The sequence below is a fragment of the Microcoleus sp. S13_B4 genome (assembly GCF_036700885.1).
Taxonomy (GTDB): Bacteria; Cyanobacteriota; Cyanobacteriia; order Cyanobacteriales; family Microcoleaceae; genus Microcoleus.
Genome location: NZ_JAUBPU010000048.1, coordinates 1 through 45,629 on the forward strand (window position 1 = coordinate 1; position 45,629 = coordinate 45,629).

At 46.5% G+C, this 45,629-nt stretch carries 34 protein-coding genes, 1 tRNA gene and 1 pseudogene; 16 read left to right on the forward strand and 20 right to left on the reverse strand.

Going from position 1 to position 45,629, the window contains the following annotated elements:
- Nucleotides 1-44: 44 nt before the first annotated feature.
- A complete protein-coding gene (locus QT994_RS27905) occupies nucleotides 45-302 on the reverse strand; it encodes a hypothetical protein (RefSeq protein ID WP_445243930.1) in 258 nt (85 codons plus the stop codon).
- 66 nt (nucleotides 303-368) lie between these two features.
- Nucleotides 369-3,077: a glycosyltransferase family 39 protein gene (locus QT994_RS20635; RefSeq protein ID WP_333177661.1), complete on the reverse strand. Its 2,709-nt coding sequence runs from the start codon at nucleotides 3,075-3,077 to the stop codon at nucleotides 369-371.
- 133 nt (nucleotides 3,078-3,210) lie between these two features.
- Between QT994_RS20635 and QT994_RS20640 the strand changes: the two genes are divergently transcribed.
- Nucleotides 3,211-3,283, forward strand: a tRNA-Phe gene (locus tag QT994_RS20640).
- Nucleotides 3,284-3,474: 191 nt separating this feature from the next.
- Here the strand turns inward: QT994_RS20640 and QT994_RS27910 are convergent.
- Together QT994_RS27910 and QT994_RS20650 are read right to left on the reverse strand one after the other, a co-directional pair.
- Nucleotides 3,475-3,630, reverse strand: a complete 156-nt coding sequence (locus QT994_RS27910; protein ID WP_445243931.1) for a DUF4339 domain-containing protein — start codon at nucleotides 3,628-3,630, stop codon at nucleotides 3,475-3,477.
- A gap of 1,356 nt (nucleotides 3,631-4,986) precedes the next feature.
- Entirely contained in the window at nucleotides 4,987-5,217 is a 231-nt protein-coding gene (locus QT994_RS20650; RefSeq protein WP_333177664.1) for a site-specific DNA-methyltransferase, read from the reverse strand.
- A 170-nt stretch (nucleotides 5,218-5,387) separates the two neighbouring features.
- On the opposite strand from QT994_RS20650, the gene ribBA reads away from it, so the two are divergent.
- The 7 genes from ribBA to QT994_RS20685 all read left to right on the forward strand — a co-directional run bounded on the left by ribBA (nucleotide 5,388) and on the right by QT994_RS20685 (nucleotide 16,776).
- Nucleotides 5,388-7,103 carry a bifunctional 3,4-dihydroxy-2-butanone-4-phosphate synthase/GTP cyclohydrolase II gene (ribBA, locus tag QT994_RS20655; protein ID WP_333177667.1) on the forward strand — a complete coding sequence of 572 codons (1,716 nt, stop codon included), beginning with the start codon at nucleotides 5,388-5,390 and terminating at the stop codon, nucleotides 7,101-7,103.
- A 262-nt stretch (nucleotides 7,104-7,365) separates the two neighbouring features.
- Complete coding sequence (locus tag QT994_RS20660) at nucleotides 7,366-7,821, forward strand: HAD domain-containing protein (RefSeq protein ID WP_333177670.1); 456 nt, start codon at nucleotides 7,366-7,368, stop codon at nucleotides 7,819-7,821.
- Between the two features lie 48 nt (nucleotides 7,822-7,869).
- Entirely contained in the window at nucleotides 7,870-9,309 is a 1,440-nt protein-coding gene (locus QT994_RS20665; protein ID WP_333177673.1) for a pentapeptide repeat-containing protein, read from the forward strand.
- A gap of 98 nt (nucleotides 9,310-9,407) precedes the next feature.
- The gene (locus QT994_RS20670; protein WP_333044759.1) at nucleotides 9,408-11,141 is read left to right on the forward strand and encodes an ATP-binding protein; all 1,734 of its coding nucleotides are present in this window, start codon (nucleotides 9,408-9,410) and stop codon (nucleotides 11,139-11,141) included.
- Nucleotides 11,142-12,016: 875 nt separating this feature from the next.
- Entirely contained in the window at nucleotides 12,017-13,021 is a 1,005-nt protein-coding gene (locus QT994_RS20675) for an RNA polymerase sigma factor, RpoD/SigA family (RefSeq protein ID WP_333177677.1), read from the forward strand.
- A 531-nt stretch (nucleotides 13,022-13,552) separates the two neighbouring features.
- Nucleotides 13,553-14,050: a hypothetical protein gene (locus tag QT994_RS20680; RefSeq protein WP_333177680.1), complete on the forward strand. Its 498-nt coding sequence runs from the start codon at nucleotides 13,553-13,555 to the stop codon at nucleotides 14,048-14,050.
- A gap of 59 nt (nucleotides 14,051-14,109) precedes the next feature.
- Nucleotides 14,110-16,776, forward strand: a complete 2,667-nt coding sequence (locus tag QT994_RS20685; protein WP_333177682.1) for a CHASE4 domain-containing protein — start codon at nucleotides 14,110-14,112, stop codon at nucleotides 16,774-16,776.
- Between the two features lie 49 nt (nucleotides 16,777-16,825).
- On the opposite strand, the gene cobO is transcribed toward QT994_RS20685, so the two are convergent.
- The 3 genes from cobO to QT994_RS20700 all read right to left on the reverse strand — a co-directional run bounded on the left by cobO (nucleotide 16,826) and on the right by QT994_RS20700 (nucleotide 18,871).
- Nucleotides 16,826-17,452, reverse strand: a complete 627-nt coding sequence (gene cobO, locus QT994_RS20690) for a cob(I)yrinic acid a,c-diamide adenosyltransferase (RefSeq protein WP_333177685.1) — start codon at nucleotides 17,450-17,452, stop codon at nucleotides 16,826-16,828.
- 59 nt (nucleotides 17,453-17,511) lie between these two features.
- Nucleotides 17,512-18,090 carry a Uma2 family endonuclease gene (locus QT994_RS20695; protein ID WP_333177688.1) on the reverse strand — a complete coding sequence of 193 codons (579 nt, stop codon included), beginning with the start codon at nucleotides 18,088-18,090 and terminating at the stop codon, nucleotides 17,512-17,514.
- 157 nt (nucleotides 18,091-18,247) lie between these two features.
- Nucleotides 18,248-18,871, reverse strand: coding sequence for a hypothetical protein (locus tag QT994_RS20700; RefSeq protein WP_333177691.1), 624 nt, complete (start codon nucleotides 18,869-18,871; stop codon nucleotides 18,248-18,250).
- A gap of 117 nt (nucleotides 18,872-18,988) precedes the next feature.
- On the opposite strand from QT994_RS20700, the gene QT994_RS20705 reads away from it, so the two are divergent.
- The 3 genes from QT994_RS20705 (at nucleotide 18,989) to rimM (ending at nucleotide 21,818) form a co-directional block, all read left to right on the forward strand.
- On the forward strand, nucleotides 18,989-20,263 hold the full coding sequence (locus tag QT994_RS20705) for a molybdopterin-binding protein (RefSeq protein ID WP_333177694.1): 1,275 nt from the start codon (nucleotides 18,989-18,991) through the stop codon (nucleotides 20,261-20,263).
- A 117-nt stretch (nucleotides 20,264-20,380) separates the two neighbouring features.
- On the forward strand, nucleotides 20,381-21,013 hold the full coding sequence (locus QT994_RS20710; RefSeq protein ID WP_006632834.1) for a response regulator: 633 nt from the start codon (nucleotides 20,381-20,383) through the stop codon (nucleotides 21,011-21,013).
- Between the two features lie 163 nt (nucleotides 21,014-21,176).
- On the forward strand, nucleotides 21,177-21,818 hold the full coding sequence (gene rimM, locus QT994_RS20715) for a ribosome maturation factor RimM (protein WP_333044770.1): 642 nt from the start codon (nucleotides 21,177-21,179) through the stop codon (nucleotides 21,816-21,818).
- A gap of 77 nt (nucleotides 21,819-21,895) precedes the next feature.
- On the opposite strand, the gene QT994_RS20720 is transcribed toward rimM, so the two are convergent.
- The 9 genes and pseudogenes from QT994_RS20720 to QT994_RS20760 all read right to left on the reverse strand — a co-directional run.
- Nucleotides 21,896-22,354: a phosphate-starvation-inducible PsiE family protein gene (locus QT994_RS20720; RefSeq protein ID WP_333044771.1), complete on the reverse strand. Its 459-nt coding sequence runs from the start codon at nucleotides 22,352-22,354 to the stop codon at nucleotides 21,896-21,898.
- A 360-nt stretch (nucleotides 22,355-22,714) separates the two neighbouring features.
- Nucleotides 22,715-23,023 (reverse strand): RNA recognition motif domain-containing protein, encoded by a 309-nt coding sequence (locus QT994_RS20725; RefSeq protein WP_015179102.1) that lies wholly within the window; start codon nucleotides 23,021-23,023, stop codon nucleotides 22,715-22,717.
- A gap of 623 nt (nucleotides 23,024-23,646) precedes the next feature.
- Nucleotides 23,647-25,842, reverse strand: coding sequence for a nitrate reductase (locus QT994_RS20730; protein ID WP_333177696.1), 2,196 nt, complete (start codon nucleotides 25,840-25,842; stop codon nucleotides 23,647-23,649).
- Nucleotides 25,843-26,215: 373 nt separating this feature from the next.
- Nucleotides 26,216-27,910, reverse strand: a complete 1,695-nt coding sequence (locus QT994_RS20735; RefSeq protein WP_333177698.1) for a nitrate ABC transporter ATP-binding protein — start codon at nucleotides 27,908-27,910, stop codon at nucleotides 26,216-26,218.
- 104 nt (nucleotides 27,911-28,014) lie between these two features.
- Nucleotides 28,015-30,039 (reverse strand): nitrate ABC transporter ATP-binding protein, encoded by a 2,025-nt coding sequence (locus QT994_RS20740; RefSeq protein WP_333177700.1) that lies wholly within the window; start codon nucleotides 30,037-30,039, stop codon nucleotides 28,015-28,017.
- A 155-nt stretch (nucleotides 30,040-30,194) separates the two neighbouring features.
- A complete protein-coding gene (gene ntrB / locus QT994_RS20745; RefSeq protein ID WP_333044777.1) occupies nucleotides 30,195-31,064 on the reverse strand; it encodes a nitrate ABC transporter permease in 870 nt (289 codons plus the stop codon).
- A 149-nt stretch (nucleotides 31,065-31,213) separates the two neighbouring features.
- Nucleotides 31,214-32,530, reverse strand: a complete 1,317-nt coding sequence (locus QT994_RS20750; RefSeq protein WP_333177702.1) for a CmpA/NrtA family ABC transporter substrate-binding protein — start codon at nucleotides 32,528-32,530, stop codon at nucleotides 31,214-31,216.
- 91 nt (nucleotides 32,531-32,621) lie between these two features.
- Nucleotides 32,622-32,948: a 2Fe-2S iron-sulfur cluster-binding protein gene (locus QT994_RS20755; RefSeq protein ID WP_333177722.1), complete on the reverse strand. Its 327-nt coding sequence runs from the start codon at nucleotides 32,946-32,948 to the stop codon at nucleotides 32,622-32,624.
- Between the two features lie 24 nt (nucleotides 32,949-32,972).
- Nucleotides 32,973-34,508, reverse strand: a pseudogene (locus tag QT994_RS20760) (ferredoxin--nitrite reductase); the annotation flags it as partial.
- A 612-nt stretch (nucleotides 34,509-35,120) separates the two neighbouring features.
- Here QT994_RS20760 and QT994_RS20765 point away from each other — a divergent pair.
- Together QT994_RS20765 and QT994_RS20770 are read left to right on the forward strand one after the other, a co-directional pair.
- Entirely contained in the window at nucleotides 35,121-35,336 is a 216-nt protein-coding gene (locus tag QT994_RS20765; protein ID WP_333044780.1) for a hypothetical protein, read from the forward strand.
- An 824-nt stretch (nucleotides 35,337-36,160) separates the two neighbouring features.
- Nucleotides 36,161-37,048 (forward strand): XDD3 family exosortase-dependent surface protein, encoded by an 888-nt coding sequence (locus tag QT994_RS20770; protein WP_333177705.1) that lies wholly within the window; start codon nucleotides 36,161-36,163, stop codon nucleotides 37,046-37,048.
- 96 nt (nucleotides 37,049-37,144) lie between these two features.
- Here QT994_RS20770 and QT994_RS20775 read toward each other — a convergent pair whose 3' ends face one another.
- The 3 genes from QT994_RS20775 to QT994_RS20785 all read right to left on the reverse strand — a co-directional run bounded on the left by QT994_RS20775 (nucleotide 37,145) and on the right by QT994_RS20785 (nucleotide 42,526).
- Nucleotides 37,145-39,799 (reverse strand): C39 family peptidase, encoded by a 2,655-nt coding sequence (locus QT994_RS20775; protein WP_333177706.1) that lies wholly within the window; start codon nucleotides 39,797-39,799, stop codon nucleotides 37,145-37,147.
- A 435-nt stretch (nucleotides 39,800-40,234) separates the two neighbouring features.
- Nucleotides 40,235-40,675 carry a peroxiredoxin gene (locus tag QT994_RS20780; RefSeq protein WP_333044785.1) on the reverse strand — a complete coding sequence of 147 codons (441 nt, stop codon included), beginning with the start codon at nucleotides 40,673-40,675 and terminating at the stop codon, nucleotides 40,235-40,237.
- Between the two features lie 345 nt (nucleotides 40,676-41,020).
- Nucleotides 41,021-42,526 (reverse strand): catalase, encoded by a 1,506-nt coding sequence (locus tag QT994_RS20785; RefSeq protein WP_333177709.1) that lies wholly within the window; start codon nucleotides 42,524-42,526, stop codon nucleotides 41,021-41,023.
- A 141-nt stretch (nucleotides 42,527-42,667) separates the two neighbouring features.
- Between QT994_RS20785 and QT994_RS20790 the strand changes: the two genes are divergently transcribed.
- Together QT994_RS20790 and QT994_RS20795 are read left to right on the forward strand one after the other, a co-directional pair.
- On the forward strand, nucleotides 42,668-42,934 hold the full coding sequence (locus QT994_RS20790) for a hypothetical protein (RefSeq protein WP_333177711.1): 267 nt from the start codon (nucleotides 42,668-42,670) through the stop codon (nucleotides 42,932-42,934).
- Nucleotides 42,935-43,031: 97 nt separating this feature from the next.
- Nucleotides 43,032-43,166 (forward strand): hypothetical protein, encoded by a 135-nt coding sequence (locus QT994_RS20795; RefSeq protein WP_333177713.1) that lies wholly within the window; start codon nucleotides 43,032-43,034, stop codon nucleotides 43,164-43,166.
- A 54-nt stretch (nucleotides 43,167-43,220) separates the two neighbouring features.
- Here QT994_RS20795 and QT994_RS20800 read toward each other — a convergent pair whose 3' ends face one another.
- The gene (locus QT994_RS20800) at nucleotides 43,221-44,948 is read right to left on the reverse strand and encodes a tetratricopeptide repeat protein (RefSeq protein WP_333177715.1); all 1,728 of its coding nucleotides are present in this window, start codon (nucleotides 44,946-44,948) and stop codon (nucleotides 43,221-43,223) included.
- 130 nt (nucleotides 44,949-45,078) lie between these two features.
- On the opposite strand from QT994_RS20800, the gene QT994_RS20805 reads away from it, so the two are divergent.
- Entirely contained in the window at nucleotides 45,079-45,489 is a 411-nt protein-coding gene (locus QT994_RS20805) for an Npun_F0494 family protein (RefSeq protein ID WP_333177719.1), read from the forward strand.
- Nucleotides 45,490-45,629: the final 140 nt, after the last annotated feature.

Below are 45,629 nucleotides of genomic sequence, written 5' to 3' on the forward strand. Positions count from 1 at the left end.
TGATCGCTGGCATTTATAATTATGAACTTTCTTTAAAGACTAAATTAGAGATCGCCTGAGACTTTCGCAAGAGGTCTTTTATAGACACTCAGCGCATTTTGCAACAATTCTGTCACGCGGTTGTGAATTTCGCTGCTAGTTCCTTCGGGATTGAATTTAGGCTGAGTGCAAACAGGTAAATTTTGGATTTCTGGGGGATAATCGCATTCGTGGGAACGGCCCACAATTGCATCTGTTAATCCTAAAAGTGCTACAATTTCGGTGGCACTGGGAATTAGAGAGACAATTCTTGGTTGGTTCATTGGGTTTCTGTTTTTTACCGATTAGGAAGCACAGGTGGGACGCCCGTGCCACAATAAAAGGGATTGTTAAACTTTCAACTTTTTTAAGAATTGCAAATCTTGCCATGCTTGAATGAGATTACCTTGCATCAGAGCCGCTACGCCGTTTAAAACTCTAATTTCCGGTAGATTGGAGTTGAGAGCGAGAGCGGGTTTTAATGCTGTTTGAGCGGCTTTGGGATGCCAGCCGTACAGGTGTACGAAAGCGAGATAGGCGTAAGCGTAAGGGTTTTTTGAGTCGAGTTGAGTGACTTTTTCTAAGGCGGCGATCGCACTTTCGACATTCTGCTGCAATACTCTAGAAAATGCCAAAGCATAAGCCAATTCTAGATTATTGGGTTCTTGCTGCAACCGATATTCTAACGCTTGTTCCGCTTGCAGGGTATAATCTTGAATTGGATCGTACTGATTGATGCGCCCAATCTGCTCGAACACGGGTTCTAAACCTGGCAATCCTTTCGGTAAATTAACCGCCATTGCCCGCAATTGAGTCACCAAATCTAACTCAGGCTGATCTGTATTATCCTCGTTTCCAGGCTCTGCCTGGGAACGCATATCCAGAGGCTCTGCCTCGATCTTAACACTAATTGCCGGCACATTAATCGGATAAGTTTCGCCAGTTTTCCGATTTAGATAAGTAGCTTGCAGATTGTAAGTTCCCGGTGCAATATTAGCAGGAGGAAGCATAGCCGTGCGATCGACAACTCGAAACCCCACAGCAAATTTATCCGCTTCCAGCATCCCCGGATGCAAGGTCGCCTGGGCGATCGCGCGATCGTGTAAAATCCTGAAAGTCTTTCCCGGTGGAATATCGCCAGACTGCTGATTTTGCCACGTTACCAACACTAAACCAGACTGTAACTGCTGCCAAGGCCCAGACCAAGTATAAGTAACAGGCAGCGCGACGCCGGGAACTGCTTTTGCAGCAACAGTAACTTGCTCTAATTCTACTTGCGATCGCGCTTCATTCAATGGCTGTATTTCGACAGGCTGCACTCGCTTGCGATAAAGACTTAAATTAGTATAATCTGGCAAAACCCAAGTTTTATCTAACTCAAAGTTATCACCTTTTTCAATTGCAGTCACCGCTGCATTTTGAGCTTTTTTAATACCTTCGCGAATAGAACCTTGCGGGCCACTTTTAGTTACAAACCAAGATAGCGATCGCACGTCTTGCGGCACTTCTTTTAAATTCGTTCCCACCTGCCGCCCGTAAACCTGAAAATTAGCCAAAGCACCGTAAAAATTCAAATTATGCTGGTTAATTTCCGGCGTCGAAGGCAAGACGCCTAAAGTAGATTGTAAATAAGGTTCCCTATCAATTATTTCGGCAATTACCTCTCGGTGCGGCCACTCTTTCCCCAAATAAGGATAGTTAGAATTTCCGGGACTGATAATTTGAACTAAGCTATGCCCAAAAGCACCTCCCAGCGGCCATATATGGAACAGCATCGCCAGAATTGCCAAGCCAATTGTACCCCAGTGAATTTGTCGTCCCCACCGAGAAGGCCACAGCGTTAAACAGTAGGCTAAGAAAATAGATAAAACTGGCAAATAAGGTATCACATATCGGTCGTCTTTGTTGATATTTAGAGAATTAATTAAATAAGCTCCTCCCCAGAAAACAGCCAGCCAGCGACAGGAGTTGAGATGCAAGAGTGACGAACTATCTTGCCTGCGACGCCAATAAAGTATCAATCCTACTAAGGGAATAAGTAACAGAGGCCAAGAAACCTGTTCGGGTAAGTGCTTACCGTAGTAAATCCAAGCGTCGATCGTATTGAGAGCCGGATCTCCTTCGGCGATCGCAGAATCCAGCGTTGCCCGTTTTCCCCCGGTCAAAATTAACAGCCAATTGGTTTTCGCCCACGGCCCAAACACCGCCACCGACAGCAACAAAGCACCAGTTAATTGACCTAATCTCCCCCAAGCTTTTTGCCGCACAGCACCAACAGCCAACCAGACAATCGGGGTAAATAGAAATAATACGGTAGTGTGTTTAACTAATATTGATAAGCCGAGAGAAATTCCAAAGGCGATCGTCCAAAAGAAAGATGACGCGGAGAGTGAGGGAGTGTGGGAGGGGGAGAGGGGGAGATTGGAGGAGCGGGAGAGGGGGAGATCCGGAGAATGGGGAAAATCTTCCTTGATTTCTCTTCCTTCTTCCTTCTTCCTTCTTCCCTCTTCCTTCTTCCTTCTTCCTTCTTCCTTCTTCCTTCTTCCTTCAGAAGCCTTCCACATTGTCAAACAATAGAAAGCAAAAGTAATCGCCGCAGTGAGGGGATAGTCGAGCAAAAATTGCAAGCGGAACCGATAAAGTCCCGGCAACAAAACGCAAATTGCAGCGGCCCACAAACCGACTTGCCTGTTAAACAGTTGGACGCCCAGACTGTAGACTGAGGCGAGGAGAATTGCACTAAATAATAAATGAACGAGAGTTGCCCGATCGCCCCCAGTACCGAACACCTGAAGAAACGGAACCGTCAAGATGTACACCAAGGGCGGAATTTTCGTCGAAAGCAGCCAGAAATTTGTCCACCACTCCCCGGAAAACCACTGAGGATGCTGCAACGCCTGCAAGTAATTCAGGGTGCTAGTCAGGTATTCTGCCTGATCCCAGGCGGGGACAGATCGATCGAGGGCAAACCAGAGGCGATCGCTAATTGCCCCCAGCAGCCAAATTATGCCCAAGACAAGCAGACTCTTACTCCCGCTGTCCCGATGTTGCTGTGCCATTGCGATTTTGGGTTTTAAGTTGCAGCTTTTAGCTTACAGGCGGGGGGTTCTCGCGCGATCGAAAAATTAATTTATAAAACCCCTTGCTAAATTCCCTATGTGTCTGCTAAGGTGGTTAAGCGTAAAAAAACAAGCCGAGATAGCTCAGTTGGTAGAGCAGTGGACTGAAAATCCACGTGTCCGGAGTTCAAGTCTCCGTCTTGGCATCGCAAAGCCCTCACACAGTTGAGGGCTTTTTTTTAGGAAAAATGCGGGCAATGCAGTCAATTATCTAACTTGATATGCCTGAAAGTTTAGCTGACGAGATTGATTAATCTGTTCGACGTGAATATTTGAAGTTGTGGAGAAGCGTTCAACCCCGCCGAGAATAGTTTTTAGAGTGAATTATTTAACTGTCTTATTTTTGAGTGAGGTACGACGCTAATTCTGGAATTTCACCGGCGCGCTGCCACTCGGCTTCCCCGCGCCGCACTTTGGTTCGGGCTGTGATTTCTTGAATCTCCCATAATTGCAATCTGGTATAGGGCCCTTTGGCTTCTCCGCTGCGAAACACGTACCATTGAGAACTTCAGGAGTTGGCTGGGTCGATCGTCTTACTGACTTCATCCGATTCATTCCTGTTGTGGCTTTGAGCTGATTTAGTTCTTGTTCTACCGGATTCGGAGGCGGTGAGTTAGAATTGGGCGATCGCTTTTTCTTAGCTGAACTCTGACTTTTCTTAGCCTCCGGCTTACCTCTAGCAATTTCTACTTCGCGCGGCCACCCCCAGAAATGCCACACCGCCACCCACACTAGCGCCACGGCAGATCCTAAAATATCTTCTTGTGTTTCTGACCATTCTGAAGACTCTCCAAACAGCAGAAAACCGATCGCACCGAGTACGATCGCTATGAGGTTTAGGTAAATTAGGTTGGTAGTGTCGTTAGCTGCTAAGTGCCAACTGGTTGTGTGCCGAACAAAAGATTGGCTGGTTGCTGTCCTGTTGTGTTTCCAAGCTTTTCGGGCTTGAAGGCGACTGTAACCAGGAGAGTCAGCGGGCCACCACGTCGCGGCCCAATTAACTAGATGCGCTGACCAATACTGCAAAGCTGCATATCCCACTATTCCGCTCAGCAGTACGCAAATAACTAACAGAAAGGTTGTCAGCGGCAGTAGCTGTTTTGGCACGATTTCGGCCGTCGCAACAGTTAGCAGAAAAAACGGAGTACCAGTTAATACTGGAACTAACAAAAGTTCAAGTATCTTTAGAAGCTCTGCATAGAAAATCCATAAGAATTTAAGAAGATTTTTAAGCAGCTTTGCAAAGCGGAAGTGATACAGGTAAGCCGATGCGATCGCAGTTCCTAGAATTAAAGCAATCAGCGCGCCCGAAGAGCTTCTGAGCGGCAGAATAAAAAGGGCGGTCGCCGGAATTCCCATCACGATTGCTGCTGGCAGTGTGAGAAATGCTATAACGCCTTCCCTCCAGTGCTGCCAAGCCGAGACAGTCGCCGGTTGCTGATTGTGTCGGCGAATTTCCACCCACTCTGCAAACTTGGTTAACCCCCAGTGATAGAAAGCAAATAACCAGATTTGGCACAACCAAGCAAGTACGATCGGGGATTCCCAGTCAGAGTTCCTGATGGTGTACCAGTACGTCCTGCTAAATCCGTAGGAATAGTAGTAAGCATTGGGCCACAGTAAAGAAACAATCAGCCAAAAGCTAATGCTTAAGGCAAACCCTCTGGCGCACGATGTAGGATCGGGGAGGAATTTCGGCCAATTATTCATGGTTGGGATAATTTGACGGGATACCAATATTGTCCCATTGCGCCGATCGTTCTGGGCAGTGTGATCTTAAGCCCCGATAGCGTGAGACCGATCGCCCGCTCTGGGACAATTTAAATTAAGTTGCTGCAATTTACCAACTCTAGAATAAAGATAACTGTGCTTCTGTGAGTTCCTTGTCCCTCAAAAAAATATCGATTCTATTAGCCACAATCTGACAGTAATCAGCCCTAATTTCAAATCCAATAACTTGTCGCTGCAAACCCAGAGCCACAATTGCTGTAGTCCCGGAACCCATAAACGGATCTAAAACAATTTCGTTTAAATTCGATGCCGACTTGATGATGTGATCGACGATCTCAGTCAAACTCATGAAATATTGGGGAGAGATTTTGTTGACAAGATGCAATAATTATAGTAAGTGAGTTTAGAAATATTGTCAAACTCATCTGGACTGGGGAATCGCCCTGTCGGAAACAAAAGGTTACAATCACAAATACATTCTATTTCCATAACAATACAGTTTATAGCTTGAACTCCTCAGTGCCAAATAACAACACCTCAACTCAATCCTTTCAATTTGACTCAATTGACAGCGCCCTCGCAGACCTCAAAGCAGGTCGCATGGTGGTAGTAGTCGATGACGAAAATCGCGAAAACGAAGGCGACGTGATTTGTGCCGCCCAATTCGCCACCCCCGACAACATCAATTTCATGGCCGTGAACGCGCGGGGTTTGATTTGTCTAGCATTGAGTGGCGAAAGGCTCGATCGCCTGGAACTGCCCCTCATGGTCAGCAAAAACACCGACAACAACCAAACTGCCTTCACCGTCAGCATCGATGCAGTCAACGGCGTCAGTACCGGCATCTCGGCCGAAGACAGGGCCCGCACCATCCAAGTAGCCATCCACCCGGACACAAAACCTCAAGACTTGCGCCGTCCCGGTCACATTTTTCCCCTGCGGGCGATCGATGGTGGCGTCCTCAAACGCGCCGGTCACACCGAGGCCTCGGTTGACCTCGCCAGACTCGCTGGCCTGTATCCCAGCGGCGTGATCTGCGAAATTCAAAACCCCGACGGTTCGATGGCGAGGTTGCCCGAATTAATCGAGTACGCCAAAACCCACAACCTCAAAATAATCAGTATTGCTGACTTAATTAGCTACCGACTGAAGCACGATCGATTTGTCCGCCGCGAAACAGTCGCCAAATTGCCCACTCAATTCGGCGAGTTTATGATTTACGCCTACCGCGACACTCAAGACAATTCAGAACACGTCGCCGTTGTCAAGGGCGACCCGGCAGAATTTAAAGACAAACCCGTGATGGTGCGGGTGCATTCCGAATGCCTGACCGGCGATGCTTTGGGTTCCCTGCGCTGCGACTGCCGGATGCAACTGCAAGCGGCACTGAAAATGATCGAAAATGTCGGTTCTGGCGTCATTGTTTACTTGCGCCAAGAAGGTCGGGGCATTGGATTAGTCAATAAACTAAAAGCTTACTCGCTGCAAGACTTGGGATTCGATACCGTAGAAGCCAACGAACGGTTGGGATTTCCCGCAGACTTGCGGAACTACGGCGTAGGAGCACAAATGCTTAACGATTTGGGAGTTCAAAAAATTCGGTTGATTACCAACAACCCGCGCAAAATTGCGGGTTTGAAAGGTTACGGGATTGAAGTAGCCGATCGCGTCCCTTTACTAATTGAAGCCACAGATTACAACTCGATCTATCTGGCAACAAAAGCCGAAAAACTCGGTCATATGCTACTGCAAACTTATTTAGTAACAGTGGCGATTCAGTGGAACGAAACGAAGGAAGAAGCTAGAAGCCAGAAAGCCGAAGGAAAAGAGGAAGATTCTGCCATTCAAAATCGGTACGAACACCTCGAAAAGCTGCGGCATTTGGCGGCTAGCCAGCACTTGCTGCTGCAAGAAGAAGCGCGGCCGGTGGGAATAGCCCTTTTCGGAGAAGGCTCCCTCATCGTTCACCTCGGCTTCGATCAAGCCGGACTCGCAGCCCCCGACTGGTACTCGGATGTAAACCATCCTTACGTCAAGGCGATCGGCAAAATTTTGGGTGAAATCAGCACTGAGCCGAATTTGCAAACATTAGAATTCATGGTTTCCTCCGGTGGAGATCCGCTCAAAACCCTGCAAGTTCAGCTCGATCGCGAGACCTTCCCTTTGTCGGAATTAACCGGAATTTGCGATCGGCTCGAACCTCAAAAAATCTACAGTTTTGCTCCTCTTGCCTGAAGGCAGAAGGTAGAAGCCAACCCCCCCTACCCCAGCAGGGGGGAAGGCCGAAGCCAAGAAAAACTGTGGATTTAAGAACAATATTTGTTGATACCAGCATCTTCCTTTCGTCAGAAAGCAGCCACCAATAAAAACAGTGAATAACAATGTTGATTTCAGTCTAACAAGTCGATGTAGCGAACACTTGAGAGAGCATCGTAGATGCACATTTATATTAAGCAGTATTAATAGTCATTAAAATATTCACTACGAATTTTAGTTAATGTTAATTTTTTTAGACATTGATGGTGTACTTATTCCTGACAGAAGGCATGAAACATCGAGCTTGCAAACAGATATAATGAAATTTAATTCAGATTGCCTTAATCACTTTGAAAAGGTCCTTCGTTCCTATCCTGATGCGCGAGTAGTAATTTCATCTTCCTGGCGTGAAATATTCCCCTTCGAGGTAATCCAGGCATTATTTTCACCAGATATCGCTATCCGTATTATCGGATTCACCCCTTTTCTCAACCCCAAAAATATTCATCAACACAAATATTTACGACACCAGGAAGTTCTTGAGTATCTTCGACAAAATCAAGCCGAAAACTCACCTTGGGTAGCAATTGACGATATTCCCGAACACTATCCGCCAGATGTGCCAGTTGTGGCTATTGATGATTACAATGGTTTTGACCAGAACTCAGCAAAGGTACTTTCAGAATATCTAACTTGATTTCAAAGGTTAGGAAAAAAGTATCGGAATAGAGAGGGTAAATTTGACATGGAAATGAACGTTGGTGACTTTCTGCACCGACTCGACCTCAGGGGACAAGCACTTAAAGGCACCAACCTCGGCGGTGCGGAACTCCGGGGAGCCAACCTCAGAGGCACGGATCTCCGAGAAACCAACCTCAGTGGCGCTATGCTCAGGTATGCAGACCTGATTGAAGCCGACCTCAGCGGCGCTAATCTCAGCGGGGCGGATTTAGCTGAATCATTTCTTAATTTAGCTAACCTCACTAGAGCTGATTTGACTGGTGCTGTCCTCCGAGAAGCTAATCTCGTAGGAGCCGAATTCACGGGCGCCAACCTCCAAGAAGCAAGTTTGATCAAGGCTAATTTAGTAGGAGCAAATCTCCACGAAGCCAACTTAACTAGAGCCAACCTTAGCGGAGCCGATTTGCGCGGTTCTCAGTTGAGCGGTGCCATTTTAGACAAGGCTGTATACAACAACCGCACTATCTTCCCCGAAGATATTGATCCGGGTGCAATGGGAGCATTTTTGCTAGCTCCCAATGCTTCGTTCCCTGGCTTAAATCTGGCTATGGTAGATTTGACCGAAGCCGATTTAAAAGGAGCCGATTTGCGGCGGACAAACTTATACAAAGCTATTTTATTTGGCGCAAAACTCGATCGGGCAAACTTAGCAGGAGCCAACCTCAGCGCAGCGGACTTGAGGGAAGCTAGTTTGAGCGGCACGATTTTGGAGAAAGCTGTTTACAGCACCAAAACATTGTTTTCAGAAGGCATTGACCCCGCTCTGGGCGGAGCTTATTTAATTGCTCCCAATGTATCGCTGCAAGGGGTAAACTTAACCGGAGCCGACTTAAACGGGTCAGATTTAAGCGGAGCTAATTTGAGTGGTTCTAACTTAAGTTCGGTTAATCTCAAAAATGTAGACCTCAGCAGAGCTAGCTTAAAAAAAGCTTACCTCAAAGGTGCAAACTTGGAGCAAACAGATTTGAGAGGAGCAGATTTAAGCGGCGCAATTTTACACCAAGTAAACTTGAGTTCTGCTGACCTCCGGGGTGTAGACTTAACAAGGGCTGACCTCAGCGGCGCTAATTTAAGCGATGCCGATTTGAGGGAGACAGATTTCACGGGAGCTACTTTGCTGTTCGCTAACTTGAGCGGGGCCGACTTGAGAGGTGTAGACTTGACAAAAGCTAACCTCAGTGGCGCTAAGTTAACCGAAGCTGACCTCCGAAAAGCAGATTTGATGAGAGTAAATTTGGAGGGAGCAGATTTAACTGAGGCAGACTTGAGCGATGCTCATTTATTCCGAGTTAATCTCAGAGGTGCTAACCTGAAGGGTACTAACCTCAAAGGCGCAAGTTTAAAAGGGGTATTTTTGACAGATGCTTATTTGAGCGAAACCGATTTGGCCGATATACATCTGAGTCCGAGTTTTTTTGAATTGCCACTAGAATCGGAATGGTAATTAGTTGACTGTTAACAATCGAAAATCTAAAATAAAAAATCGCCCATCGAAAATTGCTCGATTATTAACAATCTAAAATCTAAAATCTAAAATCTAAAATGGATCGACCGTTAGGCTCTGTTATTCAAGGCTCCCTGAGCAAGGGATTAGAAGTGCGACTGCACGCCGATGTTTCGGTGGAAGATATGAGGGTGGGGAAATTTCTAGTAGTGCGGGGGGTGCGATCGCACTTTTTCTGTATGCTCACCGACGTGTCTCTCGGAACTTCTAGCGCCCGCATTTTATCGAATCCTCCCAATCCCAACGACGATTTTCTGCTCGCAGTGCTAGCCGGTAGCAGCACCTACGGTACGATCGAACTGTCGCCGATGTTGATGTTGACTGCTGAGAGAGAAAAACAGCAGGCAATTTTCGATCCGACGAAAAACGGCGGAGTTCGCGAGAATAAGCTGGCGTTAGGAAATTTGGCTTCTTTTGAGTCACAAACGGGTGCGGATATTGAGTTGCTGCCGGTTAAAACTATTCCCAGCCACTTTTCCCAGGTGTTTGATGCCAAAGAAACTGATTTTCGGGCTGTTTTTGGCTGGGAAGATGACCCGTACCGCCGCAATTTTGCGATCGGCAAACCGATTGACATGGACGTTGCTGTGTGCTTGGATTTAGACCGATTTGTGGAACGCAGCAACGGAGTTTTTGGCAAGTCGGGAACAGGAAAATCTTTTCTGACTCGCTTGCTTCTATCGGGAATTATTCGCAAGCAAGCTGCTGTTAATTTAATTTTTGATATGCACTCGGAGTACGGGTGGGAAGCTGTTTCGGAAGGGAAACAGTTCAGCACTGTTAAAGGTTTGCGACAGTTGTTTCCCGATAAAATTCAGATTTATACCCTCGATCCAGAATCGACCAAACGCCGGGGAGTCCGCGACGCTCAAGAGTTATTTTTAAGTTTCGATCAAATTGAAGTGGAAGATATCGCGCTGGTGCAGCGCGAGTTGAATTTGTCGGAAGCTAGTATCGAAAATGCGATTATTTTGCGAAATGAGTTGGGAAGTGGTTGGATAAACAAGTTGCTGGAAATGACCAACGAAGATATCCAAATGTTTTGCGAAGAAAAGCGGGGAAATAAGTCTTCGATTATGGCTTTGCAGCGCAAATTAGAGCGACTGAATGATTTAAAATACATTCGCAAACGCTGTCCGAAAAATTATGTAACTGAAGTTTTGCAGTGTTTGGACGGTGGCAAAAATGTGGTAATTGAGTTTGGTTCCCACTCGGATTTGCTGTCGTATATGTTGGCGGCAAACGTGATTACTCGCCGCATTCACCAAGCTTATGTACGGAAAGCGGAGAAGTTTTTGCAGAGTAAAAATCCGTGCGATCGCCCGCAGCCATTGGTGATTACCATTGAGGAAGCTCACCGCTTTCTCGATCCGGCGATCGTGCGATCGACTATTTTCGGTACAATTGCCCGAGAAATGCGAAAATACTTCGTAACTCTGCTGATTGTAGACCAGCGTCCCTCCGGCATCGATGCTGAAGTCATGTCGCAAGTCGGCACCAGGATCACAGCTTTGTTAAACGACGATAAAGACATTGATGCTATTTTTACCGGCGTTTCGGGAGGGCAGAGTTTGCGTTCAGTTTTGGCAAAACTCGACTCCAAACAGCAAGCATTAGTTTTGGGGCACGCCGTACCCATGCCCGTAGTGGTGCAAACTCGCCCCTACGACGAGCAATTCTACAGAGAAATCGGGGATATTGACTGGCAAGAAATGCCCGACGAACAAGTATTTGCCGAGGCAGAATCTGCTAAAATGGATTTGGGATTTTAGATTGAGAACTTCTAGATTTATTACAGAACTTAGGCAAATGTCACTCTAAAGTAGTCTTTGCGAACAATTGGCCGCTGGCAATGACAGGAAGATCTGATTTTTGCCTCAGTTATAAACGAAAAAGTGCGATCGAACGTCAAAAAAATTAGCCCCCACCTTTCAGTCAGAACCTTTTCCCCTTTCACCCCCTCACCCCTCATCCCTAACTGCCCAAAATTTGCATAAGCTTAAACATGATGGAGATGATGGAGCCTCGCAGCACAATGAAAGTCAAACAGGGCAACAGCCAGCCTTTATACACCTTGTCGTTACTCGTAGCAGAATTGGATTAGCATATTTAAATAAAAATGTCAATAAATATTTTAAACAGTTACTCGCATCTAATACGGCGATCGAGTTCGGTTATCTCGCATCCCACCATCTAGGCAGCGAGAAAATTTCAAGCGATGATGGAACAGAGAGCAAAACAAAGCCCTCGAATTGCATGAGTCTGTTTGCATGAGTATTGTGAAGTTGAGTGGCAGTTAAAACTAACAGGGAATTCAAAACCTTAAGGAAAAATGTAGAATCTTGACCTTAAGACAGAGGCTTTTACCCTTTACGATCCTCAAAATTGGGAATAATATTGAGAAAACTAAACTCTTGCTTCACTTCGCCTTGAACTAGCCGTTAAAGCTAGCGAGCTACCGAAAATCGACGGGGATTACTGGAAAATCCAGCACAAAAGTAATCCCAAACAAAAAGCTTCTACCGATCGTCACCGATAAACAGGAGGGGAAACATCCCCTTTGTCGCAGTCTTTATCCCACTTGCAAAAGTGGGACAGGGTATCACCAACTTTTTATCTGTTGTTACAAGGAGTGCAATACTCACCCATGTCCACCACAACCCCCAAAAACAAAACAGTGAAAGCCGATCGCATGGGCAGCCGGCCATACTCCTCAACGGATACGGTTCGTACCTATCTGCACGAGATCGGTCGCGTACCCCTGCTAACCCGAGAAGAAGAAATTGTTTTCGGGAAGCAGGTGCAGCAAATGATGAAATTAATCGAAGCAAAACAAGCACTTGCTAAAGAATGGCAGCGGGATCTGACGAATCAAGAGTGGGCTGCCGAAATGGAGTTGACCGAAGTTGAACTTAGCCGGATATTACAAATAGGGCGGCGGGCCAAGCAAAAGATGATTGAAGCCAATTTGCGGCTAGTAGTGGCGATCGCCAAAAAATACCAAAAACGCAATATGGAATTCTTGGATTTAATTCAAGAAGGCACCCTTGGTTTAGAACGAGGAGTCGAAAAATTTGACCCGATGCGGGGATACAAATTTTCTACTTATGCCTACTGGTGGATTCGGCAAGCAATTACCCGCGCGATCGCCCAACACGCCCGCACAATTCGATTGCCAATTCACATCACCGAAAAACTCAACAAAATCAAAAAAGTGCAGCGGGAACTTACCCAGCAGTTGGGCCGGTCTCCCTCCCCCGGGGAAATTGCCGCAGCCTTGGAACTGCACCCTTCCCAAATTCGGGAATACCTGCTGATGGCAAGACATCCAGTTTCTTTGGACTTGCGGGTAGGAGACAACCAAGATACCGAACTGCAAGAACTCTTAGAAGACGAAACGGCATCTCCAGACAACTACATTACCTCGGAATTGCTGCGGCAAGACCTCGATACTTTGATATCAGAACTGACCCCCCAGCAGCGAGATGTGATAATTCTGCGCTTCGGCTTGGAAGACGGCACAGAAATGTCTCTGGCGAAAGTGGGAGAACGCCTCAATCTCAGCCGGGAACGGGTGCGACAGCTAGAACATCAAGCCCTCGCCCACCTGCGGCGCCGCCAATCTCAAGTCCGAGAATACTTGGCTAGTTAGTCACTAAAAAAGTTGAGATTTCCCAAAATCTCAACTTTTTTACGTGTTGGCGCGGCTAGGAAGGATAGTTTTGTACCAGTTGAAAAAAAGAATGTAACTGTAGGCGCGTGATTCAAGCCCTTAAAGAATAGGTCAATCGATTTTAGATTTTAAATTTTAGATTAAAGAATTGAAGCATTGACCCCACGGATAAATTCGGGGGGCAAGTTTCATCGGATACAGGTTTTTTATTTCTGAACGGATGAATCCGGGGGCTTGTATCCTGGATGCTTTCGGTCATTCCCAATTCTGCAATTCTTTAATCTAAAATTTAAAATCTAAAATGGTATTATTTGAGAGGTCGATCGCACTTTCGGGGCGGTCGCAAAATTTGTCAAAACTAATTTTAGATTTAAGTTCAGGAACCGGGCGGGCGATTATTCCTTCAAGTTAATAGCCAACGTTAAGCCAGATACCCGGTTTCTCTACGAGCTTTGTGAAACTGGTACAAGAGGCGCTTGGAACCAGCTATTTTAAATTTTGGGGTCTGGAGTGGTTTTGACTTATTTGATATTGACAGGAAGTTTAGAAGCGATCGCGATCGTGCTTGCTATTTTGCCCGGTAACTTCAGCATCGCATTTCCCGCACGCCGGGCACACGACTCGGACATCAAATCCGGCGTTTTAAGCTCGCAATCTCAGCCCAATCCTGGGCAAGATACAGCTAGCACAGGTTTAGCAGATGGCATTTACCTCTACGGCCAGTCGAGCAAGCCAGAGGAAATTAAACAAGAATATTTTGTATTTGAAATGCGACAAAGTAAGGTAGTCGGCGCTTTTTACCTGCCTCGGTCTGCTTTTTACTGTTTTTACGGCACAAGCGATCGAACTCAGTTAAATTTAACAGTAGTGGACAGTTACGACGGCAGCCGCTCTCCCTACTCGGTAAACCTGGAACAGTATTACCCAATTTCCACCATCAGCGAGAACGATCGGCGCATCTTGGGTATTTGCAAAGAATCTCACAAACAGCAGGTGTGGGAAAAGTAGGAAACACGCGCTCTGCCACCAGTCAATCGATTTTAGATTTTAGATTTTAGATTTTAGAATTGAAGAAAGCAACCCCACTGATACATTGGGGGCCCCCGGATCAAATTGCTTTCGGTCACGGTTCAGGAAACAGTAGTAAAATTGCTCCTGAGTTGAGAATTTCGGATGGACACCACACACATGGCAAGATGAAACTGCGTTGGAAAACACTATCGATCGTTGGCATTACCATCGCTGGGCTGACTGGCATTCTGTATGTCGCCTCCTCAAGCATCCTCTTGGGCAGCCTGATCAAAGCAGAGGAACAAGAAGCCACACAGGTTGTCAGGGGAGTGCTAAGCGTGTTCGGGCAAACTGCAGATGACTTCAACTCGCGCTTTGCCGACTGGTCGTCCTGGGACGACACCTACACCTTCATCCAAAACCGCAACTCAAAATTCATTGCCTCCAATTTAATTCCAGAAGGGCTGGCTAATATAAGAGTTAATATAGCCATTTTTGTCAATACTTCTGGCAAAATAGTTTACAGTACGGGTTTCGACAGCCAAAAGGTGAAACTAACGCCTGTTCCAGAAGCATTAAAACGGCGCATTTCTCTCAGCGACTCGCTGTTGCAGCACCCCAACGCCAAAAGCAGCCTGGCTGGTATCCTGCTGCTACCGTCAGGGCCAATACTGATTACTTCCCGCCCCATTCTCACGACTAAAAGCACCGGCCCGATCCGAGGTACTCTGATATTCGGGCGGAATTTAGATGCTGCGAGCATTGCGAAGGTTTCTAAAATTACTCGCTTGCCACTCATTGTACACAGCGTTAATGAGCCTCAGTTGCCTGCAGACTTTCAGAAAGCGCGGGAGAAACTGTCGGAAAAAAAACCGATTTTTGTGCGTCCTTTAAGCGAAGAGTCGATCGCGGGTTACGCTCTGATCCGCGATATTTATAATCAACCGGCGCTGCTATTGCGGGTGGATATCCCCAGAGAAATATACCGGCAAGGTCACATTAGTTTGCTGTACCTGCTGGTGTCTGTAGCGTTAGCCGGAGTTGGGTTTGTCGGCTGCACTCTGCTGCTGCTAGAGCGTCTGGTGCTGTCTCGGTTGAGCGGTTTGGCGAAAGCAGTGAACCACGTCAGCCGCAGCCAAGACCTCTCGGTGCGACTACCGGTGACGGGCGAAGACGAGTTGTCCGACCTTGCCCATACTATCAATGGAATGCTGAGTGCGATCGCCCAAGCCGAAAGCGAACAACTTGAGGAAAAAGCCCGCTACCGAGCCGTCGTGGAGCAAGCTACAGATTGTATATTCCTGTGGGACGCTCAAACCAAACGCCTTTTGGAAGCAAATACAGCGTTTAGAGACTTACTCGATTACAGTCATGATGCGATTTCGCAACTAACTATTTACGATATCATCGCTTACTCTAAAGACCTAATTGACAACAATATCGAGTTGCTGCTGACGGACAAACAATTCAGAATTGGCGAAGTTCTCTATCGCCGCCGAGACGGTTCCTGCGTGGACGTGGAAGTGAGCGGGAGCGTGATTTCCTACGGCGGTCGCGAAATTATTTGCACTGTTGTCCGCGACATTACCGAGCGCAAGCAAGCCGAAGCCGAACTGCGAGCCTCAGAAGAACGCTACAGACTTTTGTTTAAAAATAACCCCCATCCAATGTGGGTTTACGATTTAGAAACTCTGGAATTTATAGCCGTCAATGAGGCTGCTATCCACCACTACGGCTACACTCGCGACGAATTTCTCAACATGACCGTTGCGGACATTCGTCCCCCCCAAGAGGTGCCGAGATTGCTAGAAAATATCTCCCAAGTAGATGTCGGTATTGAGTTTGCAGGTGTGTGGCAGCACCAGAAAAAAGACGGAACAATTATTGATGTAGAAATTACTTCTTATGCCATGATCTTTGATAGTAGAAATGCTGAATTAGTGCTGGCTCACGACGTGACCGACCGCTTGCAAGCCGAGGCCGAACTCTACAAGGCAAAGGAAGCCGCAGAAGCAGCTAGTTTGGCTAAAAGTCAGTTTTTAGCTAACATGAGCCACGAACTGCGAACTCCTCTGAATGCGATTATCGGTTACAGCGAGATTCTGCAAGAAGAGGCTTTAGATTTGGGCGAAGAAGATTTTGTGTCGGATTTGGAGAGAATTCACAATTCAGGCCAGCTTTTACTTTCCTTAATTAATGATATTCTGGACTTGTCGAAGATTGAAGTCGGTCACGCGGAACTGGAATTAGAAACTTTTGACGTGTCCGAGGCAGTTCAAGATGTAGCCAGAACTGTGGAACCGCTATTTTTGCGAAACACTAATCGCCTGAATGTGGAGTGTCCTAATAATATTGGCGAATTGTATGCCGATCAAACTAAGTTTACTCAAATTTTGTTTAATTTGCTCAGCAATGCAGCTAAGTTTACTCATAAAGGGACAATTACACTCAGCGTTGAAAGAATAAAAAATGACGAGAATAGTGGGAATTCGGAACAGTTAATTATTAAGTGTACTGATACGGGGATTGGGATTACTCCTGAACAGCTACAAAAGTTATTTCAACCTTTTACGCAAGCTGATGCTTCGACTACCCGCAAGTACGGAGGTACGGGTTTGGGCTTGGCAATAGCGCAGAAATACTCTCAGATGCTGGGGGGAGAAATTACTGTGAGTAGTGAGTTTGGCAAGGGGTCAACTTTTACTCTGATGTTGCCAGCATAGCTCTTTTTAAAATTTGAGAGGGGCGCCCAAGTCTTGACTACAAACAACATTAATACTCAATACCTGCTTGAGCTTTAATGCCTTGTTCTCGAAATGGATGCTTAACTAAAGTCATTTCTGTCACCAAATCTGCCCGTTCAATTAGCGCTGGCGGGGCACCTCTGCCTGTTAAAATAATGTGGGTTTCTTCGGGTTTTTGGTCTAACCCGGAAAGCACTTGCTCGACTTGCAAATAACCTAGTTTTAATGCTATATTGACTTCATCTAGAAGAACTAATTTAAATTCGGGATTGCAGATAAAAGTTAGGGATTTTTCCCAGGCTTTTTGAGCTGTTTCGATATCTCGCTCGCGGTCTTGTGTGTCCCACGTAAAGCCTTCCCCCATTGCGTGGAATTCTAGCTGTTTTTCCCAGAGTTGAAAAACGGCTTTTTCTGCGGGTTCCCAAGCTCCCTTGATAAATTGTACTATAGCGACGCGGTATCCGTGACCGAGCGATCGCACAACCATTCCCAAAGCGGCCGTAGTTTTGCCTTTACCGTTACCCGTATTGACAATTATTAAACCTTTGTCTTTGGAAGCACCGGCAATTCGCTGCGCCTGCACTTCTTGACGGCGCTGCATTTTCTGTTTGTGTTGTTCCGCTGTTAAGCCAGTGGTTTCTGTAGTGGTTTCCATTAGATTTTTTTTAACCGCAGATGAATGCCAATAAACGCTGATAGTGGAAAGATGTCTAGTTATTGCCACAGTATTTGCAAGTTTAGCACGAAACCTGGTAAAATATCTTCTCCGGAAAGTTCCGTTGGACATTGCAAAACTTCTTTTTCTTGTCCTTGGCGATAGATTTCGACTCTCCGGGTTTTGCGGTTGATTAACCAGCCTAGTTTTACTTGGTTATTCATGTATTCTTGCATTTTGTCTTGAGTATCTTTTAAACTGTCGGTTGGCGACATTAACTCTAAGACAAAATCTGGGGCAATGGGAGGAAATTTTTGTTTTTGTTCGGGAGTAAGTGCGTCCCATCTTGATTTTTCAATCCAAGAGACATCGGGAGAACGGTTTGCACCGCTTGGCAGTTTGAAGCAAGTTGAAGAATCGAAACAAATTCCCAGTTGAGTTTGTCTGTTCCAAATCACAAAGTCAGCATTAATTTCTGAATTGTAATTTCCGGTTTCTCCTCCTGTGGGTGACATAACAATTATTTCTCCTTTGGCATTGCGTTCAAATTTGACATCGGGGTTTTCACGACACAGTTGATAAAATTGGTCGTCGCTTATTTGGGCGATCGAGTTGAAGTTGATGGTAACTGCTATCATAGTATTTTATCAGGATGCGTTGGGATTTTTCAGCCACATAATGTATATGAATGCGCCTAATTGCCGAGCGAGTCAGATGCTGTAAATATTATTAATGTGGGAGAGGATTTGAGTTGTATTTTTGGAGAGGCACTGGTGATATCATTATATCATCTACTTATAACGAGTTCTCAATATTTTTATAAAAAGCTTTTTGCAAGAAGCACTTACAGACATACCAATAGTAAAATGCAATGTTGATTTTGCTAAACAATTTAGGTAATCCCTCTAGTAAGCTGGAAAAAATCTGGTTTTTTAAATGTAGGGAATCTACGCCGATCGCAAAAAACAACAAGCCCAAACCAGCTAACAGTATTTGGTAGGGAGTCAAGTGGAGTTCTCGCCGAAAAAACCAGCCGTAGGATGACAAAACAACGGCGTACAAAAGACTTACTCCTAGCTTGGGAATTCCCACTGCTACCATATATATATGAATTCTGTAAATTTCATTTAGTAAAAATCCACCTGTTAAGAAAGCCGAAAAGAGAATAAATCGATTTTCGGAAGTGCGCGGTTGAATACTTTGAGCTAATTTATAGGTAAAAGTACAAACAATGACTGGTACAGAACATAAAATCTGGAAAGTCCGAGTTAACAAGGCGACATTGGGATTGGGGGAAAAATAAGGGTGAAAGAATAAATCGCTGACTTTTAAGCCGGAAAGTTGAGTAAAAATTATCAGCAGCGCCACTAGGAAGAAGGATAAACAATTTAGTCGGACAACCAACCGAGAAATAGTCATAAGCAATTAATACCAAAAATTAGGTTTACTGCCACACTACAAAAAAATTATATCACCAATATCTCTGGATATTTTGCTAAACTTAATCAGGAGTGTTATCAAAACAAGGAGACAGTGATGCTGTCAGTGAAAGAAGCAGAATCGATCGTTCTAAATTTGGCGCAACCTCTCGACAGTCAGCGGGATGTAGAAACTGTAGACTTGCTGGCAGCATCGGGGCGCATTTTGGCGACAGCCGTCACTGGTTCCCTGGATTTTCCTTATTGGGACAATTCAGCAATGGATGGGTACGCGGTGCGGTTTGCGGATGTCGAAAACTGTAACGCCGACAAACCGATCGCACTTGATATCGTTGAAGAAATTCCAGCCGGATATCAGCCTCAAAATACCGTCCACTCGGGGCAAGCGGCGCGGATTTTTACGGGTGGGGTGATGCCTGCGGGTGCTGATACGGTGGTAATGCAGGAAGAAACAAGGCGTGAGGGCGATCGTATTTTTATCTTAGTTTCTCCTGAAAAACCGCAAGCATTTGTCAGGCACAAAGGCGCTTTTTATCAAGCAGGAACAACTTTGCTAACTCCCGGTACAGTTATCAATGCCCCTGAAATTGCGGTGTTAGCAACTGCCCAGTGTATTCAAGTTCCGGTTTATCGGCGGCTGCGGGTGGCAATTTTTTCTACGGGTGACGAATTGGTCTCGCCAGACGAACCTTTGGCACCCGGGAAACTGGTAGACTCGAATCAGTATGCTTTGACAGTTTTGTTGGCACAAATGGGATTTGATCCGATTCGATTTGGCATTGTTCCTGATAATGAAGAGGCGTTAAAAAAGGCGATATCCCGGGCTGTTGCTACGGCGGATGTGGTGCTTTCTACGGGCGGTGTCTCGGTAGGAGACTACGATTATATTGAAAAAATTTTGGGGGATTTGGGAGGAAAAGTTCACGTTAGTTCTGTGGCGATTAAGCCGGGAAAACCTTTAACAGTTGCTGGGTTTAAACGAGGTGAAAAAAATCAGGATTCGCCGAGTTGGAGTTCGGATTGTCTCTATTTTGGTTTGCCCGGAAATCCGGTTTCTGCTTTAGTCTGCTGTTGGCGGTTCGTGGTACCTGCTTTGAGAAAGATGTCTGGGCTTGCCCCGGATGCTTGGGGGCCGGAGTTTGTCAAAGCTAGGTGTAATGCTGAATTGCCTTCCCCAGGCAAGCGCGAAACTTATGTTTGGGGTAAACTACATTTAGTTGCGGGCGTGTGGGAATTTGAACCTGCTACTGGCAGCCAAAATTCAGCGAATTTAATTAACCTCGCCAATACAAGTGGTTTAGCAGTTTTGCCACCAGCGGACACCGGGATTGAACCGGGCGAATTCGTTGAAGTTTTAAAAATTAGTCATTAGTTATTTGTTATTGGTTCAGTATAAGTTCATGTAAAATATTAACAACTAAGTAATCTTCCTTTTTCCTGACATCCGTTACCTCCGTTACACAATCCGTTGCCGAACTTCCTTCGTATTATGAGAATTTTAATTGTTGAAGATGACCCGATGATGCAACTGGGATTAGAGCAAGTTTTAGCCGATTCCCCAGAAATAGAAATAGTAGGACAAGCAGAAGACGGCTATTTAGGCGTAGCAGCAGCACTGAAACTAAAACCTGATATTATTGTAATGGATATCGGTTTGCCGCGGCTGGACGGCATAGCAGCGACGCAGCAAATTAAAGCACAACTGCCAGAAGTTCGAGTAGTAATGTTAACTTCTCACACGGCAGAAACTGAAATTATTGCGGCCCTTTCTAGCGGTGCTGATGCTTATTGCATTAAAGGTGCTTCCGTAGACAGGCTGTTAGCAGCGATTGCAGCCGCAGCAGAGGGCGCTACATACCTTGACCCCCAAATTGCCCGGACTGTCATAGAACACCTCAAGCCCCCAATACCTGCCTCTACAACTACTTTTGGTCAGTTGTCACAGCGGGAATTGGAGGTGTTAAAATTAATGGTGGAAGGTAACAGCAATCCCGAGATAGCAGCGGCGCTTTACTTGAGCCCAAATACTATTAAAACTCACGTTCGCGGTATTATGAATAAGTTGGCAGTGGATGACCGCGTGCAAGCAGCAGTTGTAGCGCTGAGAACTGGATTGGTGTAAAGAAGGAAGAAGGAAGAAGGAAGAAGGAAGAAGGAAGAGGGAGAAGGGAAGAGGGAAGAAGGAATAAAAATAATTCAACATTTTTCAGTTGCCACTCCCCAATTCTCCATTTCAAACACCAAATTTCCATTATCAATTACTAGCAATTTGAGTGATATAATGTATGTCTGAATGGATAGAAATCGGTAAAATTGTAGCAGCTCAAGGTTTGGACGGGGAAGTGCGAGTCTATCCCGATTCGGATTTCCCGGAAAGGTTTATCGAACCGGGGAAGCGGTGGATTCTGCGCCCTAACAAAAGTGAACCGGAACCGATCGAGTTTTTGGGCGGTCGCTACATTCCGGGCAAAGGGCTGTATGCTGTAGAGGTAGAGGGTGTGGAAGACCGCGATAGTGCTGAGGCGCTGCGGGGCTGTAAGTTGTTTGTTGAAAAGACCGATCGACCTTACCTGGAAGGTGATGAGTTTTACGTCCAAGATTTGATCGGTATGGAAGTTTTTAACCAGTTAACCGGGGAAATCCTAGGCAAGGTAAGTGATATTATTCCCGCAGGTAACGACCTTTTAGAAGTAGAAACGAATCTAACGCCGCCGGAAACTGTCGTTGCAGAATTAGAAAAACCAAAACAGCCTGAAACTCCCAAAGCCAACGCTGACCCCAGAAATACCCGCAAACCACGGAAAATTCGCGCTAAAGAGCCTAAATCCACAAAAATTTTGATTCCTTTTGTGGAAGAGATTGTGCCAGTTGTTGACTTAGAACAAGGCCGAATTGAAATTGTGCCTCCTCCTGGTTTGTTGGAATAATATCATGTCCGGTCGAGCGACCGGACATGATATTAGTTATTAACAATTTCCAATCCCCAATTCCCCATTTCCCAATATTAATTATTTCCTTTATTTGTGTACCGCACTATCAAGTAACTGATGGAAAGCGCAAAAATTGCAATCGCCAAACCAATCAAGTCGGCTGCGGTTTTCTTTTCCAGGTCAAGAATGATGATTTTTCGAGATACTGCTATCAAAGAAGTTACAATAACTAGCTCTACTTGAATTATGTGCTTTTTCAGATAAGCTGTAATATTTTCCAAGATTTCCAGAGCAATTAAAACATTTAAAAATAACCCAAATATGACAAATAACGTGTCTTTTAACAAATTATCAGTGTGGTTTACCAAGTCTTTTGCTAAAAAAATCAGCAAATCGCAAACGCTGACGATAATTACCAAAATCATCGCCAGTGATAAAATTTTCGATATTATTACCTCTACACTTTCTGTAAAATGCAGAAAATTTTCCTCATTCCCTAACTTAGAAATTTGCCTAAATATTTTTTTCAGCATACCCGTGATTTAGTCATCTTTCTTGATGATTCTGTCATTGTTCGGTACACTTTGCAAGCGCCCAACTCTGGGATGGCCTGGTTTCGCGGCGGCGACAGGTTGCTGGGGAAGGTGACTCTCTGGGCCTGTTATATTTTATAATTTTTCGTGTCAGCTAGGAATCGATCGCACGCGATCGAACTCCTGATTAATAATTTTTGCCATAAAAAAGCCTCAAAATATTGTCTAGCAATATTTTGAGGCTTTTAAGGCGAGGTGCAATCACTGAACTAACTATCTATTCTCAACAGAGAATGATTGTTTACTCCCAGCTTGCTCCGACGCAATATACAAGCTAGCTAAAAATTTAGCTCGGGTGGTTTAGTAGCGACGAGAATTGCCACCGCGATCGTTGTTACCCCAGTTACCGCCGCCACTAGGACGTTCTTCGCGGGGTTTTGCCTTATTGACCTTGAGGTCGCGACCCATCCACTCAGCACCGTCAAGAGCCTCAATGGCTGCAGCTTCTTCTGCTTCAGTAGACATTTCTACAAAAGCGAAGCCGCGCATCCGACCTGTTTCCCGGTCAGCAGGCAACTGAACGCGCTTTACTGTTCCGTACTCTCCAAAAGTTTGGTTGAGGTGCTCCTGCGTTACTTCGTAGGATAAATTGCCGACATAGATTGACATTGAACATTCTCCAGAATCAGAGTGTGTAGAGATTTAAATCCGGAGGAACGCCGATCGAACGAACTGCACTGCCGAAAATAAAGCCTTGTAAAACGATTATAGCACCTTGAGGTGCAAACGGCAATTGTCTGACTCGATTAATTAAAAACAAAGCACAAGCCTTTGGCCATAAGGCATTCAGCCGAAGCAAAAACCCCCAATCTAGAAGGAAAAACTCAGAATAAATAAATTTAGTTTTCCTTGTTCCCGGGCTCTGCCGGGGAAACGCAGGCTGTAGGCTGCGTAAGCGCATAACGATTTTAGGTTTTAGATCTGGGAGTTGAGATTTAAGATTTATGTGTAGGGTATGTCCGGGTTCAAAATTGCTTGATCGAGAGAGGTTGTTACCCTAAAAAACGGATACAAGCCCCGGACGGCTGTCGGGAAGAGTGCAAAATTTTAGACTCTTGTTCAAGAACCCAGATTCATGTGTGTAGTAAATCTTCAATCTTCGACTGAGCGCGATTGACTGAGCGCTACCCGAACGTATCGCCGAACGTCCACCACGTCCTCCCCAGGTCGATCGCCCGGGGCTTCCCGCTCGTTCTTCAGTGATTTGTAACATCCCGTAGTTGGACGCCAGCTCAAGAAGTGACGGCGAGGGTGGATTTTGCCCAATTAAATTCCCCAACTTCCGCAGCAACTTCTGCGACAACTTCCGTCGCAGTTTCTGGCCCAACCAGCACCAACTGCACTGCACAAGCTTTTAACTCGGGCTGTTTGGAATCTGGACAGCTTGCAGCATGAGTCATGGCATTGGCTTCAGCACCTTCAGCCCACAGAGAACCCCAGTGCATGGGTACAAATAGCGTACCTGGGGCGATCGCCTTTGTGACTTTTGCTGGAAACTGCGCCTTGCCGCGGCGCGATCGAACTTCCAGCAAATCCCCCTCCTTAATCTGCAATTTGGCAGCATCGCGGGGGTGAATTTCCAAAAACGGATCGGGGTGCAATTGATTAATTTTTTCTGTTCTACCCGTCCGCGTCATCGTGTGCCAGTGTCCGTAAACTCTCCCTGTCGTCAACACAAACGGATAATTGGGATCGGGAGGTTCTGCCAGTCCCCGGGAGTGATATGCCGCAAATCTCGCCCGCGCGTCAGGAGTGTGAAAACGCCTGTCAGTATACAGCCGTTTCGCTTCTTGGGCTGGATGGACAGGCTCGTTTTCGCGACAAGGCCACTGCTGTGGCCCTTTTTGGCGGATGTATTCGTGGCTCAGACCGGTCATGTCGCAAGGCTGGCCCCGCGTCAACTGCGCGTACTCTGTAAAAACCTCGGCACTGTTCTCGAAAGCAAAGTGTTCAGCAAAACCCAATCGGCGGCCGACTTCAGCGAAAATGCTCCAGTCGTCGCGGGCTTCCCCGGAGGGAGTGTCGAAACCGGGACAAAAGGTAACGCGGCGTTCGGAATTCGTCATTACTCCGGTTTTTTCGCTCCACTGCGTTGCCGGCAGCAGGATGTGAGCGTAGGCGGAGGTTTCAGTGGGATAGTAAGCTTCTTGATAAATAGTAAAGGGCGATCGCAGCAAAGCGGCTTTAGTGCGTTCCAAATCCGGCATACTCACCACCGGATTGGTAGCTGCAATCCACAGCAACTCGACTTCACCAGTTTCCAAACCGGTAATCATCTCCCAAGCTGTGCGGCCCGGATTCGGGGAAATGCTTCCCGGTGCGATTCCCCAAAACTCCTCCACTTGGGTTCTGTGTTGGGCATTTTTCACAAATCGGTAGCCTGGGAGCAAGTGAGACAGTCCTCCGGCTTCCCGCCCTCCCATGGCGTTTGGCTGGCCGGTGAGGGAAAACGGGCCACATCCCGGTTTGCCGATTTGACCGGTCATCAAGTGCAAATTAATCAGCGATCGCACCTTTGCCGTGCCTTCCGACGACTGATTCATCCCCATCGACCACAGCGACAAAACGCGCTGCGACTGTTCCCAGTAGTTTGCCGCCGTTTCTAACTCGCTGACAGTAATGCCACAGCGCGAGGCTACAAACTCCGGCGTGTAGCTGCTAATAACCTCAGCAAAAGCTGAAAAATTCTCCGTGCATTCTTGAATAAACTCAGAATCTATTGCTTGCCTGCGTAACAGCAAATAGGCAATTCCGTTAAGCAAATCTATATCCGTACCCGGTTTAATTGCTAAGTGCAAATCCGCCGCTTCAGCAGTCGGAGTTCGCCTTGGATCTACCACAATCATCTTAACATGGGGGTGCTTTTTGTGGTATTTTGCTAATCGATTAAATACGATCGGATGGCATTCCGCTGTATTGCTGCCAATAATAAAAGCGCAATCTGTTAATTCTAAATCGTCGTAACAGCAAGGCGGCCCGTCCGAGCCAAAGCTTTGAACGTATCCAGAGACTGCTGAAGACATACACAAGCGAGAATTAGCATCAAAATTATTAGTACCCAGACAACCTTTCAGTAGTTTCTGGGCAATATAATAATCTTCTGTAACGAACTGACCCGAACCGTAAACGCACAAAGCATCGGGGCCGCTGGTGCTGCGAATTGTTTGGATGCGGTTAACAATTGCATCTAGAGCTTCGTCCCAGCTAGCGCGGCGGAACGGTTGGTCGAGAGTATCTCGCATCATCGGATACATTAGCCGATCGCTCCGAATCGACTCTGCTACGGTTGCTCCCTTAATACAAACCATGCCCTGACTCGATGGGTGATTGCGATCGCCCCGCACTTTCCAACTTTGTTTTTTGTCGGCTACAACTTCAAGACCGCAACCTACACCGCAGTAAGGGCAAAGAGTTTTTATAGTTTCCATCTGGTGATTTTAGATGCTAATTTTTGAAAGCTAATGGGTAAGTGGTAATTCATTATTATAGTCGGAACTGAAGGCTCCTGCAAATAACCTGTCAATCCTTACTAAATTACCGCAAAAATGCTTCCCAGAAACGGACAATACCCTGATTTAAAATTACCCGCTCTCTTAGTAAAACTCGCGCTCGCTCTCGCTTGTAGTCAGCTTCTGACTGCTACTAAATCTCACTCAAACATAGGAAATTCCAACCTAACTCTTGTCACCCCAAGAATGGGGGATAGGAGGAACTTTTGCCGAGTTCAAACAGCGCCCAGGTACTACTTTTGACCTAGTTGTTGATAGCAATGTGAGATTTAGGGCGGGAGGATTATGTCGCCTACTTCCCTGATTTTACTTCAAATACGCCATTGTTGGTGGGGCTAAAAGTTACTTGGAAATCAGCAGTTTTTTCAGCGCCTGCTGTGGCACCTGCAGGAGTTTGCAAAACCGGCAGAGGAGTTTCTTTGACGAAATCTTTAGCTGCTTTATTTGTGGGCTCGAACTGTAGGATATCGCCGTTTTGTTTTACTTTGACCCGATAAGTCAAGCTTTCGGTAAACGTTGGAATTGTTCTCCACTTTTGGTCGATTTGTGCATACAACTTCTGCCCGATCGCATCGAGTTCAGCTTGGTCAGAAATCTCTGATGTGGCACTGGTTGCTGCATTGGGCGCGGCGGCGGTGTTAGTGGCAGCAGGTGAGGCAGCCGTCGCGGCAGCAGCGATGGGTGCAGGACTTGCAGCAGCAGGCGAGGCAGCCGTCGCGGCAGCAGCGATGGGTGCAGGACTTGCAGCAGCAGCGATGGGTGCAGGGCTGGGTGCAGGGCTAGCATTCGGTGCGATCGAACTTGCTGCGATTTGCGGGCTGGGGGGTGAACTCACAACCGTCGCCGCAGTCGTCGCCTGCGGTGCAGTTTCTCCTAGTTTCGCTTGCTTTAGCTGGCTGGAAACACCAGACATATTGACTGCTGCTAAAGTAACCATTGCTACTAACCACGAGGCTGCCAGGATGCCGCCTTTGATCGGCGAGGCTTCAGGAAATTCCGCAGCGTGAGGCATAAAGGACACAGGTGGCATCGGCCTGTCAGCAACCACAGGCTTTTTGCTAGCAGGTAATGGCATCGGTAGCGCGACGGCTTCTGTCTCCGAGTCCGTTGCTTCATCCTCTTCGTGGTGGGCGTACCGAGAAAACAGGAACTCCAAAGCAAAGTTACGCAGTTCGTAGTATTTCGGGTCTTCCATAATCCGCGCCCGGTTGCGGGGACGGCTGAACGGAACGTGCATATCTTCGCCGATGGAAGCTGCTGGTCCGTTGGTCATCATCACGATGCGATCGGCCAAAAACAAAGCCTCATCAATATCGTGAGTAATCATAATGACGGTAATTTTTTCCTTCCGCCAAATTTTCAGCAATTCTTCCTGCAACTCTTCTCGGGTAATCGGGTCTAGAGCTCCGAAAGGTTCGTCCAAAATCAACAGTTTGGGACGAGTTGCCAGAGCTCGGGCGATCGCCACCCGCTGTTTCATCCCCCCGGACAATTGGCCCGGTCTTTTGTTACAAGCTTCGGTCAGCCCGACTAATTCCAAGTGTTCCTTGACGATCGTATTGTGTTCGTCTGCGGACTTTTCCGGGTAAACATTTTCAACGCCGAGGTGAATATTTTCAGTAGCAGTCAGCCACGGTAGCAGCGAGTAGTTTTGAAATACCACCATTCTGTCCGGGCCTGGTTCAGTAATCTGCGAACCTTCCAAAGCCACTTCTCCGTTTGTCGGACCGTTGAATCCCGCGATCATATTCAGCAAAGTTGATTTGCCGCAGCCCGAGTGACCGATCAAACAAATAAATTCGCCTTCATTAATAGTCAGGTTTACACCGTCGAGAACGACGTAAGGGCCTTTAGGAGTTGCGTAGACTTTCGATACGTCTTTAATAGTAAGAAAGTCTTGCTTGGGCGTTTGAATTTTGGTTGTTTGGGGAGTTTTGATAGTTTGCATATTTTCAGGATTTGGATTCTGGGTTTGGGAATTAGACATGACAACTTTGGATTGATAATTTTAAATTACGGAGTTAGGAAGCGGGAAATATGGAGTCTTGTTTCCTGATTTCTTGCTCCTGATTCCCTCTTCCTATTTGCTGGTTAGGCTGGCAGTTTGATCGAACACTGACTGCCTATTTGTTCAATTAAGATTTCTTCGATGCGGACGGCGCGCTTGATTTTGACATTGTGAAGATACTGGATCGGGTCGTCTAGATTAAACACAGTGCCGTCAAATAGCTCGATCGTCCGGCGATCTCTGGCGATATCCGGCAAACCCAATTCGCGCACAGCTTGACCGAAAACATCGGGCCGCAAAACTCGATCGACCACTTCCACCCAGTTTTTCGGGAACGGAATCAGCCCCCAGCGAGCCATCTGCGCCATCACCCACACCATTTCTAGGCGGTCTGGACAATTGGTTTTGTCAACATAGAACTGGTTGAAGTTGTACAGCATTTCTGGTTCTGCCTCCGTACCGGAGTTGTACGGGTCGAGGAACCCCGGACGGATGTCTTTGGGATCGGCGCCGATGTATTGTTCTTGGCTAATCAATGCTAGGACTTCTTCACGGTTGCGGCGATCGTCGCAGTAGTCGCAGGCTTCCAAAAGCGCTTTGACGAGGGCGAGGTGGGTTTGAGGATATTTCTGAGCCCAATCTTCGGTAACACCGAGAACTTTTTCGATGTGCCCGGGCAGAATATCCAGGGAACGGGCCATAACAAAACCCGTACCGCTGTTGACGGCGTGGGAGTTCCAGGGGTCGCCTGAGCAGTAGCCGTCAATGTTGCCTGCTTTTAAATTCGATACCATCTGCGGGGGCGGAATCACGGTCAAGCCCACGTCGAGGTCGGGATCGATGCCACCGGCGGCCAGCCAGTAGCGGAACAGCAGATTGTGCATGGAGGCGGAGTGTACCATGCCCAAGGTGTGGGCTTTATCGGGACTCTTGGCGATCGCAGCTTTGAAATCCTCTAATGTCCGAATGCCTTGTCTGTAAAGATCCTTGCTGAAAACAATGGAATTGCCGTTGCGGGACAGCGTGAGGGCGCTACAGACGGGTACAGGGGCTTCACCGTCCAGGCCCAACAGCATGGCGATCGGCATTCCTGCGACCATTTGCGCCGCGTCCAGCCGTCCTTCGGCGACTCCCTGGGCGATCGCTTTCCAGCCCGGTTCGCGACTGAGAGTAACTTCTTCCAAGCCGTGGGCTTTGAAAAATCCTTTTTCTTTAGCTACCACTAACGGGGCGCAGTCGGTGAGGGGAATAAAGCCGATGTCGAGGTTGATTTTTTCCAAGCCGTTGCGGGCGATGACAGGCGGTTGTTGTTTGGCCCTGCGCTGTTTTACCCGCTTTTGCTGGTTGAGGAAGTAAACCATTTCGTTACGCAGCGCGTAGTAACTCGGATGGTTGACCACTTCCATGCGCTTGCGGGGGCGGGGAATGTTCACTTCGAGGATTTGCCCGATTTGCGCTTCCGGGCCGTTGGTGAGCATCACAATGCGATCGCTCAGCAATAAAGCCTCGTCAACGTCGTGAGTTACCATCACGCTGGTGACTTTGCTTTCCTCGCAAATTTTCATCAACTGTTCTTGCAAACCGCCCCGAGTTAAAGCGTCGAGGGCTCCGAAGGGTTCGTCTAGCAGCAGCAATTTCGGGCGAATCGCCAGGGCGCGGGCGATCGCAACTCTTTGTTTCATCCCGCCAGAAATTTCGCCCGGGCGTTTGTCCGCGGCGTGTCCGAGTCCGACTAATTTAATGTGGTGTTCGATCACCAACTCGCGATCTTCTTTAGAGTTACCGCTGTAAATTTCCTCTACTGCTAGGGCAATATTTTCGCGCACCGTCAGCCAAGGTAGCAGCGAGTAATTTTGAAATACCACCATTCTGTCGGGGCCGGGATCGCGGACTTCGCGTCCTTCTAAAGTAATCCCGCCCTGACTTGCTTTGTCGAGACCGGCAATGATATTTAGCAGCGTAGATTTGCCGCAGCCCGAGTGTCCGATTAAGGTGATGAATTCTCCCTTTTTAATTTTCAGTTCGATATTTTTAAGAGCGATGTATTGCTCTCCATTCGGCAAGTTAAATACGCGGTCAACGTGGTCTACTTCAACAAATACTGACATGGTAATTTTAGGTTAGTTTGTAATTTCTAGATGCTAATTATTAATGGGAAATTGGGCATTGGGCATTGGGTATTGGGCATATATAATTATTCCCGCTTCCTAATAACTAACCACTAATCACCCCTTTCCCATTCCCCATTCCCCATTGCCAAATCCTATTTCTGTTCTTCGGGAACAACTTTGGAAGCGATGAAACCAACGATTCTGTCTAAAATTAAACCGACAATTCCTACATAAAGCACTGCTAGAATCACTGCGCTGAGTCTAGAACTGTTGTAAGCGTCCCAGATGAAGAACCCGATGCCGACGCCGCCGACTAACATTTCCGCAGCTACGATCGCCAGCCAAGACAAACCGATGCCGATTCTCAAGCCAGTGAAGATGTAAGGAACTGAAGAGGGCAGCAGGATTTTCCAGAAGTATTTTTGGTTAGGTAGGCGCAAAACGCGGGCGACGTTTCTGTAGTCTTGAGGTATTTGTTGAACGCCTACTGTGGTATTAATTAAAATCGGCCAAATTGCTGTAATTAAGATGACGAAGAGTGCTGATACTTCGTTAGCTTTTACCCCCATGCCTTCAAAGGGATTGAACTGTTGAAATACTGCCAGGGCGATCGGCAGCCAAGCCAGGGGCGGGATAGTTCTGAATACTTGAAACAGCGGGTCTAAAGCATCGAACATTAAGGAGTTTGTGCCGATCAAAATGCCTAAACTGATGCCGAGAACTGCTGCCAAAGTAAAGCCGATCGCCACCCGCTGCAAGCTAGCCAAAATTTGCCAGAACAAGCCTTTGTCTGTACCGCCGTTGTCGAAGAAAGGATTAATAATCAGATTCCAGCTTTCTTGGACAGCTTTGATTGGCCCCGGCAAGGTGGATGAGGCGTCGTGGCAGAGGATTTGCCATATTATCAGTAGAACTGTGATCGCAACTAGCGGGCGGATGATTTTTCGGCGGTTTTTTTGAACATGATCCAGAACGAAATTTACTGGATTTTTGCTTTTAGTAACAGCGAGGTTTGTTGCCATTTTTGTGTGTGTACTATTGTGAATAATGGATTATTTGTAGATACTTTGAAGGGTTCACCGTGTCTGGGGTGGGTTGAGTTAGAAAACCCAACTCCACTCACTTTTAAAATTTGTCAACTGTCAACAGTAAACTGTCAACTCTTCACTAATTATGCTTTTTTGATTGCCAGACCCTTCAGATATTCTTGTGGTTTTTCTGGGTCAAACTTTACGCCGTCAAAGAAGGTTTCAACACCGCGAGAAGTAGTAGTAGGAATTTGGGCTGCGGGAACGCCAAGTGCTGTCGCTGCTGCTTTCCAAATATCTTCGCGGTTAACTTTATCAACCGTGGCTTTGATGTCGGTAGTTGCCGGCATATAACCCCAACGGATATTTTCAGTTAAGAACCAAGTATCATGGCTCTTGTAGGGATAAGAAGCATTATCAGCCCAGAATTTCATCGCCACTGGGCTGGCAGCTTCAATGCGGCCGGTACCGTAGTCAATTTGACCCTTAGAGCGACCGATAATATCTGCTACTGGAACTTTTAACCACTTATCTTGAGAGATGATTTGACACATCTCATCGTGATTTTCTGCCTTGTCGCACCACTGCTGGGCTTCCAGTATGGCCATTGTTATTGCTTTAGCAGCTTTAGGATTTTTTGCAACCCAATCTCCTCTTAAAGCGAAAGCTTTTTCTGGGTGGTCTTTCCAAAGTTCTCCGGTTACTAAGGCGGTGTATCCTACCTTTTGAGTAACTAGCTGAGCATTCCAAGGTTCGCCTACGCAAAAGGCTTCCATGCTGCCAGATTTCATGTTCGCTACCATTTGGGGCGGCGGTATGGGAATCACGGAAACATCTGTATCTGGATTAATACCGCCGGCTGCTAGCCAGTAGCGCATCCACAAGTCGTGGGTGCCGCCGGGAAAAGTTATAGCAATTTTTTGATTGGCGAGGGCTTCTTTGAGAGGTTTGCTGTCAGTACCTACTTTTAAATCTAGGTATTTTTTGCTGAGGGAAATTGCTTGACCGTTAGTATTTAACCGGGCAACAATGTTCATCGGCACTGGCTGATTGCCTTTGGTAATAGTGCCTAATGTCATTTGGTAAGGCATCGGGGATAAGATGTGGGCGCCGTCAATACCGCCTTTTTCCGAACCGAGTTCTAAGTTGTCGCGAGTAACTGGCCAAGATGCTTGTTTGGTAACTTGTACGTCTTTCATGCCGTACTTGGCAAATAACCCTTTTTCTTGGGCGATGATTAAGGGTGCTGAGTCGGTGAGGGCGATGAATCCGAGTTTGGCTGCGGTAACTTCTGGGGCGTCAGCAGGGTTGATGTTGACTGCTGGGGTGGCGCTGGGTGTGGCACCGCTGGGAGTTGCGCTAGATGTGGTCGAACCGGAACTGCAACCGTGGGCTAGGAGGGTGCCGGCTGCTGTTGCTCCGGCGGTGATGATGAATTTTCTTCTAGAAAGGTTGCTCATTTGTCTTGAATTGTTGTTGTACTTTGAGATCTTGGAAATGTGAGATGTGAGATTGATTCGCGACCTTGGCATCGTATCTCACATTGTGAGATTAGGCGTCGATCGACACTTTGCCGATCGCCCGCGCGCTGCAAGTTAAAATGAACCCTGGTTCTAAGTCTCGGGCCGCGTCGGGTTGGCTGTCGTAGACTGTTTGGCCTTCTAGGAGTTTCTGCTGGCAAGTGCCACAGCTTCCCGACCGGCAATTGCTGTCAAGTTCGACTCCGGCCCGTTCGGCAACATCGAGAATGAACTCATCTTCGCTGCAAGCGACTTCTTTGCCCGATCGAGCGAAAATGACGGTAGATGTCTGAGGTTTGGCTGCCGCCGGGACTGCCGTTTCGTCCCTGTCAACGGTCAGTTGCAGTTGCCGGTTCAGCGAAACTACATCTTCTTGAGATTGATTGGGAACAGCCCCGAAGTTATCGACTAACAGTTGGCGCAGCACTGGTTTGAGGTCTTCGCAAGGGATGCTTTTTTGGACGCAAGTACCCAAATGAGCGTCTTTGCCGACTGTGCCTCCCATGTAAATGTCTACACCTTCGAGGGTTTTGCCGTTCTTGCGAACTTTTGTTCCCATCAAACCGATGTCTGCTACCTGGGGTTGACCGCAGGAATTGGGGCAACCCGTCCAGTGAATTCTGACCGGTTTGGGAACTGACAGTTCGGCTTCGAGTTCCTCAATCATTGCCACGGATCGGCTTTTGGTTTCGATGAGGGCGAAGTTGCAAAACTTAGCGCCGGTGCAGGAAACCAAGGCTCGCGTCAGCGGTGCGGGGTCGATGGAAAAACGCTGCAACAGCGGTTCTTTGACCAGCGATTCAATCCGCGAATCGGGAACGTTAGGAATAATCACGTTTTCTTCGACAGTGAGCCTGATCTCGCCGCTGCCGTAAACCTCGGCGATTCTGGCAAAATCGAATAAATCCGATGCCTGCAGCCGTCCGACGGGAACGTGCAGCCCTACATAGTTGAGCCCTGATTGTTTTTGGGGGTAGATGCCGATGTGGTCGCGTTTGTCCCAGGTGATTTCATCTTTGGGCGCGGCGGCGGGCAAAGTGCGACCTAATTCTTGTTCGACTGCGGCTCGGAATTGTTCGATTCCGAGTTCGTCAATCAGCCACATCAGCCGGGATTTTTGGCGGTTTGCTCTCGGGCCTTGATCGCGAAACACAGTTAAAATTGCTTTGCACAAATCTACAACATCGGTGGGACTTGCCCATGCGTTGAGAGGAATTGCAGCTTCGCAGCGTTTGGCGGAGAAGAAGCCGCCGACTAAAACGTTAAAGCCGATGTTGCCGTCTTTGTAAGCGGGTACGAAGGCGATGTCGTTGATTTCTGCGTGGACTGAGTTGTCGCGACAGCCTGCGATCGCAATATTAAACTTTCGTGGCAAATTTGAAAACGCGGGGTTGCCTTCGCCGCTGTTCGTAATCAAATCTTGGACTTGGTTCGCCAGTTCCCGCGTATCTATCAGTTCGTCGGCGTCGAGCCCTGCGACTGGGGAACCCGTGATGTTACGCACGTTGTCCATACCAGACTGGATGCTGGTCATGCCCGCTTCTTTGAGGCGGCGGAAGATGTCGGGCAAGTCTTCGATGCGAATTCCCCGCAATTGCAGGTTTTGTCTGGTGGTGATGTCGGCGCTGCCATCGTCCCCGTAGCGCTGTACAATTTCTCCTAGCGTTCTGGTTTGATTGCTAGTGATGATGCCATTGGGCAAGCGCAGCCGCATCATGAATTTGCCGGGAGTGACTGGCCGAAAGAAGATGCCGAGCCATTTGAGGCGGTGCTCGCGATCGGTTTCGTCCATTGCTTCCCAGCCGATCGCGGCGAAGTGGTCGAGTTCGGCTTTTAATGCTAAGCCATCTTTTTCGGCTTTGAGTTTTTCAAACTTATTCAGGCTCGCTTGGGCTTTGGGTTCTACTGTTTGGGTCATCGGTTTACCCTCGCTGCTGGCTGGTGTGGGGAGGTATTGACTTGGAGCATAAAGTGTGTGTTTCCTGCTAACCTTAGTGACTGTATGGATTTAAAACTGTATATTTAGTTACTAGATGGAATTTCTTTTAAGCATGGTTGGTCTTCTGTAAACTTGAGCTTGACAGGGCGCTGGCTCGAACGTCGCCAAACTATTTATAGTTATAGTTGCTACCGATGATTCGGTCGATCGCTACGTTTCGATGCACCTTGGTTATGAGCTAATGTAAAGCCCACGATTGTAAATATTCGTAGCTATTTTTACAAAATATTGAGTTTTATGAATATTTCGCATAGACCTGATGCGTTTTATACATGGGTAATGGGTAAAGACACCCCCAAAACCGAAAAATCTCTCTAAATCTTTAGATTTAGGACGCAAGAGGGGGAAATTGGAATATCTAAGATTAATGTTGTGAGTGCGATCGCAGACTTAAAACGAGATCGTCACAACATTAGAGCGGTCGCTGTCACACAATTTGCCTCAAAACATCACGTTATGTGCTATGCCAGCGTCACTATTAATTTTCGGAGAACGAGAGATGATACGAGTATCGAATTCAGGGAACGTGTCATGCTTTTAGTTCAACTTATCCCCGGCGCTATTTCCGAAATGCTTGCCTCTGTTACCGATACGGGCAGTTTAACTTTAGCCGATCGCTACGGTTTGATGGCCGCTGTTTTGGACGACTCTCTCGACGAGGAACAGAGACATTCGATCAACCGCCTGCTGCGTTCTGTGATCAAGGGAAGAGTCAAGATAGTCAACGAACTGTCGGCGACATATTAACAGCATTTAAAAATTTGATTGATTTATGCAGCGCATAAGAGTGCAGAAACCACCGCGCGAGTTAGAAGGAACCCACGATGCCTGCTGCGGATGTAGGGCAGGAAGTTTCTTGGGTGTTCTAAAAACGTGCGATCGTTCTTGCCGTATGATTTTTTTTGATTCTCCAATTCTCGCTTTGGCCGACACTTACAGAAAAAGTGGTGATTCACAGTTTTGACGCTCAATTAAGAGCCTGTTGGGTTGAACGCTTAGGGTAAAATTAGTAAAATTGTTGTGCGCGATCGGCATTTGAAAAGTTTGAGGAATGAAGTCATCCCAACCAACATAGTTATAATTATTGAACAGGGCTGGGGATGAAATACAATTTATGAAAATTATTAATCAAACAATCGAATTATTAATAGAATTAGGCCTCGGCATCTACCACATCACGCCCCCTCTTGTCAAAATTAATTGGTAATTAATAAAAAATCAATTAAGTCGCTCTGCATGAAAAAACCATAAGCTCTTGTAGAGGCGGCTACCGCCTATATCTGGACTAGGAGCCAGTTTATTGGTGTTCTAAACCCCCCAAACCCAGTAGTCGGTTTATTTGCAGCTACAGGGCTTATGCAGCCCCACTATAATAGTGTGCCTGCGTAAGTCTTTTATTTAGGTACTGGCATGAGTTGGTTATTTTAACCAATCTAGTTGATAGGATGTAGCCAGACCAAATCTGTAGCAAAAATTTAAGAAATTCGGCCCGAAGGTATGATTTACTAAAAATTAAAAATAGTCGAGCGAGCAGACTTAACAATTTAACAATGATTCCCAGGGAGCATTTTATGAAATCCATTGCTAAAAACAGCATCCACTGGACTTACTCAGTGGCTATTTTCTGTGCCCTTTTCGCAATACAGCAACAAAAAGCTACAGCAGCCACGCTATCTAACGGCTGGAATTATGCGATCGATTCCTTCAACGACGGCGTGACAGGGCCCCAAATCGGCGGCGGGGAATTTGAATTTTACGGCATCGCCATCAAAGAAACATCAGATACAGCTTTCATCGCCATCAACTCCAATCTAAGTTTAGCAGGATCTGCCGACCCACTAGCTCAAAGAGGCAACATCAACTACGGCGATTTATTCTTCAATTTTTCCGGTCAAAACTTCAATACAGCTAACGCAAACGGCAACTTGTTTGGTATCCGCTTTGCCGCCGGAAATGACTCCGGCGTGGCTACAACAGGCGTTTACAGGGATGTTACCGCGAAAAATGTCACCCAAACTAACTCTGGGTTTAGCAATTTAAACCAATTCAATACGGTAGTTGCATCTCAAGGTGGAACCCCATCAATGGGCGATTTAGCTGCCATAGACCCCTATTTTCAACAAACAGGAAACTCCACTATTCTCAACTCAATAGCTACGGGTACAAAAGTAGGAGAAATAAATTTTTTAACGCCAGCAACTTTGAACGCTCTAGGTCTTAATTTCACTCAATTTAATGCAGTAGGTTCTCAAACAATTGGATTCAGTTTCAATAAATCCTCAATGCCTTCGGCGAACTATATTGCTAACTTTTTTGCCGAGTGCGCTAACGATGCGATCGCTATTCAAGGATCTTTTGAGGCTGTACCCGAACCTTCTACGTGTTTTGGTACTTTACTAGGATTAAGCTTTTTAGGTATTGGCGCAGCAAAACGCAAAATTAAGCGCAAGATTTCCTAAGTTAGGTAGGGTGTGCATTAAGTACCTTACGAATAGCTGTTATGCACACCTGACGAATAGGCGTAGTGCCTCACAAATTGCCAACATTAGAGTAGACTATCGAGAGATAAAATGGGCCCAAACATTCCCATCTGGTCCAGCAACTTGATTGACGTAACTGTAGGGATACATCAACTTTCTCCCCTCAGTATCGCTGTAACCGGTGAGTGCATCTCCCCAAGGATCTTGCACTATATAACCCTGAGAATTGTAGCCAATTAAAGTGATAATGTGACCAGCAGCAGTAAAATCTCCCGCTAAAACTACTGGCCGTCGGTTCAGCAATTCCGATCGCACTTCTGCCCACGTGCGAGTCGTACTAAAACTCGTCTTAAACCCGTAGGCCTCAATCAGTGCCGAAAGCACGTTGTGATCGGTTTGAGAACCCTGACCGGCATAATCGAAACACCACTGCAACAACTCATCCTCCAACTGTCCGCCCCCCTCAGAACGAAGGCCGTAATAATAAAGCACCATTGCGATCGCAGTTACGTTGCAAGTAGACCAATCAAAACGCGGATTGTCCCGCTGCGAAAAATACGGCACGTTCAATTCCACATTGTTCGGAACCGGATCGAAAATTTTATTTCCCCGCTTGAACTGAACAAAACTAGAAAAAACATAACCTGTATTGCCAAAATTCGGCAGTTCTTCAGTCAAAGAAACTTTCAGGTGAGATGCTTCCGCACCGTAGCTGTTCACGCCGTAAACTCGACCTAAAGGCAGCGTAGTTTTCTCGGTACTGCTCAGGCTAGCAGCATCTACCGGCCGTTTTTTAAACACAGTTGCTTGCAGGATTGTCATCGTCAAAGCATCGGGGTCAAAGGGAACTTCTTTGCCGTCTTTTTTAATTTTAACGTCCTGCCAATAAATAAACCCGATATTGCCGAAACCGGGAATAGGTTCGGCAAGAGTTACTCGGAAATGCCCCAAAATGCAGGCATAGCCAGTGATGGCATAGGTGGTGCCTAAAAGTAGGTTAGCAATTTGATCGGCAGGCAGTTTCGATGAATCTTCGGGTTGAGCTTTAATCTGAGTTGTTTGAGTTACCAAAAGTTGAGCACTGACGTTGCTATTCGGTACGTCGGCAAGGTCAAATTTCAGAATTTTCGTACCTTTGGCCAACTGAACATCGGGTTCGTAAAAATAGCCAAAAGTGCCGATCGGGGAAATAGCTAAATCCAGAACCACCTTGAGATGCCCGTCAATAAATCCGTACTTGCTAACAGTGAAAGTCTGACCTGCTTTGACAAGAATTTTTTGCTGATTGTTGAGTCGAGAAGAATCAAACGCCGCTACCTTAAACAAAGTGTCAGAAAGTATCTTTAAGGTCAAACCTTGTCCGACAGTCAGCGGATCGGAACTGACGGCAATGTAAATTATTTGGCTACCAGTAACGTTGCCTTTGCTGTCAGTTGCCCGCAACCTTAGCCACCGAGCTCCCGCTATGCTAAATCCTTTAGACAAATTAACTTGCCAAGTGCTGGCTTCTTGGTTTAGCGTGACGCTTAGGGGAAATGTATCCTCAGCTATCACCTCAATTTTTGCTGCTTGTTGCCGGTCAAAAGTACCCCGAAGGACGATCGGCTGATTTACTAAAACTTCTGACGGCCCTTGATAACTTAAATTCACAGCGGGATTAAAAGATTTGCCACCGCGGCTGAATTGCACAAAATCGGGATAAATGAAACCCGTATTGCCAAATTGCGGCAAATTCTCAGTCAGCGAGACTTTTATGTGGCTTTGTTCGATCGAGAATCCCGCAATCCCGTAAATCATTCCCGCCGGCAAGGTAATTTTTTCTTGGGGTGGCAGGCTAGCCGCATTTACCGGCCGCTTTTTAAACACAGTTGTTTTGATGATTGTCATCGTAACTGCATTTCTATCATACTCAATTCCCCTGCCGTCTCGCAAAATTTGGACGTGCTGCCAGTACAGAAATCCTGAAGTTCCTAAGTTAGGAACTGCCCGAGCAAAAGCGACTCGGAAATGGTTTTCCACGCAAGCGTAGCCGAGAATATTGAAAGTTTCTCCTGGGTTAAATTGTAATTTCTGAGTTGATCCTAAAGTAGCAGAATCTGTGGGGTTGAGCTTTAACCAGGTCTTTTTTATCACCCACAGTAACTGCATTCCAGGCGGCGGGGCGGGCAACTCGGCGCGATCGAATATGAGGATTTTTGGGCCTTTGGTTATAAGTACGTGTTTTTCGTAGAAAAAGCCGGACTTTCCCACCGGATTAATTGGATTATTTAGTTGAACATTCAGGTGTCCGTCTTCTAACTGATAGTCGCTAATTTGATAAGTTTTACCTGCTGGTATTTCTGCTTTTTGCAGGTTGTTGAGATTGCTCGCTGGCAGTGTTCCGGCTTTGAATGCGGTATCTCTGAGAGTAATTAAGGTGAAAAATTGAGCGGGTGACTGAGAAGCAGGATTAACTTTGATGTTAATTGTTTGTTGGCCGATAACTTTGCCGGTCTTATCAGTTGCCCTCACCTGCACTGTACGAGTTCCTGCGCTATCGAATCCTTTTTCTAAACTGATGTTCCAAATGCCTCTAGAGAGATTTATCCCCACATTTAGGGCATTTGAGCCTTCTGCTGCTGAAATCGCTACCACTAGATTTTTGTCAAAACTGCCAACTAAGACAGCGGCTCTATTGACCTCAATTTCTTGTGGGCCTAAGTAACTCAAAATAAGGTTGCTGTTTGTCATTATATATCCCCCTATCTACTTAATTATTCAGCTAAAGCAAGGATAACTTCTCATTTTCTCAAACACAATGACCTGAACCAGGAAAAAATCGCCCCTAGATTCAGCCTACGGGCGGTTAATGCCTTTTACAGCATAAGTTTTTAATTATTGGCGGGAGTTGCGCCACAAATCTAACTTTAGACGTACCATAAGCACCTTAACCGAATATATGCCTGGTTGAGGGGATTTGGGGTGCAAGATTTTGAGGGAAAGAATTTAGTTCGAGTAGGTTGCTTCCTCCTGTACCCTTGACCCCTCACTTCCTGAGTCAGGACTTACGAAAAAAACCCGGTTCCTAGGAGAATATTGCTTATAGCAACGAGCAATCTAGGAAGAAACCGGGTTTTTAGCCGTTTGGTGCGTGCAGGAGTGTTAGTGCGATCGACTAAATTTCGACTAAACTATGGTGACAAGAATATCTTGAGCGTGAGAGTCAACTTTCAGATTTTCTCCTTCATAAACTTGAATGATTTTACCGGTACCGTCGATGACGAAGGTGACGCGCTTGGCATAATCGCCTTTCTCGACATCGTAAGCTTTAGTAATCGTGCCATCAACATCTGCTAATAGCTGAAAAGGCAAACCGTATTTTTCTGTGAACTTTTGGTGCGATTCTTCGTTGTCTCGGCTGACACCGAGAACTACTAAATCTTTGCCCTTGTATTCTTCATAAGCTGCTTTGAAGCTTTGGGCTTGTCTGGTGCAGCCAGGGGTGTCATCTTTGGGGTAGAAATACAAGATTACGGTTTTACCGGCGAATTCGGAGAGCGAGACGGTTTTGCCGTTGGTGTCTTTGGCGGTAAATTGAGGAGCGGCACAGCCAATTGGTAATGTCATAGTTTGGTTTCTCTTGCTTGGTTTTTATTGCAGTTCCTTAAGTTATTTTACTTGGTTCTGTGCCTTTTCAAGAGACAATTCCTAAAAATCGCGATCGCCCCTAATATCAATTCCGGTTGCACCGGAATATAAAAGAGACGGTACGTACCCATTAGTGTCAACTTAACGTCAAACGTAGTACCAGTATGTTGTTTGACGACTATGGCTCGATCCCCCCTAGCCCCCCTTAATAAGGGGGGGACAAGAGTCTTTTCAAAGTCCCCCTTCTTAAGGGGGATTTAGGGGGATCGAGCAGTCAGCTAAAAGCGAGAGTTATCGCAGATGTCTATTGAATGTTCGTAGGTTCTACATACCAACCGGTTGAGCTGCAGCGGGCATCATAGACGGATCGATCGCAATTCCTAAACCTTCTGCGACTTGGCGGCCGTAATTCGGATCGGCGCGGAAAAAATGGCAGAGTTGGCGCATCTGAATCTCCGGTTTTGCTGCACTCAAACTTTCCACAATGTTAGCGATAAGCCGCTGCTGTGCGTCGGGTTTCATCAAGCGATAGAGGTCTCCTGCTTGGGTGTAATCGTCATTTCCCTTACGGTGATCGTAGCGCTCGACTTTGACATTTCCTAAGTCCCAAGCTGGGTCAGCATAGACACAGTTTTGCTTCGGCGCATCCTCGTGGCTGTTGGGTTCGTAGTTGGGCCCGCTACCACCGTTGTTACCCGGTGCCATTGCGCCATCCCGTTGATAGTGCATCACCGGACACTTTGGTTGATTGACGGGCAATTGCTGATAGTTTGCACCGAGACGGTAGCGTTGAGCATCTGGATAAGACATGATGCGAGATTGCAGCACTTTGTCTGGAGAGAAGCTAATACCTGGAACGACATTAGAAGGAGAAAATGCCGCCTGTTCTACCTCAGCAAAAAAGTTTTGTGGATTGCGATTGAGTTCAAGAATTCCCACGTCAATTAACGGAAACTCTGAGTGTTTCCACACTTTCGTCAAGTCAAAGGGGTTTTCGCGATACTCTGCGGCTTGGGCCTCGGTCATTACTTGAATGCAAAACCGCCACTTGGGATAATTACCTTGGTCGATCGACTCAAACAAGTCGCGAGTCGCATGATCGGGGTCTTCGCCTTTTATCTGCGTCGCTTCTTCGGCGGTGAAATTATCAATACCTTGCATGGTTTTGAAGTGGAATTTGCACCAAACCCGTTCTCCTTGAGCATTGATTAGGCTGAAGGTATGGCTGCCAAAACCGTCCATCTGGCGGTGGTTTTTCGGCGTACCGCGATCGGAAAACAGAATTGTCACCTGATGCAAAGCTTCTGGACTCAGCGACCAGAAATCCCACTTGGCGTCAGCATCTTTGAGATGCGTTTGGGGATGGCGCTTTTGGGTGTGGATTAAATCAGGGAATTTGAGGGGATCGCGGATGAAGAAAACAGGGGTGTTATTGCCTACTAAATCCCAGTTGCCTTCTTCGGTGTAGAACTTGATCGAAAAACCTCTGGGGTCACGTTCGGCATCCGCTGAACCTTGTTCGCCGCCTACGGTAGAGAAGCGGAGAAGAACCTGAGTTTCTTTGCCAACTTCTGAGAATATATGAGCTTTGGTGTAGCGAGTAATGTCATGGGTGACGGTGAACGTGCCAAATGCAGCGGCTCCTTTTGCATGGACAACGCGCTCAGGAATGCGTTCCCGGTTGAAGTGAGCAAGTTTTTCCATCAGGTGAAAATCCTGCATGAGGATAGGCCCGCGTTCACCTGCTGTCAAGGAATTCTGGTTATCTGCAACTGGAATTCCGCTAGCGGTTGTCAATGTTTTGTCTTCTGTCATAGTGGGTAAATCCATTGCTGCATCCTAAGTATTCTATACCTTTTTGGGGCCCCGGTGTTTCTGCGGTGGTAATTCTCCGATCGGCGACTGTGTGTTAAATTATTAGTGTGTTTTCCAAATTGGCTGAGTCCATTAAAACTAATTTCTCAATAAAATATGATTGATTTATACACTGTAATTTTCAAAAAAAGTGCTGATGATTGGGTTTATTTGTGTTTAGAAAATGGCTGGGTGGGACAAGGGAATACTCCCGAACAATCTATTGATAAACTAAAACAAGCTATTGAGTCCTTTTCCGAAGTTTATGAATCAAAGTCTGATGTTTATCTCAGCCCTCTTTCTATTAATGAATTACACGAGTTTCTGACTTTAGAAGATACCGACGCCTCAGATACTTATGAGTTAAGGAAAGTTTATGCCTAAAAAACTTCCATCTTTAAAACCTAAAGCATTAATTAAAATTTAAGAAGAAAACAGATGTCATTTTTACCGAGAAGAGAAAAGGTATCATCGTTTGTATATGCGTGAAATTGAAGGCAGAAAAAGCATTGTTCCGATTGATATCGGTGCAGGGAAAATGTCACCCACTTATGTGTTGCGGATTTTCAGGCAATTTGGGTTTACCGATCCAGAAAATGAGGGGATGATTAGTTAAGTCTGCCTTTATTAGTCAGCGATTGAGTTAGCGATTTTACTGGACAGCAGTTGCCTAATCAATACCCCAATCTTTCAGTTGTGTTGTAAGTGATTGGATCGGAAAAGCAAGAGCAGTATTAGTAGCAGGTCGTCGAATCGGCTCTTGATTCTGGGATCGAGTAATGCTAATGGTATAACGACTTCCCTCCCCAATGGCAACAACGCGATTTTGCCGATCTAATACGGGACTGCCAGCATTAACTATAAGTGAAATTGCAGATATTTGTAACTCTCGCTCGCTCTTGTTGAGGACTTTTCCTGTTGCAACTGTCCAATCATCATTGGTGTCGTCAGAATATCCAATAATCTGGGTAAGTGAGTTGAGGGGAACAGAGGCTGAGGATCTGGCTAAAGGCTTAATATCCTTGGGAATGTTCGTGACTTCAAGTAAAGCTAAATCTAGCTTGTCAGAGGCAGCAGTATTTTTAGCAATCTTAGCGGGTTTCCGCTTGCGGAATTCGCCAGAGGTCGGTTTACTATAAAATTCAACTTCGATTTCAGGAGCACTCTGGAGCTTAGTTGGGTCAGTCGTTTTCACAAAGCGCTTGGTCACAATCCAAGCTTTGTTTCCTTTCCGTTTTACTACCCAGCCAGTAACCGACTGTAACTCTGGAGAATTTTTAATAATAACTCGGACAACAGAGCGCTTTAATGAAACTAAAGGTTCATCTTTTAAACTGGGCAATCGCTCAGGAATTTCGGAAAATTGCGGATTTTTCCGCATAGCTAAGAGCCGCTTGGTTTCTTTTATTAATAAATTAACCCTAATATTTTGGAGGGATGCACTTATCCTCTCGGTGAAATGGTTGTCCGCTTGGGTCTTTTTGAGGTTGAGTTGAATAGCTTGGCGGTAAGCTGCGATCGCCTCGTCTAATCTTCCCTGTTCCTGTAAAATCCAACCTAAATTTATGTAAGCTTCGGCATCGTTTGGATCTATTTGGATGGCTTGGCGGTAAGCTGCGATCGCTTCCTGTGGTTGGCCTTGGTTGAATAGCGCATTACCCAGATTGTTATAAGCTTCGGTATAGTTTGGATCTATGTGGATGGCTTGGCGGAAAGCTGCGATCGCTGCATCGAGTTTGCCTTGGAATGACAGTGCATCCCCCAAATTTTTGTAAGCTTCGGCATCATTTGGATCTATTTGGATGGCTTGGCGATAAGCTGCGATAGCTCGCTCGAATTCGGATTGACCGTAGAATTTACGACCGAGTTTGTTGTAAGCCCAAGCCCACTGAGGGTTAACTTTGAGTGCTTGGCGGTAAGTTGCGATCTCTTCATCTGATTTGCCTTCAATAAACAGCAGATTACCCAAATCTTTGTAAGCTTCGGCATAATTGGGATTTATTTGAATCGCTTGGCGGTAAGCTGCGATCGCTTCCTTTGGTTTCCTTTGGAAGAAGAGCGCATTACCCAGATTTTTATAAGCGTTGGCATAGCTTGGATCTATTTGGATGGCTTGGCGGTAAGCTGCGATCGCTTCATCGAATTTCCACTTGTAAAATAGCGCATTGCCGAGTTTGTTGTAAGCCCAAGCCAACTGAGGGTCAACTTTGATGGCTTGGCGGTAAGCTGCGATCTCTTCATCTTCTGCATTTTGACCACTCTGCACAATCCCTTGAACAATATAAGCAAAGGACGTGAGACGATTGGTAAACCACGGCAGTGTCGCCGCCACATATAACAATAAGAAAACAGAGGTTAACTTGGGCAATAATTTTTTAGGCACTTTTCGTAAAGGCATAATCTTTCTTTATTTCTAAGTTCGATAAGCCTAGTCTACTTCCTCTGAACTTGGTATGCTTTTCACAACTCCACTTTGACTCTAAATCTGTAACAATTAAAAACACAATACCTACTCAAAAGTTCTCTCAATGACTTTTATCCCATCCGAAGCGTTTAAATCTATTAGTTATCCCAGCCGCACCGTAAAAAGAGCCGATCGCGCGGTCCGGTGCAGCCCATTTCAATTACACTTCTTCCAGACCATCCGCGATAGCAGTGTTTTCCTAAGTGCGATCGCCTCAAACGCGGGTGTCGAAAGCGGCTACACCCGATCGCCCGTATCCGAACTCGTAGCCGAAAACTCCCTACTCTGGCTGATCCAAGTCGGCGTGTTGCGGCGGGAAGTAGACGGACAAGGGATTACCGACAGTTTTCGCCTCACGCCCCTGGGCCGCCAACTCGTGGAAAAATGGGAACAGGAAGGACAGGGAGTGCCGGCCGCGTCATTGTGCGATCGTATGGGAAATGCGGTTAGCCGCGGATTGGGACTGTTTCTTTAAGCGTTTATTGCTTGTCCCAGTCCGACAGTCCGACAGGGAATGAATTCCCTGTCTCATAGCGAAAGTCGGTTAAAACTGAGATCTTGCACCATTCTCAATTAGCCATACTGCCAACCACTAACAGTGATGTCAAAACCCTG

Excerpts from the sequence above, each read along its gene's own strand:
- ntrB (WP_333044777.1), bottom strand. The coding sequence starts at position 31,064 with ATGGCAACAAACCTCGCTGTTACTAAAAGCAAAAATCCAGTAAATTTC.
- QT994_RS20670 (WP_333044759.1), top strand. The coding sequence starts at position 9,408 with ATGGATCGACCGTTAGGCTCTGTTATTCAAGGCTCCCTGAGCAAGGGA.
- QT994_RS20770 (WP_333177705.1), top strand. The coding sequence starts at position 36,161 with ATGAAATCCATTGCTAAAAACAGCATCCACTGGACTTACTCAGTGGCT.
- QT994_RS20730 (WP_333177696.1), bottom strand. The coding sequence starts at position 25,842 with ATGGAAACTATAAAAACTCTTTGCCCTTACTGCGGTGTAGGTTGCGGT.
- QT994_RS20720 (WP_333044771.1), bottom strand. The coding sequence starts at position 22,354 with ATGCTGAAAAAAATATTTAGGCAAATTTCTAAGTTAGGGAATGAGGAA.
- QT994_RS20800 (WP_333177715.1), bottom strand. The coding sequence starts at position 44,948 with ATGCCTTTACGAAAAGTGCCTAAAAAATTATTGCCCAAGTTAACCTCT.
- QT994_RS20775 (WP_333177706.1), bottom strand. The coding sequence starts at position 39,799 with ATGACAAACAGCAACCTTATTTTGAGTTACTTAGGCCCACAAGAAATT.
- QT994_RS20780 (WP_333044785.1), bottom strand. The coding sequence starts at position 40,675 with ATGACATTACCAATTGGCTGTGCCGCTCCTCAATTTACCGCCAAAGAC.
- QT994_RS27905 (WP_445243930.1), bottom strand. The coding sequence starts at position 302 with ATGAACCAACCAAGAATTGTCTCTCTAATTCCCAGTGCCACCGAAATT.
- cobO (WP_333177685.1), bottom strand. The coding sequence starts at position 17,452 with ATGGAAACCACTACAGAAACCACTGGCTTAACAGCGGAACAACACAAA.
- QT994_RS20750 (WP_333177702.1), bottom strand. The coding sequence starts at position 32,530 with ATGAGCAACCTTTCTAGAAGAAAATTCATCATCACCGCCGGAGCAACA.
- QT994_RS20675 (WP_333177677.1), top strand. The coding sequence starts at position 12,017 with ATGTCCACCACAACCCCCAAAAACAAAACAGTGAAAGCCGATCGCATG.
- QT994_RS20665 (WP_333177673.1), top strand. The coding sequence starts at position 7,870 with ATGGAAATGAACGTTGGTGACTTTCTGCACCGACTCGACCTCAGGGGA.
- QT994_RS20795 (WP_333177713.1), top strand. The coding sequence starts at position 43,032 with ATGCGTGAAATTGAAGGCAGAAAAAGCATTGTTCCGATTGATATCGGT.
- QT994_RS20635 (WP_333177661.1), bottom strand. The coding sequence starts at position 3,077 with ATGGCACAGCAACATCGGGACAGCGGGAGTAAGAGTCTGCTTGTCTTG.
- QT994_RS20740 (WP_333177700.1), bottom strand. The coding sequence starts at position 30,039 with ATGTCAGTATTTGTTGAAGTAGACCACGTTGACCGCGTATTTAACTTG.
- QT994_RS20735 (WP_333177698.1), bottom strand. The coding sequence starts at position 27,910 with ATGTCTAATTCCCAAACCCAGAATCCAAATCCTGAAAATATGCAAACT.
- QT994_RS20705 (WP_333177694.1), top strand. The coding sequence starts at position 18,989 with ATGCTGTCAGTGAAAGAAGCAGAATCGATCGTTCTAAATTTGGCGCAA.
- QT994_RS20790 (WP_333177711.1), top strand. The coding sequence starts at position 42,668 with ATGATTGATTTATACACTGTAATTTTCAAAAAAAGTGCTGATGATTGG.
- QT994_RS20700 (WP_333177691.1), bottom strand. The coding sequence starts at position 18,871 with ATGACTATTTCTCGGTTGGTTGTCCGACTAAATTGTTTATCCTTCTTC.
- QT994_RS20785 (WP_333177709.1), bottom strand. The coding sequence starts at position 42,526 with ATGGATTTACCCACTATGACAGAAGACAAAACATTGACAACCGCTAGC.
- QT994_RS20650 (WP_333177664.1), bottom strand. The coding sequence starts at position 5,217 with ATGAGTTTGACTGAGATCGTCGATCACATCATCAAGTCGGCATCGAAT.
- rimM (WP_333044770.1), top strand. The coding sequence starts at position 21,177 with ATGTCTGAATGGATAGAAATCGGTAAAATTGTAGCAGCTCAAGGTTTG.
- QT994_RS20710 (WP_006632834.1), top strand. The coding sequence starts at position 20,381 with ATGAGAATTTTAATTGTTGAAGATGACCCGATGATGCAACTGGGATTA.
- QT994_RS20695 (WP_333177688.1), bottom strand. The coding sequence starts at position 18,090 with ATGATAGCAGTTACCATCAACTTCAACTCGATCGCCCAAATAAGCGAC.
- QT994_RS20725 (WP_015179102.1), bottom strand. The coding sequence starts at position 23,023 with ATGTCAATCTATGTCGGCAATTTATCCTACGAAGTAACGCAGGAGCAC.
- QT994_RS20765 (WP_333044780.1), top strand. The coding sequence starts at position 35,121 with ATGCTTTTAGTTCAACTTATCCCCGGCGCTATTTCCGAAATGCTTGCC.
- QT994_RS20805 (WP_333177719.1), top strand. The coding sequence starts at position 45,079 with ATGACTTTTATCCCATCCGAAGCGTTTAAATCTATTAGTTATCCCAGC.
- QT994_RS20660 (WP_333177670.1), top strand. The coding sequence starts at position 7,366 with ATGTTAATTTTTTTAGACATTGATGGTGTACTTATTCCTGACAGAAGG.